Here is a 56170-nt window from a genome sequence, read left to right on the forward strand (position 1 = left end):
CCACCACGCGGGAGCCGTTCATCAGCGAGGCGAGCTTCAGCGCGCCCCACATCGAGAACACGACCAGCGCCAGCAGGCCGACGCCGGCGAAGATCATGATCGTCTCGGGTGACAGTCCACCCGGTCCGGTGCTCTTCTTGCCTTGAGCCATTACTCGTCAACTCCCAGGGGGGCGACCACACGGGTAGTCGGGTCCGGCGGCGGCAGCATCGCCGGATCGTCCAGGCTGTACTCACCGACGACCGCTTCGGTGCCGTCCGGTGCGACCTCCACCTTCAGCGGCTTGCCGTCCTCGCCGGTCCTCCACAGCTTGTTGGTGTCGTTGATCTCGCGCTCGACCGAGGTCAGGCCGACGTGCACCGGGATGCCCGGGCGGCCGCCGACCTTGACCAGGAAGTTGCCTCGGCCGGGTGGCGCGGCCTCCTGACCGGTGGCCGGGTCCCACGCGGGCGGGTCCTGCCAGCCGATGAGCATGTTCTGCTCCTCCTGCGACATCGGCACGACCTCGGTCAGGTTCTCCATCTCGGCCCGGGGCAGACCGCCGCAGATCACCATGCCGGACCGCTCGACGAATCCCTTCGCCTTCATCCGGTCCTCGGGGTGCTCGAGCGCGAGCAGGTCGGACATCGTGTGCGAGATCATCGCCATCCCGACACCACGCTGCCGGTTCAGACGGGTCAGAGCGTCGACCCGGTCGACCATGCCGCCGCCGGCCCGCAGGACTCGCCACAGCTCGTCGAGGATGACGAAGTAGTGCCGCCGCGGCTCGAGGCCGGCATCGGCGAGCGCCTGCGACACCGCGACCGCGCCGAACCCGTACGACCAGCAGGCCAGCAGTACGGCGGCCTGCAGGCTGGTCTCGGAGTCGTCGATGTTGGACACGTCGAACACGACCGGCCGGTCCAGCTGCATCGGGTTGTCGGTCTGCTCGGAGAAGATCTCACCGAGCCGGCCGCCGCCGACCAGACCGATCAGCGACGCCTCGAGTCCTTCGGTGATCTGCCGGTACCGGTCCAGGCTGCCGCGGTCCAGGGCCACGTTGCGGACCCGGTCCGGGGCGTCCTGAACGACCTGGAGCAGGTCGCGGAGCACCGGCGTACCTTGGAATCGCTCGTCGAGGACCTTGAGCGCCTCGTCGAGGATGGTTTCCTCGCGGTCGTTCGGCGGCTGCGAGCGCATGATCGAGATCAGCGCCGACACCATCGTCTGCCGGCGACCGTGCGCGTCGGCCTGGATCGCCTCGCGGGCCTTGCCGGTCAGCCGGAGCGCGGCCTGGCGGGACTCGCCCGGGTCGAGCACGTTCAGGTGGCCGCGGCCACGACCGAGCTGGATGACCTGGCCGCCGAGGGCCTCGATCAGGTCCTTGTAGTCGGGCTTCAGGTCGCCGAGGACCAGCGGCATGACGCCGTACCCGGCGAGGCCGAGCGCCATCCGCCGGGTGATCGTCGACTTGCCAAGACCCGGCTTGCCGAGCACGAACATCGACGGGTTCGAGATCAGCTTGGCCCGCATGAACCAGCTGATCGGGTCGCAGCACATGGTCGCGCCGGAGAGGATGTTCCGCCCGATCGGTACGCCGACCATCGGGCTGCCGGTGCCGGCCCCGAACGGCCACAGTCCGCAGACCTGCACCGTCGTACCGCGCCACTCCTGCGGCGCCTGCAGGTACGTCGAGTAGCCGCCGCCCGGGCCGGGCCAGCCCCGCGGCATCGGCCGTTTGCCCCGCTTGCTCGGGTCGACCGGCTTCTTTTTCTTGTCGCTCACTGTGACTCCCCAGCTGTCACTGTGCCTGCTTCGATCATAGGGATTCTCGCAGCCCGGCCGGAACTGCCAGGTGGCTCTGCAGTACGACGCCCAGCGGCAAGCCGGCCACGAACGCGGAGTCCTGCGAGCCGTACGCCGTCCGGAGCAGGACGCGCGCGGTCGCGCCCAGGTTGTCGACGGCGGCGATCATGTCCGGGATCTGCTCCGCGGTCATCACGGTGCCGGTCACGATCATGCCGAAGTTGACCAGACCCGCACCGCGGGCTTCCTCCTGCGCGGACCGGTCGGCGGCGCGTGCCTCGGCGAGGCTGCGCGCGGACGGCCGGGCCGACGTGGTGGCGCGGAACGACGCGTTGCGCTTGTCGGCCTCCACCATCCGGGCCGAGGTGCCCGCGTCCAGCGGGCGGTAGAGCAGCGTGACGCGCTTGCGGTCGATGTCGGCGTGCGGCGCCACCAGCTGCGAGAGCACCGACGAGAACACCTCACCACGTGGCGCCTGCGACATCTGCCAGGTCACCGACCAGGCGGAGTCGTGGCGGTACTTGTCCCAGAACGCCTGGGCGGCAGCCGGGCCGACATCGGTCCACTGCAGCTCGGGCGGCATGCCCTGGCCGCGGGCCTCGTCGATGAGCGAGGCGGACGCCGGGTCGTACGCGATCCGGACCGCCTCACACAGCTCCTGCGCGTTGACCGGCCGGGCCGCACCCGCGCCGGTGGCGTTCAGGCTCTGGGTCAGCGCGGGCAGCCGGGCCGCGAGCTCGCGGCCCATGTCGTCTTCCTTGCGCCGCTTGCCGCTCCGGTCGGTTCCCTTGAAGGTCAGCGCGACCCGGGCCGAGACCAGTGCGGATCCCTCCGGGTAGGTCTGCACGACCTCGGTGAGCATCGCGCGGGCGATCGCCGGCGTGCCGTCCATCATGTTGTTGCCGACCTCACGGCGCAGCCGGATACCGGTGTCCGGCGCACTCTCCACAGTCACCGAGGCCGCGACGATGCCCGGCTCGTGACCGAGTGAGGCCAGCCACTGGCCCCAGTGCGCCACCCACACGTCCACCTGGTCCTCGTCCACCAGCGAGGCGCCGTCCGGCTCCGCGTTGATGACGACCGTGAAGTGCCGGGTGGTCGGGTAGTAGAGCAGGGCGAACGGGCGCCCGTAGGAGTCCTGGTACTCGCTCAGCTGGGAGGGAGCGGCCAGGCCGGGGATCTGGAACTTGCCCCAGGCGGTCCGACCGAGCGGACCGGAACGGTAGATGTTGTGCTTCGCCATCTTTGCTCGTTGCCATCCAATGCGGGTCGAGATCCGTTGCAGCGTTGACTGCCCGTGCTTGTCCTTCGTCATCAGGAGCAGCAGCACGCCACCGACGATCACCAGCGTCACCATCGCCGCGGGCAGACCGCCGGACATGGTGGCGATGACGACGAGCAGCAGGCCGCCCATCATGATCGCCGTACCGAGCATGCCCAGGCCGGCGATGCCCGCGGAGGTGGGCTGCCGCCAGTTGCCGTAGGTGCGAGGTGCGCGTCGTACGTTGTCAGCCGCTGCCACTTGGTCCGTCCACTGGTGGTTGGTCGCCTCCGCCACTGCCGCTGGGGCCGGACGAAGGTGGAGGCGGAGGCGGGTTACCTCCGCCGCTCTGCTGTCCCTGGCCGCCACTCGGGGCGCCACTGCCACTCGGGCTGCCACCGCCACCGCCGCCTCCACCACCGCTGTTCGCGGAGGCGGCATCGCCGCCGTCGAGCGTCTCCTGCGCAGCTGTGGTGCCGGCGGCCTTGGTGGCGCCGACCCCGATGACGATCGGAGCAGCCACAGCCGCTGCCGGTCCCAAGGCTGCCGTCCCGCCGGCCGCACCGGCGGTGCCGGCTGCCGCAGTACCTTCGCCACCGGCGGCCGCAGCAGCACCTTCACCACCACCGGCAGCTTCACCGGCCTCGGCCCCTTCACCGCCGCTGGGGCCACTGCTCGGCGCCTGTTGCGGAGCTCTTCCGACGTTCTGCGCGCCGCTCGGGCCGTCGCCGCCACCGCCGCCTTCGTCTCCACCCTCCTGGGCGGACTTGTTCGCCATGTCGCCGAGCTTGTCCATCCCCGGCATTATCTTGGCCGCGATCGCACCGGCGCCGGCCGCGCCGGCGGTTGCCGAGACCATCGGCACGATGAACCGCATCAGGGCCGGCAGGGCGAACAGCGCGAGCACCAGCATCGTCAGGCCGGTGACCACGTTCATCACCAGGCTGCCGATGTCCTCCGGGTGCGAGATGTCGAACTTCAGCGGAGAGCCGTTGTTCGTGACGAGGCGGATGGCGGTCGCGTAGACGATCGCCGCCACCGGCTTGTACAGAATAAAGGCGAGCAGCCAGGAGATTATTCGTTTGAACCAGTTCCGGCCCATCTCGGTGTGCGTCGCGGCGGCCGCGATCGGCAGGACGCCGAGCAGCAGGATCAGCATGGCGCTGCGGACGACCATCAGCACAACCTGGATGATGCTGGCGACCACGGTGAGAATGCCGACCGCGATCATGATCCCGATCAGCAGCGGCGACCCGGCGAGGGCTGCGACCGCACCGAAGCCCAGCACCGTCGCCATCACGTCGCCGAAGTGTTTCGAGTCGCCCGAGGCAATGTGCTGACAGCCCTCGACCCACGGGGCATTGTGCGAATCCAGTGCGGTGCTGACGATGCAGCTGGAGAAGATGTCGCTCGCGCTGATCAGCACCTGCGCGACGGCGACCGCGAACGCCGCTGCGACGGCGAGGGTGAGCAGCGAACGGAGCAGCTCGCGAGCCGACTCACCGCGCTGGGTCCAGGCCATCTGGATGGCACCGACGATCAGCCCGATGACGGCGATGAAGATGGCGATGAACGATGTGTGCTGCCAGATCCAGCTGACCGTGCCGTTGGCCGGCTTCCCGTCGGCGCCCGCGACGTCGGGCGTCGGTACGTAGATCCAGAACGTCGCGATCGTGCTCATGAGGGTCCCGACAGCCGAAGCGATGGCATCGAGGATTGGCTGGAACACGAACTTCATCACCGCTTCCATAACAGGGGCGAGGACGACCTCGAGGGCCTTCTTCATCAGATCGATCGCCCAGTCGAGGACGCTGAGCGGGATCATGTCAGGACGTCCTCGGCGAGACGAAGCGAAGAATGGCCGGCAGCGCGACGACTGCCACGATCATCATCGTCACGCCCATGATGATCTTCAGGGTCTGCGACGTACCGGGCGTCGCGTCCTTCGACGTCGGGGTCGACATCAGGTAGAGCGCGGTCGCGTAGATGAGCGCCGCGACCGGTTTGTAGATGATGAATCCGGCCAGCCAGCCGAGAGATCGCTTGAACCACATCATCCCCATCTCGGTGTTGGTCGCGGCCGCGGTCAGCGGGAGCACACCGACCAGCAGCACGAGCATTCCGTAGCGGACGATCATCAGCGCCAGCTGGACGATGGAGGTGAACACCATCAGGATGCCGACGAAGATCACCAGCAGCCAGCCGAACTCCTCGGTCGGACTCTTCAGCGGGTCGGTCATCATGTCGGCCAGGTTCTTGGCGAAGCTGTGTCCGTTCGCCTTCAGCGCCTGGTCGATGATCCAGGCCGAGAAGTCGTCCGCGGCCGAGATCAGCGTCCACGCGAAGGCCGTCGCGCCGGCCGTCACGACGGCCAGGGTCAGCAGCGACTTGAGGATCTCCCGGACCGGCTCGCCGCGGTGCGAGAACGCCATCTGGATCGCGGCGAAGATGACCGAGAGGGTGGCGATGAACGCCATGATGAAGTTGGTGTGGTCCTGCACCCAGGAGATCGGGGTCTGCTCCGCGTTCGGGATCTTGATGTAGACCCAGAGCAGGCCGACGGCCTTCAGCACCGCCTCGACCGCGCTCACGACGATGTTGGCGATCGCCTGGAAGATGAAGTCGAAGAACTTGCCGAAGGCCCACTCGATCGCGGTCTGCAGGCCTTCCCGGAAGCAGTCGTCCCAGTCCCAGATCCAGCGCGAGCATCCGAGGGCGATCATGACGCACCACTGAACCTAACGTAGCCACTGAGACTGGACAGGATGTCCGGTTCGACCGAACCGTTGAAGGTGCCGTCGTCCTGCAGTACGGCGTACCAGTCGCCGTGCGACCACTGCATGGTGATCGGCATCGCGCCGTACGCCTTGTTGTCCAGGCTGGCAACGACCTGGATGATCGCGGTGGTCGCGTTCGGCGGGTAGGAGAGCACCTTGAAGCCGGCGAACTGGACCACGCCGGCTTCGGTCTCGGGCGTCTCGGCCCCGTTCTTGGCCGCAGCGATCGCCGCGTCCCGCCCCGAACCGGCCATTACCCGGCTGCGCAGTACGGCGAGGCCGACGGACCGGTTCTGGATCTGGCCGAGCAGGACCATCGCCGCGAGCACCGCACCCGTCGGGGAGTGCGCGAAGCAGGAGCGGATGCCGCCAGCGCTGGTGGCCGCAGGCCCACTCGCCGCCTGGATCGGGATCAGCATCTCGCCCTCGAACTGCCACGTGACCGCGGGTGGCGCGGCGACCCGCGGGATCGCCTGAGCCGGGTTGGGGTCGTGGCAGCCGCCGGTGTGGCTGTTCGGCGGTGGCGGTGGAGTCCGCGTGGAGGTCGGCTGCTCCGTCGCCGTGGCGGGCGGATCGGTCGGCTCTTCGTCAGTGGGCTGTCCGGTAGGAACGATCGTGCTCGGTGACTGGCTCGGGTTGGCCGCCGGCGAGCCGGAGCCGCGACTCGTCATGAACCAGACCACCAGACAGATCAGCACGGCTCCGACGACGATCGCCGACGCGATGAAACCGCGCTCCTCGAGGAAGCTGGTCTTCTCGCCGTCGGCGTCGGCGTCGTCGCCGGAGTCCGGGTTCCTGCTGAACAGTCCCACCTGCGATCAGCCTCCCAGCAGGTCGACGCGGGCCAGGATCACCTCAGGGCGTCGACGAGGGCCGTCGACGCACCGATCACGATGCAGGCCGCCAGAACCCAGCCGAGCCGGGCGGCGTGCTCGCCACCTTCACCACGGCGCTGACCGACGGCCATCATGCCGCCGGCGATCAGGATGCCGAGGCCACAGATCAGGTACGCGATCCACTTGACCCAGTCGACGACTGTCTGGAGCTTGTCCCGGACCTCCGGCGGCGGCTCCGCCGCGTTCGGCAGCACGTTGGGCAGCTCGGTAACCAGGTGGTGTAGCAACATCATTGTCGTAAGTACCTTTCAGTACGGGGCGGGGTAGTCCGCTGGGTTTGACGCGCGAAGAGCGTAGATGGATTCAAGTACTTCGAAAACTTCGTCCGGGGTGTTGTCAGGCGTGGGAGCCTCCCCTCGGCGCCACTCCTCGATCCACGGGATGTCCCAGACTCTCGGAACACCTCCACCGACGATGTCGGCGAAGTCGTCGAGCACGCGGGGCAGCCGGCCCGGAGCGTCCGCGATCAGCACCAGGCCGAGCACGGCGACTCCCTGGACGACGCCCGAGGCCCACTCGATCGCGGCTCGTTGCGCGGCACGCAGACCCGACCCGTGCGTCCGGGCGACCAGGATCACCGGGGTCGGAACGGGTGGCGGCGGAATCGGCCAACGGTGGCTGGCCGCCCGGGTGCCCGGAAGCAGCAGCGACATCGTGGACTCGCCGGCGCCGCCGTGCACACCGACCCACCACAGTGTGTCCGCGACCGGGATCGCGAATTTGGGCAGGCGCTGATCCTCCGCGGGCGCCGGCACCCCGTGCTGCGGGGCGGACGGCCCCCGCGGGGTGATGTCCGGCTGAGTAGGGGCTGCCGACGGTGCCTGCGGACCCGGATCCTGCTCTCGTGTCCACGGGTTCTGCGTCATGGCCCCTCCTCTCGCGGTGCGTCACAGGCTGTCGCCCACAGTATTCTCTCGCTTCCCGGGTGTACTTTCGTGACCCATCCACAGGCGAGGATGTTTCTACCCCCTTGTCGGGGTCAGTCGAGCCGCCGGGCCCGTGTGGTTTCTGCGTGCCCGGATTCCCTGGCATGCCTCGTGCGGGGGACATGCTAGAACGAGGACGTCGGAGTCGGATGAGCGAGGGAGATCTGTGGCGGGAATGAGAGGTCATCGTGGCTGAGAAGATTCCCTCCTGGCCGAAGGTAACGATTCGGCTGTACGACGACCACAACGCCGAAGTGAAGATCGCCGGCCGCAGTCACCCGATCAACCACCACGATCCGCGACAGGCGGCGATCCAGCTGGTGGCCGAGCGGGCCGCCCAGCTCGGCCGCTCGGTGAAGGCGACGGCGGTCGAGTCCGACGGCGCCTCCTGGCCGCTGGTCATCCACCCGGACGGCCAGGTCGAGGCGGTCGACGCCGACGCCGCCCGGGGCCGCGGCAGCGGCGGCAAGAAGCCGATCTGGCCGATCGTCGTGGCGATGGTCGTGGCCTGCGTCCTGCTCATCGGCACCATCGTGTTCGTCGCCGTGATCAAGCCCAACCTGCACAAGAAGCCGGTTGCGACGACGTCGCCGACGCTGCCGTCGCTGCCCGGGCCCTCGGTCGCCCCGGGCGAGTACTCGCCCGCGACGGTGCCGCCCGGCTACTCGACGCACGCGAGCTGGACGGTCGACCTCGCCGACGGCACCAACCCCGCGATCAAGCCGGACGGCACCGAGGTCGCCATCCTGACGACGGACCAGAAGGTCGCGGTGTTCGACAGCAACGGCAAGGTGCTGTGGCAGGACAACGTGCCGAAGGATGCGGAGAACCCGGTCTACACGACGATCGACTCCAAGCTCGTGCTCGCGCTCACGACCCAGGACTCCTTGATCTACTGGCCGGGCGGTGGCGCGGAGTCGAAGCAGATCGCGCTGCCCGACGGGGCCCAGGTGCAGTTCTTCGGCAAGTCGCCGTTGGTCACGCTGAGCAGCACCGGCGGGGCGATGGTGGTGTCCGGCGGCGAGCTCAAGGCCGTCCCCAATCAGCCGAGATGGTCGACCATTCTGCTCGCCGAGGGCGATCGCGCGTTGATGTCGCTGTACAAGGGCCCGCTCTTCTGGAGCCAGCCGGACAAGCCCCTGCAGACGGTGCAGCCACAGAAGCCGGGCGGCGCGACCGCGATCCAGCGGGTGCTGGCAGCCAGCCCGGACTACGCCCTGGTGATGTGGTCGACCAGCAACCCCGACGAGGTGATCCCGGCGGTGCAGTCGACCGCGAGCGGCAAGCTCGCCGCGGTCTGCCCGCGGTCGAAGGGCGGCGACGTCGAGGGTTGGGACTGGGTGCCCGACCCGAACCGCAGGATCGCCGCCTGGGGTGAGTGCCTGATCAACTTCTCGACCCACGGGGTCACCATGGTCCCCGACTTCCAGCCGGAGTCGATCACCGGTTCGCTGATCTACGGCCGCATCAACAGCACCGAGTACGTGATGACGCCGGGCCGGCCGCGGCACGCGCTCAACCCCGCGCCGACCCGGCCGTGGGGGCTGGCCGGCAACCACGCGATCGTCGTCTTCGGCTCCGTCCTCTACGCGTTGGACCCGGCGAAGAAATGAGCCGACCAGCACGGAGGTTGGCCCGGGTGGCGGGTGCGCTGATGGCGGTCGGCGTACTGCTGGCGCCGTCGGTGTCGGCGTTCGCGGAGGACAACGAGCCCTCGCCGCCCGCCTGGCCGACGGTGGCCCCGCCGGACAGCAGCGGCGAGGCGGCCGAGCCGGCGCCGGTGAAGTGGCCTGCGGCGGAGGAGCCGGACGACACCGGGGCCGGCAACTCCGAACCCCAGCCGGTCGCCTGGCCGACCGTCAAGGAGCCGCAGTAAGGATGCCCGCGGCAACGACCGACAAGGCCCGCGTCCCCGGAAGGGGAACGCGGGCCTTGTGCGTGTACGGCGGGTGTCAGACGGCAGCGACCTCGAGGCGGACCGTGGCGGCCACCTCGGGGTGCAGCTGTACTGCGACCTGGTGCTTGCCGGTGGTCTTGATCGGCGACGCGATCGCGATCGCGCGCTTCTCGACCAGCGGACCGCCGGCGGACTTGATCGCCGTGGCGATGTCGGCCGGGGTGACCGAGCCGAACAGCCGGCCGGTGTCACCGGCCTTGACGGCCAGGGTCACGGTGAGCTGCTCGAGCTGGTTCCTGACCTCGCTCGCGTGCTCCTTGCCCTGGATCGCCCGGGCGTCACGCGCCCGCTTGATCGTCTGGATCTGCTTCTCGGCACCGCGGGTCCAGCCGATGGCCAGGCCGCGCGGGACGAGGTAGTTCCGGCCGTAGCCGTCCTTCACCTCGACGATGTCGCCGGGAGCCCCGAGGCCCTCGACCTCCTGAGACAGGATGAGCTTCATGGTCCGCGCCTCCCTCAGCGAGCAGTGCTCGTGTAGGGCAGCAGGGCCACCTCACGAGCGTTCTTGATAGCGGTTGCGACGTCGCGCTGGTGCTGCACGCAGTTCCCGGTCACCCGGCGGGCGCGGATCTTGCCGCGGTCCGAGATGAACTTGCGCAGCAGCGCGGTGTCCTTGTAATCGACGTACGTTGCCTTGTCCTTGCAGAAGCCGCAAACCTTCTTCTTGGGCTTCCGAATGATCTTGGCCATTGTGGTGCTCTCCCTACTTCAGAGCCCGGCACGGATGCCGGAATGGTCACTAACGGAATTGCGGGCCGATCAGAACGGGGGCTCCTCCATCGAGCCGCCGCCCTGGCTGGCCCAGGGGTCGTTCTGTGGAGCGGCCTGGCCGCCACCGCCTTGGTTGCCGCCACCTTGCGGGGTCGCCCAGGGGTCGTTCTGCGGGGCGCCACCCTGGCCGCCGCCGAAGCCACCACCGGAGTTGCCCCCGCCCTGGTTGCCACCACCTTGATTGCCGCCACCACCGAAACCGCCGCCGTCGGAGCGCGAGGTCTTGGAGATCTTCAGCGTCGCGTAGCGCATGCTCGCGCCGATCTCCTCGACGTCGCACTCGAAAACGGTGCGCTTGTTCCCATCACGGTCGTCGTAGCTTCGTGCCTTCAGCCGACCGTGCACGACAACACGAGAACCTCGGGTCAGGGACTCGGCCACGTTCTCGGCCACTTGACGCCACACCGCACACGAGATGAAGAGGGTTTCCCCGTCCTTCCACTCGTTGCTCTGCCGATCCAAGGTCCGCGGGGTGGACGCGATGGTGAAATTCGCCACCGCGGCGCCCGAGGGCGTGAATCGCAGTTCCGGATCACCCGTCAGGTTTCCGATCAGGGTGATGGGTGGTTCGCCTGCCATTGCCGTTCCTCCTGCTATCGGGTGTGGCTGTGTCTACAGCTATTGGTACCGGCTGGTGCCGACAGTACCGATGGCTGCTGACGACCCCAGGCTCAGTGCTGGTCCGGACGGATGACCTTGGTGCGCAGGATCGACTCGTTCAGCGTGAGCTGACGGTCGAGCTCCTTCACCACCGCCGGCTCGGCGGTCAGGTCGACGACGGCGTAGATGCCCTCGGACTTCTTCTTCACGTCATAGGCAAGCTTGCGACGACCCCAGATGTCGAGCTTCTCGACCGTGCCACCTTCCTTGCGGACGATGTTCAGGTACTGGTCGATGGACGGCTCTACGGTGCGCTCATCGAGCTCAGGGTCGAGGATCACCATGACTTCATAACGACGCATGCGCGAACTCCACCTCCTTCGGACTTGGCGGCCACGGTCTCTCCGTGGCAGGAGGGCGATGCGGACGCTCGACACCGGCACTTGCCGCCGATGCCAAGCAATGAGCCCGGTCGATGGACCGGGCCACAACCAAGAGAATACCAGCGTCCGGACAGCCTCTAGACCATATCCACAGGCCTATTCCGATGACTCTGCGTCACTGTGGTACGACGGCGCGCTCACCGCGACGGACAACCAGCACGAGCAACGGTACGGCGAGAACGAGCGAGATCGCCGCCAGGATCGGGAACCCTCCGAGCGTGAAAAGCCACGGCGACGAGGCGGTGGCCAGCGCCGAAACGGTCCAGATCGACGACTCCACCCGGCTCTCCAGCTGCGCCGATCCCAACTGGGCGCTCCCACCGAGATAGCAGAGGTTCCACGCGTAGCCGAGCACGAACAGCGCCGGCGTGAAGACCAGGCCGGTCCGGGTAACCAGTACTGCGGCAGCCAGCAGACCAACGAGTCCGGCGAGCGTCACCGCCCGCGCCCCGAACCGGTCGATGCCCCAGCCAGTCAGTGGGGACAACGCGAACATCCCCAGGGTGTGGACAGACAGCATCACCCCCAGCAGCCCGAGACCGTCGTGGTGCAGATGCGTGTGGACAGGGACAGCTGTCATCACAGACACCATCACCAACTGCCCCACGATCATCACACCGGCAGCCAGCAGCACAGGTCGACCAGAGGACTCCTGACGCACCTGTGGTGTGGCAGTCGAGCGAGTACGCCGGATGTACGTCGACGCGACTAGTGCGGAGAAGACTGCGGCGAGAGCGAGCAGAAAGGGCCCTGCGATCGCAGGCAGACCAAATCGCGAGGCAAAGGTCTGCGACGGCGCCATCAGGAACGGTCCGGCCGCTGCACCGATCGTGCTCGCCCAGACCACCGTGCTCATCGCCCGTGCCCGGCGATCATGCGGTACGCCGTCTGCTGCGGCGTACCGCGACAGCAAGCTCGATGCGTTGCCCACACCGAGCAGGAACATGCCGACGAACAGCAGTGCGAGCGGCGCGCCCACGGCGGCCAGCACGGTCGACGCTCCCCCGGCGACACCCACGCCGTACCCGGTGCGGAGCGCCTGAGCCCGGCCGAGCCGCGTGGTCCACCGACCGACGGCCATGGCGCCGGCAGCTGTGCCCAGCACACCTGCGGTATTCGGTAGACCAGCTAGCGCCGGGCCGAGGTCGTCGGCGATCAGGATGGCGCTGACCGCACTGGCGGCGACCATCGCGGCGTTCATCAGGGCGGCGGCGAGAACGACGGGGATCAGCATGCCTACAACGCTAGGAAGGCCGACTGTCACGATGAATGCCCGAAAGAAGGCGTCCGGCCTTGTGGAGGGCCGATATCAAAGGTGTTCTGGGGACATGACCTTTCAGGAGCGCGAACTGGACGCCACCGACTGGCAGATCCTGGCTGCACTGCAGTCCGACGGGCGGCTGTCGTTCAACCAGCTCGGCAAGCGCGTCAGCCTGTCCCCTCCGGCCGTCGCCGATCGGGTACGACGCCTTGAAGAGGCCGGCGTGATCAAGGGCTACCGTGCCGAGGTGGACCCGGGCAGGGCCGGGCAGCCGCTGTCGGCGTTCGTCCAGATGCGCTGCACCACCGGCAGGTGCCTGCTGAAGACGACCCGCGCCGAAGACTTCCCCGAGGTGCTCGAGATCCACAAGCTCAGCGGCAACTCGTGCTCGATGCTGCGGGTGCGGGTGACGTCGATGCGGCACCTGGAAGGGTTGTTCGAACGGCTCGGTGAGCACGGCGAGATGAACACGCACATCGTGCTGTCCACCGAGTTCGAGGGCCGGCCGGTGCAGCCGCCGAGCGACGACGAGCGCAGGGTGACTCGATCCGCCGGATGGGGTTCCTGAACTGTCCACGGGGAGTCCTAGGGTGGTGGCATGACTGTGAAGCTCGGTGCGCATGTGGACCAGGAAGACCCGCTGGCGGAGGCGGCCGACCGGGGTGCCGACCTGGTCCAGTTCTTCCTCGGGAACCCGCAGGACTACAAGGCGCCGAAGCTCGCGTACGCCGACGGCGAGGAGGCGCTCAAGACCCGGGCCGCCGCCGCGGGCGTGGACCTCTACGTGCACGCGCCGTACCGGTTGAACGTGGCGAACACGAACAACCGGATCCGGATCCCAAGCCGGAAGTTGTTGCAGCAGACGCTGGACAAGGCGGCCGAGATCGACGTCAAGGGCGTCATCGTGCACGGCGGGCACGTCGGTGACGAGGACGACCCGGAGGCCGGGTTCGACAACTGGCGCAAGTGCATCGAGCGGGCCGAGCTCCCGGTCCCGCTGCTGATCGAGAACACCGCCGGCGGCGAGAACGCGATGGCCCGGCAGCTGGACCGGATCGCGCGGCTCTGGGAGGCAGTGCAGGCGTCCGGCAACGACCGGCTGGAGAACGTCGGGTTCTGCCTGGACACCTGCCACTTCCACGCGGCCGGCGAGGAGCTGCCCTCGATCGTCGAGCGGGTGCGGGCGATCACCGGGCGGATCGACCTGGTGCACGCGAACGGCTCACGTGACGAGTTCGGCTCGGGCGCGGACCGGCACAGCAACTTCGAGGAGGGTCATATCGACCCGGCCGACATCGTCGCGGTCGTGCAGGCCGCCGGCGCCCCGGTCGTCGTCGAGACCCCGAACGCGAACAACGGACAGAAGGCCGACCTCGACTACCTGCGGGCGCACCTCAAGTAGGACGGCTCAGCTCTCAGGCGTCTTCGCCCGTTCGAGGCCGTACATCCAGTACGTCAGCGCCCACGGGAGAAGCAGGGCGAGGGCGGAGTTGTTGCTGTTCGGTACGAGCAGGCCGCAGATCACGCCGATCACCACGACCACGGTGCTCAGCTGGAACACGTCGAAGGGGCCGAGGAGGCGGGTCCGCAGGGTGAGTTTGCCCCGCCCACAGGCGGCGTACCCGGCGATCAGCGCGAGCAGGCAGAGGACGGCCACCACCGCACCGAGCCAGGAGAGCACGCTGTAGCCGCCATCGGCACGGAACATGCCGGTCAGCAGGAACACACCGGCCAGCGCCGTCAGCCAGGCGCAGGTCCACAGGAAGCGGATCACCATCAGTTGCTGCTTGACCTCGGCCTCCGCCTTGAGCTCGGCCTCGGTCTTCGGCTCAGGCTTCGCCTCTTGAGCGTCAGCCTCGGTCTGGGACTCGGTCTCCGCGCCGGCTTCCGGCGTGGTCCCGGGGTCCGCGTCCGGGGCGGGCTTCTGCCCGGGGTCTGACTGCTCCATGGCGCGACCGTAGCGCAGAATGAGGTTATGCAGACCTGGGCGGAGCGGTTCCCCGAGCTGTTCGCACCCGGTTACTGGGAGTGGGGCGACCTCGATGTCCGGTTCACCGTCGACGAACCGCCGGACGAACTGATCAGCAATGTCCACGTGGTCTGCCGGACCACCGGCGGGATCGTTGTCTGTAGCAACGATATCGGCTGGCGGTTTCTGCCCGGCGGGACCCGCGAGCCCGGCGAGACGATCGAGCAGCTGGTACGTCGTGAACTGCTCGAAGAGGCCGGCGCCCGTCTGACCGGTCCGCTGACCTGGCTCGGTGCCCACCGTGCCGACCACCGCCGCCCGGCGCCGTACCGTCCGCACCTGCCGCACCCGGTCTCCTACTGGGCGAACGTCGTCGCCGATGTCGTCATCGAGCAACCTCCGACCAACCCCGAGGACGGCGAGCAGGTCACCGAGGTGCTGGTGCTGCCGCCGGAAGAGGCGGCCGACTACCTCGACGGTCAGCCCGACGGAGTCATGGGCCCGATCGTCAGGCTGGCTCAGGCACTACAGCTGGTTTAGCAGCGCGCCACGGCAGCAGTACGGCGCTCAGCGTGCAGCAGATCCCCGCCGCCCACAACGCGCCGCGCATCCCGATCACGGTCGCGAGCACCCCGCCGAGCGCAATGAACGCGGGGTGCACGCATCGCGAGCTGATCGACCACGACCCGACCACGCGCGACATGTAGCCGTCCTCGGTCTCCTCCATCCGGTAGGTCGAAAACGACGGGTTGAACGCACCCGCGCCAACCAGCAAGCCAGTCTCCGCCACGGTGAGCAGCACGAAGCCACCCATGCCGTGCGGCGCCAACGGGAACAGCAGCAGCCACGGCGCCCGCAGTACGCCGAACACCAGCAGCATCCAGTGCAGCCCGTACCGACGGGTGAGCCGCGGCGCCATTCGAGCACCGAGCACCCCGCCGATGCAGGAGATGCCGAGAAAGACCCCGTAGCTCCACGCGGCCAGTCCGAGGTCGCGCAGCATGAAGACCGCCAGCAGCGGCGCTGTCAGCATCACCGGCCCACCGAACAACAGCGAGTTCCAGAACAGGGCCCGCAACCCGCGATGCCGCAGGATGTACCGCCAGCCGGCGGTGATGTCCGCTTTGCCCTCTCGTTTCACCGGCGCCGGCTCAGGCTGCTGGATCCGCCGGATCCCGATCGCCGACCCGAGGAACGACACCGCGTCGACCGCCAGCGTGATGGTCGCGCCGACCAGACTGACCAGCCCGCCGCCGATCACCGGGCCGATGCTCAGCGAGACCCAGTTGGTCTGCTCGAACCGGCTGTTCGCCTCGGCACGCCCCGCGGCCGGGATCAGCGCCTTCAGATGCGCACCACTCGCCGCCTGAAACGCGATCTGGCCGGCCACTTGCAGGACACCTGCCACACACAGGTGTGCATAAGTCAGTGCACCGAAGGCTGCCGCGATCGGCACCGACACCAACGCGGCGAACCGGACCAGGTCCGCCGCGATCATCACCGGCCGCTTCCGCCGCTGCTCGATGAAGTCCCCCATCGGCAACCCGAGCGCCGCACCGGCCAGCGCCGACAACGCGGCCAGCATCGAGACCTGCAGCGTGCTCGAATCCAGCGCCAGTACGGCGACCAAAGGCAACGCGCCGAGCCCTACCGCCGATCCGAACGCACTGACCGTGAACGCGACCCACAACCGGCGGAAGTCTCGACCCAAAGACATCCCGCGATCGTAGAAGCAGGCACCGACAGAATCAGCGCAGGTTCAGGCCGCCGTCCAACATGATGACTTCGCCGGTGAGATAGCTGTTGTGGACAACTGCGGAGATGAGGTCGGCGACGTCGGACGGTTGAGCCGCGCGACCCATCGGACTCGTGGTTTTCCACAGGTCTTGAGCCTCTGTCCACGATGCGGTGAGAGGCGTGTCGACGAGACCGGGTGCGACTGCGTTGACCCGGACGTCCGGTCCGAGCGCTGCGGCGAGCAACTTGGTTACGTGGTTCAGTGCGGCCTTCGATGCGGCGTACGCGACCGAGCTGCCCTTCGGACGGACGCCCGCATGGCTGGTCACGTTGACGATGCACCCGCCTGATTCACGCAGCGCCGGGAGTGCCGCCGTACACAACAGCCACGGCGCGATCAGGTTGACGTCGAGCAGCCGCCGCCAATCGTCCGCGGTCAGGCCGTCGAGCTCAGCGTGCGGGACTGGCCAGCTGATGCCGGCGTTGTTCACGAGTACGTCGAGATGCCCGTGCTCGGCCACGACCGCCGGCACCAGCGCAGTCGCCGCCGCGTCATCGGAGAGGTCGGCCTGGTGGTACGACCCGCCCAGCTCCGCGGCCAAGGCCTCCCCGGCGGACCGGCTGGATCGCGAGTGCACCGCGACGGTCATCCCGTCCGCGGCCAACCGTCGTACCGTCGCCGCTCCGATGCCGGAAGTGGATCCGGTGACCAAGGCCACCTTCATGCGCCGTACCGGAGGCCGTCGAGGAGCAGGTCGAGGAGCCGGTCGGCCTGGTCCCGCCTGGCTCCGGTTGCGAGCGCGACTCCGCACAGTCCCGCCAGTACGTCGTCCGCCGAGGCATCGGGGCGGATCTCACCAGCCAGCACGGCGGCATCCAGTAGCGGTTTGATCGCGCCGGTCAGCAGTTCGAAGCTCTCCGCGTACGGGTTCGCACCGGCGGCGATGACACTGCGCAGCGCGTCGGCCATGCCGAGCTTGCGGGTCATGTAATCGATGTAGCGGTCCATCCAGGTGCGCAGCGCCTCAGTCGGCGGCAGCTTGTCGAGCAGCTCGGTCGCCGCGTCACAGACCGCAGCGAGCTCGTTCCGGTACGCGGCCTCGATCAACAGCTCGCGGGTCGGGAAGTGCCGGTAGAGAGTGCCGATGCCGACGCAGGCGTCCTTCGCGATCCCCTCCAGCGTCGCCTCCAGGCCGCACTTCGAGAACGACCGCGCCGCCGCGGCCAGAATCTGCTCGCGATTGCGCTGGGCGTCAGCTCGCAGCGGACGTGCACACATCTCCCCCTCCTCCGTTGCCTCGAACCTATCGCGATTGGCAGGTTTGATCAGGGCACAGGTCCGCTGGGGTTCCAGGGGCCGGGCCGGTAACCTGACCGACCGTGAGTGACTTGAGCATCCGGACCATCTCGGCCGACGAGCACGCCGCGTACATCGCGGCGCAGCCGGCGGCCAGCTTCCTGCAGACCCCGGGGTGGGCGGCGGTGAAGAGCGAGTGGAAGGCGGAGTCACTCGGCTGGTACGACCCGGCGAATCCGGCCGAGCTGGTCGGCGCCGGTCTGGTGCTGTACCGGCAGATGCCGAAGGTGAAGCGGTACCTCGCTTATCTGCCCGAAGGCCCGGTGATCGACTGGGACGCGATCGACCTCGGCGCGTACCTGCGCCCGCTGGCCGCGCACCTGCAGGAGCGCGGCGCGTTCGGCATCCGGATGGGTCCGCCGGTCGCGGCCCGCCGCTGGACGGCGAAGACGATCAAGGACGCCATCGCCGGCGGTCAGCAGCCGAAGCTCGGCGACGTACGCCCGGACGTGATCGAGCCGTCCGGCGCGACCGTGACGAACCAGCTGCGCACCCTGGGCTGGAAACCGCCGCGGGTCGCAGAGGGGTTCGCCGCCGGGCAACCGCAGTACGTGTTCCAGGTGCCGCTGGCCGGCCGCAGCCAGGACGACCTGCTGAAGGGCATGAACCAGCTCTGGCGACGCAACATCAAGAAGGCGGAGAAGCTCGGCGTCGAGGTCACCCAGGGCGGCACCGAGGATATCAAGGCCTTCCACCAGTTGTACGTCGAGACCGCGGAGCGGGACCACTTCACGCCGCGGCCGCTGCCGTACTTCGAGAAGATGTACGCCGCGATGGCGAACCAGCCGTCCGGCTGCTGTGACTTCCGGATCTACAACGCCCATCACGAGGGCGACCTGGTCGCGTCGACGATCTGGGTCCGGGTCGGCGGTCATTCGTGGTACTCCTACGGTGCCAGTTCGACCGCCAAACGAGACGTGCGCGGATCGAACGCGATCCAGTGGCGCATGATGACGGACGCACTCGCGGCGGGCGCGTCCGTGTACGACCTACGGGGCATCACCGACACCTTGGACCCGAACGACCCGCATGTCGGGTTGATCCAGTTCAAGACCGGGACCGGCGGCGAGGCCGTCGAGTACGTCGGTGAGTGGGATCTGCCGTTGAACAAGGCGCTCTACACCGCATTCGACCTCTACATGAGACGGCGTTGACACCATGCCCCTAGTCCTTCACGTCGATTCCGATCGATGGCGTGACCACCTGCGTTCCACCTGGAACCCCGACATCGTTCCGGTCGCCAAGGGCAACGGGTACGGGTTCGGCAACCACCGGCTGCTGGCCGAGGCGCGCGCCCTCGGCGCCCGGACGGTCGCCGTCGGCACGTACTTCGAGGTGCCGCCGGACCCGCGTGAGGACATCGTCGTACTGTCGCCGTGGCGGCCGTTCCTCGAGATCCCGCAGAGCAAGAACGTGGTCCACACGGTCAGCCGGCTGGCCGACCTGGTCTCGATCCCGGCCGGCAGCCGGGTGCTGATCGAGGTGATGACCTCGATGCGCCGGCACGGCATCGGCGCCCGCGAGCTGCGGCACACGATGCTGCTGAACGCGCTCGACCGGATCCGGTTCGAGGGCTGGTCGCTGCACTTCCCGATGGGCGCCGGCGGTACGTCGGCCAACCTGCGCGAGGCCCAGCAGCTGGCGAAGGCGGCGCTCGACGTCCGCAAGGGCACGCTGTGGGTGTCGCACGTACCAGCTCAGAAGCTGGCCGACATCGGTCCCGACGTGAAGCTCCGGATGGGCACCGGGCTGTGGCTCGGTGACCGCGGTGCGCTGTCGGTCCGGGCGACCGTCCTCGACGTGCACTCGGTCCGCCGCGGCGAGCGCGTCGGCTACCGGCAGCGCCGGGTCAGCGGCGACGGTCACATCCTGATCGTCTCCGGCGGTACGGCGCACGGCGTCGGCCTGGAGGCACCGACCGCCGCGGCGAGTGTCCGTCAACGTGCGATCGCGATGGCCAAGGGCAGCCTGGACGCGGCCGGGATGGCGTTGTCGCCGTTCACCATCGAGGGCAAGCAGCGCTGGTTCGCCGAGCCGCCGCACATGCAGGCCAGCATGCTGTTCCTGCCGTCGTCGATCGCCCCGCCGGCAGTCGGCGACGAGGTCAGCCTCGACGTCCGCTACACCACCACGACGTTCGACAAGGTCTCTATGGACTAGCCCTGTTGACTTCAGGTGGACCTGAAGTTGCAGCGTAGGGTCATGAGCTTTCTGGAGCCGGTCGAGGAACGGTCCGGTGCGGCGGAGCTGCGGGCTGCGTCGTACCGGTTGCTGAGGCTGAAACGCGGCGCGACCTGCGTCGATGTCGGTTGTGGAGCGGGGTACGCCGTCGCCGAGCTGGCCCGCAAGGGCCTGAAGGTGACCGGGATCGACGCCGATCCGGAGGCAGTCGAGGCCGCTCGGGAGCGGGCGCCCGGGGCAATGTTTCACGTGGCACATTCCGACGACCTGCCGCTCGAGGACGAGTCGATGGACGGGTACCGCGCGATGCGGCTGTTCCATCTACTCGAGGACTCGGTCCCGACGATTGCCGAGGCGCGCCGTGTACTGCGTCCTGGCGGGCGGATCGTGGTCGGCGGGCGGGACTACGGCTTCGTGATGATCACCAGCTCCGACCAGGACCTGACCGACGTGATCCGCCTCGGACTCGAGTCGCACACCGTGTCCCCACGAGCGGTCCGCGACCTCCGCGACGTCCTCCTCGACGCCAAGTTCCACGACGTGGAGGTCGTCGTACACACCGAGGTCGTCACCGACCACAAACAAATGACCACGCAACTGAAGGCAGCAGCGAATGCCGCCGTCGAGAAGGCGCTCATCACCAAGGAAGACGCCGACGGCTGGCTCGCCGAACAAGCCGCCCGAGCCCGCCGGGACCGCTTCCTCGCCGCGGTCCCGACGCTGCTGGTGGCGGCTACCGCTGCTTGAGCGGGCCCTGCCAGCGGACCGTCGGTAGCAGGGCTGCTGGGTCGACGCGGTCCTTGTTGGCGGAGACGAGGTCGAACATCGACTCGATCAGGGTCTCCGAGAGCAGGTGCGGCTGGAGGCCGAGGCCGACCAGGCCGGTGTGCTTGACGTTGTAGTAGTGCTCGGCCTGCTCGACCCGCGGGTTCTCCAGGTGCTCGACCTGGACCGGGCCGGGGAAGCACTCCGCGACCAGCTCGGCGAGCTGGGACACCGAGTAGCTCTCGGTCATCTGGTTGAAGACCCGGAACTCGCCGGCGTCGGCCGGGTTCTCCACTGCGAGCCGGATGCACTCGACGGTGTCCCGGATGTCCAGGAAGCCGCGCGTCTGACCGCCGGTGCCGTAGACGGTCAGCGGCTCACCGAGCACGGCCTGGATGACGAACCGGTTGAGCACGGTGCCGAACACCGCGTCGTAGTCGAACCGGGTCGCCAGCCGCGAGTCCTGCACGGTCTGATCGGTCTGCTGCCCGTACACCACGCCCTGGTTGAGGTCGGTGACGCGCATCCCCCAGATCCGGCAGCCGAACTCGAGGTTGTGCGAGTCGTGCACCTTGCTGAGGTGGTAGAACGAGCCGGGCTTCTTCGGGTAGAGCATCCGGTCCTTGCGGCCGTTGTGCTCGACCTCCAGCCAGCCTTCCTCGATGTCGATGTTCGGCGTGCCGTACTCGCCCATCGTGCCGAGCTTGACCAGGTGGATGTCCGGGTTGGTCTCGGCGACGGCGTACATCAGGTTCAGCGTGCCGACCACGTTGTTGTGCTGCGTGTACACAGCGTGTTCGCGGTCGATCATCGAGTACGGCGCCGCCCGCTGCTCGGCGAAGTGCACGATCGCGTCCGGCTCGAACTCCCGCAGTACCCGGTAGACGAAGTCGGCGTCGAGCAGATCGCCGACGTACGCCGGGATCTTCTGGCCGGAGACTTCCTCCCAGGCCGCCGTCCGGGCCTCGAGATCCTGGATCGGGACCAGACTCTGGACGCCCAGCTCGCGGTCGTACCCGCGGCGGGCCAGGTTGTCGAGAACGGCCGTGTCGTGGCCGCGATCGGAGAGGTGCAGTGCTGTGGGCCACCCTAGGTAGCCGTCACCGCCCAGAACGAGTACGCGCACGGCTCGGCCGCCTTCCATAGAGAAACGTCGTCACAGTCCTTACTATCCCGAGTACACGCTCCAGTAACGTGACCAGTCCCACCTATTCGCTGGCAATCGGCTGAGAATCTGCACTGGGCTGCCGTCGGATCGTGCGGGGGTGCAGAATAGGCCGCGATGAGTGCTTTTACCAAGGTGCGGCCTCCCCGGGGCAGATTGTTGCTGTGGGCGAGGTACTCGGCCTCCTCCGTGGTCGCGACCGTGGTCAGCCAACTGGCGTTCGCTCTGTGTTACTGGTTCGGTACTGCGGCGATTGTCGCGACCCTGGTCGCCTGGTTCGCCGGCGCCGTTCCGAACTACGTGCTGAACCGCCGCTACACCTGGGGCCGCAGCGGGCAGAAGTTGCCCTACACGATCATCGTGATCGGTTCGGCGGTCACCGCTGCAGTGGTCACCTCGGTCACCAGCCACCTGGTCCAGCCGATCGATTCGCACGCCCTGAAGACAGTCCTGGTCAGCGGCTCGTACCTGGCGACCTACGCGATCCTGTTCATCGTGAAGTTCGTGCTGTTCGACCGGCTGGTGTTCGCCAAGCCGGCGTCCGGCCCTGACGGAATCGACCCCGTCGAAGCACGTACTCCCGTAACCACGTAGTCGTCATCACCCGCCCGTAGTTCGCGCCGTACACGACGCCCGGGCCCTTCTTGCTGCTCCCGTCACCACGGCGGCGCATCGTCATCGGCAGCTCGACCACGCGGGCCCCGAGAGCGAGTGCCCCGAGCAACAGCTCCGACGACTGGTACTGCGGTTCGCGCAACGTCACCGCGGTCGCCAACTCGGCCCGCATCGCCCGGAACCCGAACGACGTGTCGGTCAGCTTCCGCCGGGTCAGGATCGACGCCAGTACTGCGAAAACGCGCACGCCGACCCAGCGCAGCCGACTGTCCGCGTCCTCGGCCCCGAGCCGCCGCGACCCGGTGACGAAGTCGGCCTGGTCGAGCAGGATCGGCTCCAGCAGTACTTCGAGCTCGCTGTTGTCGTACTGCCCGTCCGCGTCGGTCGTGACGACGTACTGCGCTCCGCCCTCGGCCGCGAGGTTGTAGCCGAGCCGGAGCGCCGCACCCTGACCGCGGTTGCTCGGGGCAACACACACGTAGGCCCCGTGCTCGCGGGCAATCTCGGCGGTGTCGTCGGTGGAGCCGTCCACCACCACGAGTACGTCGACAGGCAGGCCGGCGCAGGTCCGCGGCATGTTGGTGAGCACCGGACCGATCCCGCCGGCCTCGTTGTACGCGGCAATGACCACGGCGACGGGTGCGAAGTCCGGCGTACCGAAGTCCTTTACTGCAAGGGAATCCACGGCGTCCGGGTAGTCCGCCATTGGCGGGCGGGCCTGGTCCTTGCCGAGGATTGCACGCAGTCCAATCGCACCTGCGAGTGGGAAAAACACCAGTCCGGGCAGCTGATAGCGCCAGGAGAACTCAAACGCTGCTGACCCGAGCAAGAGGATCAGACCAGCCGCAACCGGCAGCAGCGCGGCCGAGCGGAGACCTGACTTCTTTGCTCGCCCCAGCCCGGCTACTGCGGCCAGTGCGATCAGGGCGTACAGACCGAGCAGCGTCCCGGACGTGTAGCCGCCGTGGAGTTGGTAGCCGCGCAGAATGACCGCAGGTACGTGTGAGACGTGTGGCGCCGACCCACCCCACTTCTCTGCTGCCTTGGCGGTGTTGGGGTCGTTGAGGTTCGGATAGGTGAGCTGGAACTGCCAGCGGTCCAGTGGTACGTCGTCGGGTGAGCTGGTCCGGGTCGGCGCGAAACCCTTCCCGAAGTCCTTCAGCGCGGCCCAGGTCACGTCGAGCGGCTGGTGCGTGATGACGAGGTGTGCGAACTCGGTGGCCAGTTGCCGCTTCGTCGTACCCGGTGGCAGCGGACCGGGCCAGTTCGGGTCGCCGTAGTGGTTGTGGGCGTACTTGTCCACGCCCAGGCGCTGGCCGAGCGGCTCCTTGGGACAGAACAGCTGGGTGCCCTCGTTGAGCGGCAGTTTGGCGCAATTGGCGACCGTGGCGGTCCGGCCGTACAGGATCTGGTTCTCGGCGCCGGTGAAACCCCACCGACCGGTCTCGCCGTGGTAGTACCCGACGTACGCCGCGAAGACGAGACCGAATCCGGCTACAGCGGCCGCAGTACGCCGTACGACGTCCATCCGGCGCTTGCGCCAGCCGTTGCCGACGACGATCAGGTAAAGGACCACGGCGATGAGCAGCACCATGCCGATCGCGCGGACCGAGAACGCGGCGCCGATGAGTACGCCGACGACCGCTGCACGCTTCCAGCCCGGCACCCGGCCGAGGAGCAGCCAGAGGATCGCTACCAGGATCACATCGAACGTGGTCTCGGCCATGATGTTCTGCTCGATCTGCACCTGGTAGGCGTCGAGCAGGATGGGTGCGGCGGCCACGGCGGCCAGCCAGCGGTAGACGGTGAGCTTGCGGGCCAGCGCGTAGATCGCGACGCCCAGGAGCAGCCCGACGAGGTGCTGCACGATCACGACGAAGGTCAGCCCGCCGATCGACACCAGCGGGCCGAGCACGAAGTCGTAGCCGATCGGGTTCAGCTGGTCAGGGCTCAGCTTCCCCATGTTGGTCAGGTACTGCACCGAGTCCGTGTAAACGATCGCCGGCCGATAAGCGATGACCGCTAGCACCCGCAGTACAACACCAACAACCAGAAAGACGGCGAGCAGCCAGTGCTTCCGAATAACCAATCCCCCGCTCCCGAGCGAAGCGAGGGAGCGGGTTCTTTTTTCTTTCACTGGCTTTTGAAGTATTCCCACGTCCGCGCCAGACCCTCTTCGAGCGTGACCGTCGGCTTGTAGCCGAGGTCGTTTGCGATATCCACGACTACTGCGGGCATCTCGCCTGCCGGCGCCTCGATGTGCTCCGCCGGCACCGGACGCCCGGTGACCTCGCGGACGATCTCGATCATCTCCAGCACCGACACCGACCGCCCCGATCCGATGATCGCGCGTCCGTCGTACTTGCTGTCGAGCGCGAGCAGGATGCCGCTCACCACGTCGTCGATGAAGACCAGATCGCGCCGCTGCTCACCGTCGCCGTACACCTTGATACCGGTGCCGCTCAGCGCCGCCCGCATCATCCGCGGCACGAAGCTGTCCTTGTGCGACATGCCCGGCCCGTAGACGTTGGTGAATCGCAGTGCGGTAGTCGTCATCCCATAACTGCCGGAGTACGCCGACAGCAACATCTCGCCCGCAGCCTTCGTCGCGCCGTACGGCGTCAGCGGCCGGAGCGGGAGGTCCGCGGTGATGGTCGACGTACCGACGTCACCGACCACGGCGTTGGTCGACGCGAGCACGAACCGGTCCACGCCGCTGCCGCGCGACAGCTCCAGCAGCACCTGGGTGATCGTCACGTTCTGCGCGAAGGTCTGCATCGGTGCATCCACTGACCGCAACACCGACGTCAAAGCAGCCAGGTGCACCACTGCGGTTGGCCGCGTCTCGAACGCTGCGACACAAGTCTCCTGCTCGGCCAGATCGCCGGTCACCACGTGCACACCGTCGTCCCACGACGCGTCCGGCGGCTCCCGGTCCACAGCCGTCACCGGCACGCCCCGCTCCCGCAGAGCAGCCACCACAGCCCGCCCGATAAACCCGGCCGCCCCGGTGACCAGCACACGTTCGTCCATGGCCATCAACCTACCTCCGGGGTGTCGATCCACCACCATGCGTCGACAGTGCGCTACGAACTATTGACCGGGGGTTACGAAGCTGGGCAGGATCACCCCGGGCGCGGGCTGACAACCTTGTCATCGGGGCCGCGTACTCATACCGGTGGGCGGGGGGTCCCGTGCTGCCGGCCGGATGTGCAAGGAGCGTGGATGGATCTCCGCCGCCCACTGGGGCTCGTCGCGTCGCTCGGGTTAGTTGTGACAATGTCAGCTGCCATGACGCCAGCACGTGCTGTCTCAACCACGTCCGAGGATCAGCCGGTCGTTTCGGGGTCCTCGTTCTTCACCTCCTTCGAGCCGGGCCAGCCACAGCCGGGCTACACCGATGCCGTCGAGACCGGCCCGGACGGGAAACCGCGCACCGACGGGGTGCGCGGCCCGACGCCGACCGGGATCGGCGGCAGTGAGATGGACAAGGTCACCAAGGTGACCGCGAGCGGCGAGAACACCGGTGGCGGCGAGATCGCCACCAACGCCGCCGACGGGGACAAGTTCACCAAGTGGCTGGTGTTCGAGCCGACCGGCTGGCTGGGTTACGAGACCTCGGCCCCGGTGGTGATCCGCAAGTACGCGCTGACCTCGGCCAACGACGCCGACGGTCGCGACCCGCAGAACTGGACCGTCTCCGGTTCGAACGACGGGACCACCTGGACCACGCTGGACACCCAGACCGGGCAGAGCTTCGAGAACCGGTTCCAGACCAAGGAGTACAGCTTCTCCAACGAGACGGCGTACAAGTTCTTCAAGCTGGACGTCACGCTGAACCACGGCGAGGACATCGTCCAGCTCGCCGACTGGTACCTCTCGAACGGCGCTCCGCTGCCGCCACCCGGTCCGGTCGCCGAGTCGCAGCTGGACTCCGGCCCAACCAGTGCCTACAACGCTCGCGCCCGGGTCGGCTTCACCGGCGTCAAGTCGTTCCGGTACGCCGGCCACCAGGACGCCACCGGCCGTGGCTACACCTGGAACAAGATCTCCGACGTCGACCTGACCGTCGGCAAGGACACCCGCCTGTCGTACAAGCTCTTCCCGGAGCACGTCGAGGGCGACCTGAGCTATCCGAGCACGTACGCCGCTCTGGACCTGGCGTTCTCCGACGGCACCTACCTCAGCGACCTGAAGGCCAAGGACAGCCACGGCTTCACGCTGAGCCCACGCGGTCAGGGCGACTCCAAGGCGCTGTCGACCAACCAGTGGAACAACGTCGAGGCCGACCTCGGCAAGGTTGCCGCCGGCAAGACGATCAAGCGGATCCTGATCGGGTACGACAAGCCGACCGGGCCGGCCGACTTCCGCGGCTGGGTCGACGACATCCGGATCGCCGCCGCGATCAACCCCGATCGGGCGGCCCAGAAGACCGCGGCCAAGCACCCGTCGGACCTCGCGCTGACCACCCGCGGTACCAACGCGACCGGCGGTTTCTCCCGGGGCAACAACTTCCCGGCAACCGCCGTACCGCACGGCTTCAACTTCTGGACGCCGGTGACGAACGCCGGCTCCACGTCCTGGCTGTACGACTATGCCAAGGGCAACAACGAGGACAACAAGCCGACCATGCAGGCGTTGTCGATCAGCCACGAGCCCAGCCCGTGGATGGGTGACCGGCAGACCTTCCAGGTGATGCCGTCCACCGCGGACACGCCCACGGCGGACCGGACGGCCCGCGCCTGGTCGTTCAGCCACGACAACGAGGTCGCCCGGCCGTACTACTACGGCGTCACATTCGACAACGGCAACGCGGCCGAGATCGCGCCGACCGACCACGCGGCGATGCTGCGGTTCAGCTTCCCGGCCGGCAAGGCGTCGCTGATCTTCGACAACGTCAGCAACCTCGGCGGGCTGACCCTCGACCCGGCGACCGGCGTGGTCACGGGGTACACCGACATCAAGAGCGGCCTGTCCACCGGCGCCGGCCGGCTGTTCGTGTACGGCGTCGTGGACCAGAAGGTGCTTGCCTCGGGCAAGCTGTCCGACGGCGGCGGTGCGAACGTCGGCGGCTACTTCAAGTTCGACGCCAAGACCACCCAGGTGCAACTGCGGATCGCGACCTCGCTGATCGGCACCGCGCAGGCCAAGAAGAACCTCGAACTCGAGCTGCCCGCGGGATCGAAGTTCAGCAAGGTCAAGGACGCCGCCCAGGCACTGTGGGACAAGAAGCTGACCACGATCGAGGTCGAGGGGGCGACCGCCGACCAGCTGACCACGATGTACTCGAACATGTACCGGCTGTTCCTCTACCCGAACAACGGCTCCGAGAACACCGGCACGGCGACCAAGCCGGTAATCACCTACGCCTCACCGACCTCACCGCCGGTGGGCGCGGACACCCCGACCACGACCGGTTCGAAGATCGTGTCCGGTCAGACCTACGTGAACAACGGCTTCTGGGACACGTATCGCACCGTCTGGCCGGCGTACTCGCTGTTCTCCCAGGACGACGCGGCCTCGCTGGTGAACGGGTTCGTGCAGCAGTACAAGGACGGCGGCTGGATCTCCCGCTGGTCGTCCCCCGGCTACGCGAACCTGATGGTCGGCACATCCTCCGACGTCGCCTTCGCGGACGCGTACCTCAAGGGGATCAAGGGGATCGACGTACAGGCCATGTACGACGCGGCCGTCAAGAACGCGTCCGTCGTACCGCCGTCGCAGAACGTCGGCCGCAAGGGGATGGACCTGTCCACCTTCCACGGCTACACAGCCAACACCACCGGTGAGGGCTTCAGCTGGTCGATGGACGGCTACATCAACGACTTCGGCATCGCGAACCTGTCGAAGGCGCTGTACGACAAGGCGAAGAAGAACGACCCGCGCAAACAGGAGTACCTGGACAACTACAAGTACTTCCTGAACCGGGCCCGCAACTACGTCACGCTGTTCGACCCAGCCGTCGGCTTCTTCCAGGGCAAGGGACCGGACGGCGTCTGGGGTCACTCGACCAGCACCTTCGACCCACAGGACTGGGGCGACGACTACACCGAGACGAACGCGTGGAACATGGCGTTCTCGACACCGCAGGACGGGGCCGGCCTGGCCGCGATCTACGGCGGACGGGACGGGCTGGCGAAGAAGCTCGACGAGTTCTTCAGCATCCCCGAGGACGCGCTGCACACCGGCGGGTACGGCGGCACGATCCACGAGATGCTCGAGGCCCGCGACGTACGGATGGGTCAGTACGGGCACAGCAACCAGCCGTCGCACCACATCACCTACATGTACGACGTGGCGGGTCAGCCGTGGAAGACGCAGGAGAAGGTGCGCGAGGTGCTGTCCCGGTTGTACCTGGGCTCGGAGATCGGGCAGGGGTATCCGGGTGACGAGGACAACGGCGAGATGTCGTCGTGGTACCTGTTCAGCATGCTCGGGTTCTACCCGTTGCAGGTCGGCTCGCCGACGTACGCGATCGGTTCGCCGCTGTTCACCAAGGCGACGGTCCGGTTGGCCGGCGGCAAGAAGCTGGTGATCAGCGCTCCTCACAACTCGTCGAAGAATATCTACGTCAAGAGCGTTCGCGTGAACGGGAAGGCGTGGACGTCGACTTCGTTGCCGCACGACCTGATCGCCAATGGCGGCAAGATCGAGTTCGAGATGACCGACCAGCCGACCAAGTGGGGCACCGGCCGGAACGACGCCCCGCCGTCGATCACGAAGCCGGGCGAAGACCCGACCACCTGGCGGGACTCGACCTCCGACACCGGTGCGGTGATCGGAGCGGGTGGCGCTGATGTCTCCGCGTTGATCGACAACGACTCGAAGACGCAGGTCACGCTGACCGGCGCCCAGCCCACCGTCACGGTCGCCCTGCCACAGGGCCGTCCGGTCGGCATGTACACGCTGACCAGCGGCACGACCGGTACGGCGCCGTCCGCGTGGACGCTCGAAGGTTCGAACGACGGTACGACGTGGTCCACGGTGGATCGCCGCAGCGGCGAGACGTTCGCGTGGGCGTCGTACACCAGGTCCTTCAGCATCGCGTCGCCGAAGGCCTACACACAGTACCGCCTGGTGCTGACCCCGGCGGCGGGCGCTGACGGCGTCACGCTCGCCGAGATCGAGCTCCTCGGCACCCTGAAGGGCGTCGAGCCCGGAACGCATCCGAGCGACCAGCGGGTCGCGGAGACAAAGCCGAGCCCGACCCCGTCGCAGCCCATCGACCGCAACTGGGGCTGATCATGACGCGAGGGCGGCGGCCGGTGCCGTCGCCCTCGGTGCCGGAATTACCCGGCGGAGCCTGCCCCTGAGAGGTTCCGCCGGAGATTCGGGTGTGAAGAGTTGATGAGGGGTGGCGGTCCCCGCCCGGACTGCCACCCCTTCATCCCTAACGACGCTCGAACCCATCCGAGGGTTGCCTCGACCCGAAACTGTCCACATGCCGGACAATGGCCGGGTTCAGCCCGACCAGCGGCCGGTGAAGAAGCCGGCCGCCCAGATGGCAGCCAGGGGTATCGCGACGGCCAGATAGAGCCGTCCGACCCACGGTTTTCGCCGGGCCAGGACGGCCAGGCCGATCCACAGCGGCCACATCAGCAGGGTCGCTCGGGTGAGTGAGTAGATCCAGAACGACGTACAGAAGGCGCCGACGGTGGCGACGATCCAGGCGGCCTCGCCCCAAGACCGCCGCCAGAACAGCCAGACGAGCAGGACCAGGCAGACGAACAGCGCGACCAGTTCGGCGCGGAACATCCAGGTCCAGTCGCTGCGGTCGGCCGGGAAGTGGCCCTTGCTCGCGGCCTCGAAAGTGTGCTGGAGAGAGATCCACGGCCAGGTGAACTCGCGGGCCCAGCCCTTCTCCTGTGCTTGCTGCCAGGCGAACCAGGAGCCGTGGATCTGCTTCAGGTACGCCATGAAGGCGAGCACCGGCACGGCCGGCAACGCCAGCCAAGGCAGCGACAGCCAGTCACGCTTCTTCGAGGTGACGAACTCTACGAGCAGCGCGAAGATCAGGAAGATCCCGGACACCCGCACGGTCGAGGCGAGCGCGACGAAGACGGCCGCCCGGGCCCAGCGCCCCTGCCGCGCCGCCAGCCAGGCCGGGAACGCGAACGCGCAGAACAGCGCCTCCGTGTAGCCGGCGGCCAGGAAGACTCCGACCGGAGCGCCGTACCAGATCATCGCGGCGTTCGGCCCGATGCCTTTCAGCTCCGGGAACTCGTACTGCGCTAGTCGTGCGAGGTAGATGCCCGCGACGGCACTGGCGACCGCCGACACCACGATGCCCGCGGCAACGTAACCGATGCCGGTGTAGCTGACCAGCCGGACAAGCAACGGGAAGCCTGGGAAGAACGCGGCCAGCGGCGCACCGGATGGCTCACCGTGGTTGTACCCGAACTCGGCGACCGCCTTCAGGTGCCAGACGTCCCACTGCAGCCAGGCGTGCCAGACGTTCGGATAATCACTGCCTCGGTTGAACAACAACGGCGCGGAGACCGACAGCACAAACAGCGCCACCCGGGAGACCAGCCACCACCCGAGCACCTCGCGTCCCTGCGCCGTCGGCGACCATCGCTGCCACCAGACGCCGTCAGCCCGGGCCCGCCGAGCCCGCCCCGGCTTGCGGTCGCCGGCAGCCGTGCGCTCAAACACGCGCACACCACCGCACACCACAATCCGCCCGAGTCACGCCCCTATCGTCTCCCATCCGAGTACCAGCCGCCGGACCCTGGGGTGGAACCGGCGGCCGACGCTACTGCCCGCCGCCGCCGGGGGTCTTCGGCGTGTTCGTGGGTTTGGTCGGGCCTCCGGTCGGCAACGTCGGGATGATCGGCGTCGTCGGCGGTTCGGTCGGCTTGGTCTTGGTCGGCCGGCTCGGGGGCGGAGTGCTGGGCGGCGGCGTGTTCGGCGGCGGAGTACTCGGAGGTGGCGTACTCGGCGGCGGAGTGCTCGCCGGAGTGCTCGGCGGCGGCGTGAACGTCGGGGTCGTGGTGTCCTTGACCTGGTCCGCGTCGGGCGCGACGAAGTCGGCCGACGGAACACCGTCCAGCGCCGACTTCATGAACGCCAGCCAGGTCTTCAGCGGCCAGTTGCCACCGAAGAAAGCCGGGTCGTCGCTGTAGGGGTCGAGGTCCGACTCGCCGTCTTTGCCGGCCCGGTACAGGACCGAGGTCGACAGCTGTGGGGTGTAGGCGCTCCACCACGAGGTCAGCGTCGCCGAGCCGTCCTTACAGCCGCCGCACTTCTTGTTCTCGGCCCGGTCCTCCACAGCGACACCACCGGCGGTGCCGGTCTTCCCGGCGACCGGGCGGTCGAGATCCTTGGCGCCCGTGCCGGTACCGTCCTTGACCACCTGCTGGAGGACGTAGTTCACCATGTTGGCGACCTCGGGCTCGAACGCCTTCTTCTGCTGCTTCTGCAGGCTGGCGTCCGACCACAGCACCTTGCCGTCCGGGCCGCGCACTTCCTTGATCACGTGCAGCGGCGAGTAGATGCCGCCGGCAGCGAACGTCGCGTACGCGTTCGCCATGTCGACCGGCGAGGCGTACGCATCCGGGCCGAGCACCGTGGACGGGTTGGCCTTGTCGTCCTCGAGGGTCTTCGAGGCCGGGATACCGGCCGCCTCGGCCGCGGCTGTGACCTTCTCCGGCCCGTTGTCCATCTTGTTGTCGACCAGGTCGTAGAAGGCGGTGTTGACCGACTCCTCGGTCGCCTTCAGCAGCGTGACGTCCCCGTAGTCGGTGCTGAGCTCGTTGCCGAACTTCTGGCCCTGGATCGTGATCGGGCTGTCGCCCTGGAAGATGTCGTAGATCGACTTCCCGTCCTGCAGTGCCGCGGCCAGCGCGAACGGCTTGAAGGACGATCCCGGCCGGGCCTTGGTCGTCGCCCAGTTCAGCTGACTCTTCAGGTAGTCCGGCCCGCCGTACAGCGCGAGCAGCTGACCGGTGCCGGGTTGTACTGCGGCCATCCCCACGTGCAGACCGGCGTTCTTCTTCGGTATTTCGTTCTTGGCGGCGATCAGGATCTTCTTCTGCTGCTGGTAGTTGAAGGTGGTGGTCACCTTCAGGCCGCCGCCGGTGATCGCGTCCTCGTCGAAGCCGCGCTGCGCCAGTTCCTTGCGAGCCATGTCGAGCAGGAAGCCGTTCGGACCGGCGTACCGGCTGCTCTTCTTCTTCATTTTCGCCAGGCTCGGCAGCGAGTTGCCGTACTGCTTTTCCTGGGCCGGCGTGATCGTGCCCATGAGCTGCATGCCGTTGAGGACGTAGTGGTAGCGGTCGATGATCCGCTTCTTGGTCCGCGGGTCTGGATCGGTGACGTCGAAGAGAGTCGGGTTGTTCAGCACGGTGGCGAGGAGGGCCGACTGCTGGATGGTCAGCGTCTTCGGGTCAGGTCGGCTGAAGTAGGCGTCGCCGGCGGCGGAGATGCCGTACGCGCCCTGACCGAAGTAGATCGTGTTCAGGTAGCCCTCGAGCGTCTTGCTCTTGTCCTGCTGCCGACCGAGCTTGGTGGCGATGAACAGTTCCTTGAGCTTGCGGCTGACCGTCCGCTCCTGGGTCAGGTACATGATCTTCACGTACTGCTGCGTGATGGTCGAACCACCCTGCAGTTGCTGACCACGGGCGATGTTCACACCGGCTCGGACCATGCCGGAGGGAGAGATGCCGGGGTTGGTCCAGAACGTCCGGTCCTCGGCCGCGATCACCGAGTCCTGCACGCTCTTGGGGATCTGCGTCAGCGGCACCGTGTGCCGGTTCTGCTCGTAGAAGGAGCCGAGGCTGTTGCGCTGGTCGGCGAACGTCACCGTGGTGGTGTTGGTCGCGAACTCCTTGTTCGGGTCCGGGATCTTGGTCGTCTGGTACACGATGAAGAAGCTTGCGACCGCGCCGATGATGCCGAGGAACAAGAGCGCAGCCAGCCACCCGAGAACCCTGAGCGCCCAATGTCTCTTGTGCCGGCGGCGGGTCGGGGCGGCCTTTCTACGAGCTTCACTCACTCTGCAATCCTCGACGATCTAGCTGGAGTCATTGCCCCACAGACTACGGTGGGTGTGGTAACAGGCCCGAATCCGCTCCGGATGCTAGCAACCACGGACCGTCCAAGTGAAAACGGTCCACCGGGACTCTTCCGCTGACGCCTTACAACGTTGGAAGGTTCGCCTCCGGGTCAGCGCTGTGATGCGACTCTCATGGGGTGACGTGCGGAGCCAGTAGCGTCACCGCGATGAGGGCGGCCGGGAAGCAGGCCAGGAACATCGTGAACGTGTAGCCCATGATGTCCCGCGCCTTCAAGCCGAGGATGGCGAGCGTCGGCAGCATCCAGAACGGTTGCAGCAGGTTGGCGCTCGCCTCGCCGAGGTCGTAGACGACGACCATCCAGCCCGCGTCGACCTTGAGCTCGTTGGCGGCCTGCAGCACGTACGGCGCCTCGATCACCCACTTGCTGCCACCGCTGGGCACGAAGACTCCGAGGACGAACGAGTAGATCGCGACCAGCGGCGGGAACAAGAACTGGTTGCTCGCGTGCACCAGCCAACCGGCCAGCCGCGCGGAGATCCCGGTGTACGCGATCATGCCGAAAATCCCGCCGTACAAGGGGAACTGGAGCAGTACGCCGGCAGCAGCGGGAGCGCCGTCACGGACAGCACGGGCCATCCGCCACGGCCTCCAGTGGAGGAGCAGTGCGAGCAGGAAGAGGATCAGGTTGACCGTGTTGAGGTCCAGCGCGTTGAAGAAGCTCTTCCCACTGAAGTAGCGGACCAGGTAGACCGCACCGAGCAGCACAATCAGCAGGCTGAACAGCGGTGAATGCTCCAGCCAGTCACCGGGTCGACGCACCTCTTCCCGCTGACCGTTGCCCTGCTGTCCGTTGTATGGCGATCCACGGCCGATCAACGGTTTGAGCTCGATCCCGAGGTGCTCCGCGGTCCGGGAGTTGCCCTCGCCCGGTGCGATGAACCACGCCATCCCGACGCCGACGACGTAGACGATCAGCGTCGCCACGATCGCCTGCCAGGTGAAGATGGTGTCCGTGAGCGGGATCAGTCCACTGGCGTGACCGCTCGCCTTGATCACTTCCTGCACCGGCGGCGGACTGCTGCTCGCACTCGCCACCTGCAGCGCAGCCGAGCCGGACAACCCCTGCGCCCAAACGGTCCCCAGTCCGAGGAACGCCATCGCACCCAGTGCGCGGTAGTCCGCCTTCGGCACATTGCGCGCCACCTCACGCGCCAGGATCGCCGCGAAGATCAGACTGAACGCCCAGTTCAGGTACGACGCCAGCATCGCGACCGCGGCCACGAAGACGACCGCGGTCCGCGGGCTCTTCGGGATCCGAGCCAGGCGGGTGATCAACCGGGCGATCGGTCCGCTGGTCGCGACGGCGTACCCACCGATGATGATCATCGCCATCTGCAGGGTGAACGTGATCAGCGACCAGAACCCGAGGCCCCAGGCATCGACCAACCCGAAGCCCTTGGTCGCGGCCGGATCGTCCGGGCGCTTCAGCAACGGCTCACCGGTGACGAGCCCGAACAGCAGCACCACGAACGTGCCGACCAGGACGAACCCGAACGCGTCCGGCAGCCACTTCTCGGTGAACGCGGTGAACCGCAGCGCCAGCCGCGCAAGCCCACCGTCGGCTACGACCTCGGACTTGGTGTGCTTGCCATGACTGTCGGCCATGACTCTCCGCTCTTGAGGCACGACTCTGGGTGTCATTCGATTAACGCAGATTGGCGCCTGACGTAACAGGATTCCTGGGCGTGCCGGACGACCTAGGTGACAAAGGTCGGGTTTGTCAAGAGTTGTCCACAGGGCTCGGGTCTGCTTACAGTGGCGGTGCGATGTATCGAACCGATACATCAGGTCATGACAAACTGGACCGAGGGAGGTGGCTCATGGGAAACCGCAGTGGGGTCCTGGAGCTCGCCGTACTCGGTCTGCTGCACGAAGCGCCGATGCACGGTTACGAGCTCCGCAAGCGCGTCAACGCCCAGTTCGGCTGGGGACGCGTGCTGTCGTTCGGTTCGCTCTACCCGTGTCTGAAGGCGATGCTCCGCAACGGCCTGATCACGGCCGACCCCGGGACGCCGGAGTCGGGTCGCCGGCCGAAGATCGTCTACACCATCACCGCCGACGGCAAGGACTACTTCGCGCACGCGATGCACGAAGCCGGTCCGTCGGCCTGGGAGGACGACACGTTCGGTGTCCGCTTCTCGTTCTTCGGCCGGACCGATCCGGCTACCCGGTTGCGCATCCTCGAGGGCCGCAGGGCCCGGATGGAGGAGCGGCTGGCCAACTTCCGGGCGGCGATGAGCCGGACGGCGGAGCGGGTCGACACCTACACCCTCGAGCTGCAACGGCACGGCCTGGAGTCGGCCGAGCGCGAGGTCCGCTGGCTGAACGAGCTGATCGACGGCGAGCGACGCCAGCAGCGGCCCCCTGACCTGCACCAACCGCCTACCCAAGGAGATTCCAGATGACCTCGATCCGCGTAGCGATCGTCGGCGTCGGCAACTGCGCAAGCTCGCTCGTCCAGGGCGTGCACTACTACCGTGACGCCAAGCCCGACGAGCGCGTTCCCGGTCTGATGCACGTCCAGTTCGGCGACTACCACGTCCGCGACGTGCAGTTCGTCGCCGCCTTCGACGTCGACGGCAAGAAGGTCGGCCTGGACCTCGCCGACGCCATCGGCGCCAGCGAGAACAACACGATCAAGATCGCCGACGTACCGCCGACGGGTATCACCGTGCAGCGCGGTCACACCCTCGACGGCCTCGGCAAGTACTACCGCGAGACCATCACCGAGTCCGACGCGTCGCCCGTCGACGTCGTCGCCGCCCTGCGTGAGGCGCAGGTCGACGTACTCGTGTGCTACCTGCCGGTCGGCTCGGAGCAGGCGGCGAAGTTCTACGCCCAGTGCGCGATCGACGCCGGAGTGGCGTTCGTGAACGCGCTGCCGGTGTTCATCGCCGGCACCAAGGAGTGGGCCGACAAGTTCACCGCGGCCGGTGTGCCGATCGTCGGCGACGACATCAAGTCGCAGCTCGGCGCGACCATCACCCACCGGGTGCTGACCAAGCTGTTCGAGGACCGCGGTGTCACCGTGGACCGGACGTACCAGCTGAACGTCGGCGGCAACATGGACTTCAAGAACATGCTCGAGCGGGACCGGCTGGAGTCCAAGAAGATCAGCAAGACCCAGTCCGTCACGTCGCAGATGCGGGACGAGATCGACCCGCGCAACGTGCACATCGGCCCGTCCGACTACGTGGCCTGGCTGGACGACCGCAAGTGGGCGTTCATCCGGCTCGAGGGCCGCAACTTCGGCGACGTCCCGCTGTCGCTGGAGTACAAGCTCGAGGTCTGGGACTCGCCGAACTCGGCCGGCATCATCATCGACGCGATCCGCGCGGTGAAGATCGCCAAGGACCGCGGCATCGGCGGCCCGATCCTGTCGGCCTCGTCGTACTTCATGAAGTCGCCGCCGGAGCAGTACGCCGACGACGTCTGCCGCGACCTGGTCGAGAAGTTCATCCGCGGCGAGGTCGAGCGCTGACCTCCCCGTCCTGAACGACGCCCCGTCACCCCTCCCCGGGTGGCGGGGCGTCGTGCCATCATGACGCCGGATGACCGAGATCCGCGCGTACCGCGACACCGATGCCGACAGCTGGCTACGCTGCCGGTTGCTGAGCTTCTTCGGCACGGAGTACTACGACGATGTCGTCGTGAAGCGCCCCGTCTTCGAGAACCCGGCGTACCGACTCGTGGCGGTCGACGACGACACAGTGGTCGGCTTGATGGACGTGGAGATCTTCACGGACCGCGCGACGATCGACGTGCTCGCCGTACATCCCGATCACCAGCGACGCGGGGTGGCGACGCAGTTGCTGGAGGCGGTCCGGCCGCGGCTGCAGGTCGACGTACTCGATGCGTGGACGCGGGGAGATGCGTCGGCGAACGACTGGTACCAGCGATCGGGCTTCACGGAGAACTTCCGCTATCTCCATGTCTACAAGTCGCCGCAGGACGATGCTTCCGGCTTCTCGACGCCGGACGGGTTGGGTCAGCCGGTGACTGCTTTCATGCATGCGCCGATTGCTCTTGAGGCTGCGATGCGTGAGCGGTTCTCGCGCGTGCACGTCTGCCGTCAGTACGTTTTGCCGCTATGAACCTGCAGCTTCACGTCGGTTGTGCCCAGTGGACGCATCCCGCTTGGCCGCAACCTTCGCGGGACAAACTGCGTTCGTACGCCTCGTGGTGCAACGCCGTCGAGAGCAACACCACCTTCTACGCAACGCCGTCGCGGTCGACGGTTGCTTCGTGGGCCGCGCAGACCCCGCCCGACTTCCGGTTCGTGGTGAAGCTGCCGCAGGTGATCACCCACGAACGCCGGCTCACGAACGTCGACGCCGAACTGCGGGCCTTCCTCACCGCGATCGAGCCTCTCGGCCCGCGCGACCACGCCGTCTGGATCCAGCTCCCGGCCGCGTTCTCGCCCACCGACCTCGGTGCCCTCGCCGCGTTCCTGCACCAGGCGCCGCGCGACTACAGGTACGCCGTTGAGGTCCGCCACCGCGCCTTCTTCGAGGAAGGTGAGGCCGCCGGGAACCTCGAGCGGGTGCTGGCGCGCGCCGATGCGGAGTGGATCCCCTTCGACACCGGAACGCTCTTTTCCCGCCGCCCGACCAGCTTCGCCGAGCGCGACGCCTGGATGAAGAAGCCCCACGTCGCCCGCCGAACCCGTGCCCTGACCGCCCACCCGATCGTTCGCTACATCGGCCGCGACTCCGTCGACGAAACGGTCGCCGGCTGGACGTACCTCGTCGATCTCGTCGTGACCTGGTTGTCCGAAGGCCGCTCGCCCACGATCTTCCTCCACACCCCCGACAACGCCGAGGCTTTGAACTTGGCCCGCCGCTTCCACGCCACTGTCGCAGCCGCCGTCCCGACCCTCCCCCCACTCCCAGAACCTCCCGAAACCGAACCCCCAACCCTCTTCTAGCCCCACGCCGGTGCGCGCGGGTGGTTATCCACAGGTTTTGGATTGGTCGTGGGAAAGGGGGTTGATCTTCGTATGTTCTCCGCCGACTTCATCACTCGGGAGGACATCTCATGGAGCACCCCATTGGTACGACGGCTGGCACCGTTCGCAGCGCCGAGCGGCAGGCGCGGGCTGACTGGCTGATCACCGAGCTCGGGCGCCTTGCGGCCGACGCTGAAGACCCCCGCGAGCAGGCCCGCTTCCGCCGCACGGCCGACTCGCTTGTCCGGCTGGCGATTGCGTTCCGCTCGTGAGTAGCGTGATCGCGCCGCCTACCACCTATCCCACCTCAGCCGACGAGCTTCTGGCTATGAGTGGGGAGGCTGCTCGCGTTCTCGCCGAGGCCGATCAGTCAGCGTGGAACGGGCGGATCGCCGAGTCCGCCGCCCCGATTCTCGGCCTCGCGCACTGGGACGGGACGCTCTACCTCGATCGCGAATCCATCCTCGACCCCCTGCAGCACATGTACGAGCACGCCGGCGAGGAACGTCCGACCTCCACCCTCGTGATCTACCGCGAGTCTCTCGCGACGCTCCTGCACGAACACGCCCACTTCCTCGGCCCGTTCGGCTCCTCGCAGGAGGCAGCCCGCGAAGCCTTCACGAAACCCGGCAGTCGGCAACTGGAAGAAGGTGTCACCGAAGCCTGGGCGCAGGACCATCTGGACGAGTACATCCACCGCCTAGGCATCGACAAAGTTGCCCCCGGCATCGACTCCGTCCAGGCGAGCGGGTACTACGCCGCCTTCGTCCCCGCCGTCCGCGAACTCACATCCGATCTGGAGTCCCGCAACGACCTACGCCAGGGCGAGGTCCTCGACCTGCTCAACCGCCAGACCGCGGCCAGTCAAATGCCCTTGCTGGTCACACTCGTCTACAACTCGACCCGGCTCCCGGACCTAGAGCCGGCCGGCGACAACACCCGATCCCGCCTCGAGTCCATCCTCCGCTCCGGCCTCGAACACCTCGACAACTACGAACTCGCCCCACCCGACTTCGCCACCACCAACTCCCTGTCCACCGCCGACCAGATCCTCAACCACCTCACCCAAGAGATCCAATCCGCCGAAGCTGCCTACCCCTCCACCCCACCCCGTGCGATCGCCCCACCCCATGCCGACGCCCGCACCCTCCCGCCACCGGTCCCCACTCGCGACGTCCCCTCACCCCACCAAACAGCCCTCTCAGGCCTCATGCCACCGACAACGACCGCCCCACCCGCTGCCACCCACCCATCGCCCGCGCGTAGCAACCATTCATCCGGCTCAAGACAGGCCCTGACCCGCACCGCCTGAGCCCAAGATCCACCATCTGGATCTCGGTCAGTCGATGCCTTCGACGATGCGGAAGTCGCGCTCGACGCCGTCAGCAAGGGCGGCCAGCGCCTCCTGGTAGGCCGCACTCTCGTGCGCCGCGACCGCCTGCTCGAAGCTGTCGAACTCGACCAAGACCGTGCGCTCGGCGATTCCGGCGTCATACGCCACGACCCGACCGCCACGGACGATGGTCCGACCGCCGCCGGCCTGGACGGCTGGGGCGGCCAACTGGTTGTAAGCAGCCAACTTCTCGGGGTCTGAAATGGTGCGGTAGACGCTGACCCAGTAGCCCTTGGGCATGGAACCTCCAGTGTTGGGATGAGTACATCTGACTTACGGGTTGGGAGCTCAGGTTGCGGCTGATTGGAGGAGCTGACGCACAGCTGGGCGACCCTCCTCGTCGAGACGGATGACAAGATGTCGGTTCCACCGCTCGTCGGTACGGGGGTGGTCGGAGCGCCAGTGACACCCGCGGCTGTCCTCCCGGGTGATCGCTGCTGCGACGACCGTTCGCGCCACCGTCGCCAGTGGGCCGTCTCCCGCCGACTCGAGCTCGTCGAGGGCGGTCTGCAATCCGGCGCCGTCGCGGCGGATACCGGCGTGCTCAGTCAGGATCGCCCGGATCCTGTCCGGTTCGCGGTCCTCCCCCAAGGTCAGCCAACTGGGCTGCCCGTACGACGCCGCGGGCAGGTCGAGGGTCAGAGCCGTGGCGACGCGCCGCCCGAAGACCAGGCCTTCGAGCAGGCTGTTGGATGCCAGTCTGTTGGCTCCGTGGACGCCACCGCCCGCGGCCTCGCCGACGGCGTAGAGACCCGGCACATCGGTTGCGCCGTCGCGGTTCGTCCGGATTCCGCCGCACAGGAAGTGTTCGGCCGGGGCTACCGGGATCGGCTCGCTCAGCATGTCGACGCCGATTCGCCGGCAGGACGCCAGGACGGTCGGGAACCGCCGGCGGATGGTGTCCTCCGGGATCGACCGGGCGTCCAGCCACACGTGCTCGCACCCGTCGCGGCGCATCGTCGACTCGATGGCCCGGGCAACGATGTCCCGCGGAGCGAGGTCGGCACGCGGGTGCACGTCGGTCATGATCCTGCGGCCGGCCACGTCACGGAGTACGGCGCCTTCACCGCGGACGGCCTCGGTGACCAAGGGGAGCTGCCCGGTGCTGTCGCCGGTGAAGAGTGCGGTCGGATGGAACTGTACGAACTCCATGTCGACCAGCGACGCCCCGGCCTGCAGCGCCAAGGCGATGCCGTCGCCGCGGACGGTCGACGGATTCGTGCTGGCCAGGTAGGCGTTGCCGATCCCGCCGGTGGCCAGCACGACGGCGCGAGCGTCGATCTGGCTGACGTCCGCGTCCTCCTCGACGAGTACGCCGGCGATCTGTCCGAAGCCCGACTTGATCAGGCCGACGGCCCGTCCTGTCACGGTCCGGACGCCGGCGAGCTGCACTGCCTGGTGGAGCGCGCGATGAACTTCGGCGCCGCTGGCATCGCCGCCGGCATGGACAACCCGGTGGCGATCGTGGCCACCTTCGAGGGTTCTCGACAGCGAACCGTCGCTGTCGCGGTCGAAACGAGCGCCCAGGGCGATCAGTTCGGCCAGGCGCTGTGGACCTTCCTCGACGAGTGCGCGGACAGTGCGCGGGTCGCAGAATCCTGCGCCGGCGATCTCGGTGTCGTGGGCGTGGTCGAGCGGGTCGTCGTCGCCGTACGCAGCGGCGATCCCGCCCTGTGCCCACGGCGTACTCCCGGAACCGGCACTGACAACGAGTACGTTCCGGGTCGCCGCCAGGCCCAGCGCGGCCGACAGACCGGCCGCACCGCTGCCGATGACGACGACATCGGCGGATCGTCTCACCGAACACCACCGGGTTTGCCGATGGCAACCATCCGCTCAACCGACTGCCGGGCACGCTCGGCCACGTCGGGTGGCACTTGGACCTCGTCGCGGCCCTCGCGGAGGCACCGCAGCAGCAGTTCGGGCGTGATCATCTTCATGAAGCGGCACGAGGCCTTCGGGTTCACCGGCCGGAAAGTCGTCCGCTGGTTGACCTTGCGCAACTGATGGAGCATGCCGATCTCCGTCGCGACCAGCGCCGTCTTCGCCGTCATGTCGCGAGCGGCGCCGAGCATCCCGGAGGTGGAGAGAATCCGGGTCCGGTCCGCGGGCAGATCACCGACGCCGGCGAGCCAGATCGCCGAGGACGCGCAGCCGCACTCCGGATGCACCAGAACCTCCGCCGTCGGATCGGCCGCCACCTGAGCCCGCAGATCGGCGGCACTGATCCCGGCGTGGACGTGGCATTCACCCATCCACACGTGGATGTTGTCGCGCCCCGTCTGCCGTCGGACGTGGTTGCCGAGGAACTGGTCGGGCAGGAACAGGATCGGCTGGTCCGCCGGGATCGACTCCACCACGTCCACAGCATTCGACGACGTGCAGCACACGTCGGCTTCCGCCTTGACCGCGGCGCTGGTGTTGACATAGGCAACCACCGCAGCCCCGGGATGCTCGGCCTTCCAGCTCCGCAGCTGATCGGCGTCGATCGTGTCGGCCAGCGAACACCCCGCCTGGGCCGTGGGGATCAGCACGGTCTTGTCCGGACTGAGGAGCTTCGCGGTCTCGGCCATGAAGTGCACGCCGCAGAAGACGATGGTCGATGCGTCGGTACTGGCGGCAAGCCGCGACAGTTCGAGCGAGTCGCCGACGTGATCGGCCACGTCCTGGATCGCGGGGTCCTGATAGTTGTGGGCGAGGACGACCGCGTCCCGCTCGCGGGCCAGGCGTCGCACCTCTCCCGACCAGGTCGTCGCAGTGCTCTGGGTAACGGACATTGTCTGTTCTCTTCCCTCGGTGGTTTTCGCCTGTTAGGCGATAACTAGGGTGACGTTACCATCGGCGACATGCCCGTCGCCAAGAAAAGTGACCCGGTGAACATCCCCAGCTATCCGCACGAGGTGCTGGCCGTGGTGCTTTCCGTCCGTGACGGCAATCTGTGCGTCCTGCTGTGGCGGCGCGGGCAGAGCCCGTTCAGGTATCGCTGGGCGCTGCCCGGGGGTGGCGTGCAGCCCACGGAACGGCTCAGGGAGGCGATCACCGGTCATCTCGCGGCGAAGGTCGATGTGCGTGATGTCGCCCATCTGGAGCAGTTGGCCACCCACAGTGCGATCGATCGAGATCCGCGGGCGCGGGTCCTCGCGACCGCGTACCTCGGGCTCGTTCCGTCCGACGTACAACCGAATCTGCCGGCCGACACGGCCTGGCACCGGGTGGACGAGTTGCCGCCTACGGCGTTCGACCACCACTACTTCATCGACGCGGCCGTGGGGCGGCTCCGGGCGAAGCTCTCGTACACGAACATCGGGTTCGCTCTGGCTCCGGCTGAGTTCACCATTGCCGAGCTACGCGACCTGTTCAGTGCCGCCTTGGGCTATGAGCTCGGCGCGACCAATCTGACCCGAGTTCTGACCCGGCGACAGGTCATCGGCCCGACCGAGCGGACCGCCCGGCCCGGACAGTCCGGCGGGCGCCCCGCCGCGGTCTACAAGTTCGTGGCCCGCGAGTTGACGGTGACCGACCCGTTCGCCGTACTGCGCCCACCTCGATGATCCGGCTCACGGGCTGTGAGTCAGAGGCCGAAGAGGGGGAACAGGGTGGCGCCGTGGAAGGCGACGATTCTGGTGATGCCGTTGGGGGTGATGGTCAGTACGTGTAGGGCGTGTGGCTGGTAGGTGCCGTCCTGGTCGCGCGCGTACACCGCGAAGGCCGGCTGGCCGTTGGCGGAGATGGCGACCAGTTTGGCCGGGCCGATTGTTCGGGTCTGTCTGGCCAGGAAGGCGACGATCGTGTCGCGGCCTTCGAACCAGGTGGCGATCGGCGGCATTTCCCATCGTGCGTCCTCGGTCAGTACCGCGACGAGCTGATCGACATCCGCGGTTTCGAAGGCCTTGGCGTACCGGTCGAGGAGTGCCCGCTGCTGTGGCTCGACAGGTTCGGTGAGGTTGTCTTCGCTGAGCGGGACCTGGGCTCGGGCTCGCTGCAGTGCGCTGTTGACGGCAGCAGTCGTCATCTCCAGCAGTTCCGCGACCTCTGCGGTCCGCCATTGCAGTACGTCGCGCAGGATCAGAACGGCTCGCTGTCGCGGGGGGAGCTGCTGGAGCGCTCCCACCAGGGCGAGCCGCATGGTCTGCCGTTCCACCACGACGGTGGCCGGATCGATCGGTGCGGCGGCGAACAGGAAGTCGGGTATCGGCTGGAGCCACGGTATCTCCGGGGTTCGCTCGACCAGCCTGGCCTGCGGGTCCGACTCGGGGGCGCCGAGATCGGCGGGCAGCGGCCGGCGCCGGCCCCTTTCCAGGGCCTTGAAACACGCCCGTGCCGTGATCCGGTACAGCCAGGTACGCAGCGAAGATCTTCCCTCGAACCGGTCGTAGGCACGCCATGCGTCCAGAAAGACGTCCTGCACCACTTCTTCGGCTTCGTGGACGGAACCGAGCATGCGGTAGCAGTAGGCGAGCAACTCTCGCCTGAACGGTTCGCTCAGCGTTCCGAAATCGCTGCCGGCTTCGGCCATGGTGTGCATGATTCTCCTGTGCGGAGGGAAATTACGCTCGAGTGGTAGTGATGTCGACCATGTCGATGTCGACCAGCACGAGCTGGTCGTCGCCCATGGCGGTGTAGGCCCGTCGAGTGGCCGGGATGATGATGCCGTCGACGTCGCGGTAGTCGGTGGCGTGCAGGTGTGACTCGGTGGCCGGGTCGACGATGTCGATGGCGAAGTCGTGGCGGCGCAGCAGCCCGTCCGGCCCGAAGCAGAACACCTGCTCGCGGGTGTGGGTCTTGACGTGGTCGGGGAAGGTGACCTGCAGCCGTCGCCAGGTCTCACCGTCGGACTCGATGGGCGTGAGCTCTTCGCAAACGAACCCCGGCCAGGTGAACAGGAACGGCGTGTTCAAGTACGTCCACAGTGCTTCCCCGGTGAAGTACGCCAGGTGCAGGTCGTCCCACGGCGTTTGGAACTGGTGGCCGTCGAACGAGCGTTCCGGGTCGTCACGTACGTCGATCACCGTGCCGGCGGGCTGCTCGAGGACGACCCGATCGGGCTGGAAGAGCGACCGTCTGTCTTGACCGACGAAGTCCATGGTCAGCCGTTCCCGGGTGGTGTCTACCTCGAAGTGGACGTCCTTCAGCGCGTCGGCCTTTCCCTTGAGCTGCCAGAAGGCTCCGGTGATGGTGGCGTCCACGCTGATCGCCCGGATCCGATTCCATCGGTCCATACCGCCGTGTGCGGTGACCGCACTCGCGAGTAGATCTTTCATTGCGATGCTCCTCTCATAGGGGCGCCCCGGCCTGGCGGCCGGGGCGCCGTGGTCAGTCGACGATGAGTCCGCCGGTCAGGTTGGCGACGGTTCCGGTCATCGCGGAGGCCTGGTCGGAGGCGAGGAAGACCGCGACCGCCGTGAGTTCGGCCAGTGTCGTGGGGCGTTTGCGGTGGGTCATCGCGGTGACAGCGGCGGTGAATTGGTCTTTCGGGATGCCCATCGCGTCGGCGTGCAGCCCGTACACGACGTCGATGACCGGTGTCTCGACCATGCCTGTGGTGCGCAGGCAGATCGAGCGGACGCCGTACTGCGCCCACTCCGCGGACGCCGCGCGGTTGAGGGCCTCCATTGCCGCCCAGCCGACGCTCATGCCGCCGACCAGCGGCAGGGCCACGCGCGCGGGTTCTGGTGTGTGCATCATGATGACGCCCGATCCGCGCGGGATCATGTGCCGCGCGGCGGACCTCCCGGTCACGAAGTGAGCCTGGGCGTACGTCGTGATCGGTCGGAGGAAGTTGTCGACCGGCAGGTCGGTGAACGGGATCCCCTGCAATCCCTGCGGTGAGATTCCGATCGCGTTGAACGACACGTCGATGCTGCCTGCGCCGGCGACGACGGCGTCGAGGTGTTCGGTGACGGATTTCTCGTCCGTGGCGTCGACCACAGCGGTCTCGACGGCTCCGCCCGCGGCGGAGATTTCCTTGGCGACGGTGGTGACACTGTCGAGATTTCGCCCGGTCAGGAAGACCCGGGCGCCTTCGCGGGCGAACCCGCGGGCGACCGCACCGCCGACTGCTCCACCGCCGCCGTAGACGACGACGTTCTTGTTTTCCAGCAACATTTCCTTCTCTTTCTCGTTGCTCACGCGGGCGCGTGAAGTCCGCGCCCGGGTCAGCTCGAATGCCTCCTACTCATACGGAGGCGATCGCAGAGCGAAAGTCATCGGCGCAGACGGGTTGAGGTGGGTACGGTGGCGGGCGTTGGCGTGGACGGGACCGGAGGTTGGTTGTGGAGTTCTTGGGTGAGGGTGCTGGGATCGCTTCGGGGTTGGTGGAGCTCAGGCGGGTGTTGCATCGAGAGCCTGAAGTTGGGCTGGAGTTGCCACAGACGCAGCAAGTGGTGATGGATGCGCTGGCAGGGCTACCGCTGGAGATCAGCACCGGTCGTGAGGTGACGTCCGTGGTGGCGGTACTGCGGGGTGGCGCGCCGGGGCCGACCGTGTTGCTCCGGGGTGACATGGATGCGTTGCCGGTCGTCGAGGAGACGGGCCTGGAGTACGCGGCGGAGAACGGGAACATGCATGCCTGCGGCCACGACCTGCACACCGCCGGCCTGGTCGGGGCGGCCCAGTTGCTGAGCGCTCATCGCGAGGAGCTGCGGGGGAACGTGATCTTCATGTTCCAGCCCGGTGAGGAAGGCCGCGGCGGAGCGGGATACATGCTGCGGGAAGGACTGCTGCAGGCGACGGGCGACAAGCCGATCGCCGCGTACGCCCTGCACGTCTGGGCGCAGGCGGTGAAGGGGCTGTTCCAGATGCGGCCGGGCACGATGATGGCGAGCTCGAACCAGTTGCACATCACGGTGCGCGGGCGGGGTGGGCACGGGTCGATGCCGGATACGACGGTCGACCCGGTGCCGGTGGTGGCGGAGCTGGTGCTTGCGTTGCAGACCTACGCGACGCGACGGGTGAACGTATTCGATCCAGTAGTGATCACCGTGACGCAGCTCGAGGCGGGGGTCGCGATCAACGTCATCCCGAACACGGCTCGCCTCGGTGCGACAGTGCGGACGTTGTCGGATGCAACGCTCGACCAACTGACCCGCGAGCTGCCGGCCCTGGCGGAGCGGATCGCGGCCGCACACGGGTGCACGGTCGACGCGCGGCTCAACCCGCAGTACCCGGTGACGACGAACGACGCCGGGCGTACGGCGGAGACGACGGCGGTCCTCAGTGCGCTGTTCGGCGCGGACCGGGTCGAGGCGCTGCCGAACCCGTTGATGGGGGCCGAGGACTTCTCGATGGTGCTCAAGGAGGTACCCGGGACGTTCGCGATGTTCGGTGCGCGACCGGACGACGTCTCCGCGGAGGAGGCGCCGTCGAACCATTCGAGCATCGTGCGGTTCGACGACGCCGTCCTCGGCGACCAGGCGGCCGCGCTGGCGGAGCTCGCCGTACAGCATCTGGTTCCGGCGTAGGCAAAGCCTGTGGCTGGTCAGTCCGCCAGAGGCCGACCAGCCACAGGGTTCAGGAGGGCGAGATGCCGAGGGTGTAAGCGCCGCGGCTGCCGTACGTCGAGTATCCGGTGTTCAGAGGGTCGCCGTAACCCACGTTGTCGATCCGCAGGTAGTACGTACCCGGCTGGAGGCTGCCGCTAACACTCGCACCGAGACCCGTCGGCGTACCGGCGTCGCTCTGGCCGGAGGCCGGGTCGTTCGACGCGACGACCGCGCCCGAGCCGTCCAGCAGGTCAAGCTTCATGTCCAGGTCTCCGCCGGTCGGAGCAGGGCTGACCGTCGCGGTGTAGTTGCCGGCGGCACTGACGTCGACGCGGTACACGTCGGTGTCGTCCTCGGCAGCGATGATCCCAGATGCCGGCGCACCAACCGTGAGCGCTGCAGCGTCGGCGGTCGTGTCGCCGGCTTCGTCAGCGCGCAGGGCCAGGCCGTGAGTACCGACGACCGCGTAGTCGTCTTCCTTGTTGTTCGCGTCGGCGTACTCGCCTTTGCTCCACTGGCTGATGCCGCGGTAGTACCCGACGCCCATGATCGGCGCCCACGCGCCATGACCCTCGTAGTACCCGACGGTCGAGGTCCCGTCGTGCGAGAGGCCGACGTTGTGGCCGGCCTCGTGCGCCGCTGCCTCGGCTAGATTCTTAGCCCCGGTACCGACGCCCTTCGTGAACACGAGCGCCGGCTGGTAGTAGTCGTGCTGGCTCGTGCTGTCGTAGACACCGACGTACGCGACCCCGCCACAACCGCAGCCGGACTGGTACCAGGTGTCCGGATCGATCAGCACCCGCGTGCCGTACTGCTCGTCCGATGCACCCGACCGGTCGATCGCGGACTGCGGCGGCTCCTGCGTCGTCACGTCGACGTCGAAGGTCGCGTAGTCCTCGGCCACCCGAGCCCATACCTCGTGTACGACGTCCTGCTCGGCGGTGCTGTAGTTCGCCGGGTCACCGTCGGTGTCGTACGCCGAGACGTTCACCGGGTCGATGCCCTTCGACGCGTTCCACGCCGTACCGGTGATGGTGTGGCCGTCGAAGTCCAGGTAGATGACGCGGTTCGAACCCGGCTTGCTGTGCAGCTCGAACGCCGGACCGGTCGCACCCGCGGCGGCTGTGCGCGCCCAGCGAGGCGATGCCTCGGGAGCCTTCTGCGTAGCGGTCAGGCCGGGCTCGCGGAAGAACAGTTTGCTGTCGGCATCGAGCCACGCGGTCTTGTCGGTGGCAAGGATCTGCCGCAGCTGGTCCACGGGCATCCGGTTGTGGTCGGCAACTTCAGCGAGCCGCGACTGGACCTTGCCGAGAGCAGCGCCACCCGCCAGCGGCTGCGAGAGCAGTTGGTCGATCGGTGTTTGCTGGGCGTCGGCCTGGTTGCCGAGCGCGACGGCCAGCCCTCCAAAGACAACAGCACCGGCGCATGCGAGCGCGCCGGCACGGCGGAAGTTTGTCACTCGGAATCCTCCTCACAGGATTCCCCCCGGGCGTTTGGGCGGTTCCCCCCACAAGAACCCGAGGCCGTCGATCTCGGTGGGAACGACGGCCCCGGGCAGCTCAGGTGTCAGCCGGCCGTGACGCGGACCGAGTAGGCGCCGCGGCTGCCGTACGTCGAGTAGCCGGTGTTCAACGGGTTGCCGTAGCCGACGTTCTCGACTCGCAGGTAGTAGCGGCCCGCGGCGACCTGACGGCTGATGCTCGCGCCCAGACCGGTCGGCGTGGCCGCGCTCGACTGCCCGGACGCCGGGTCGGCGGTCGCGACGACCGCGCCGGACGAGTTCAGCAGCTGGAGCTTGATGTCCAGGTCCGCACCGGAGGCGGCCGCCGAAGCAGCGAAGGTGAACGTGCCGGCCGAGACGTCGATCCGGAAGGTGTCGACGTCGGAGTCGTTCGCGTAGATGCCCTTGACGCTGGTGCCGAGTGTGAGGGCCGTTGCGTCACCTGTGCCGTTGCCGTGGTCGTCGGCCCGCAGCGCCAGCCCGTTCTGGCCGATCACCGCGAAGTCGTCTTCCTTGTTGTTGGCGCCGGAGTACTCGCCCTTGCTCCACTGGCTGATCGCCTTGGAGTAGCCGACGCCCATGATCGGCGCCCACGCACCATGACCCGCGTAGTACCCGACAGACGCCGTACCGTCATGCGACAGACCGACGTTGTGACCGGCCTCGTGAGCTGCGGCTTCGGCGATGTTCTTCGCACCGGTACCGACGCCCTTCGTGAACACGAGCGCCGGTTGGTAGTACGCGTGCTGGCTCGTGCTGTCGTACACCCCGACGTACGCGACCCCGCCGCACCCGCAGCCGGACTGGTACCACGTAGTCGGATCGATCAGCACCCGCGTCCCGTACTGCTGGTCAGACGCACCGGACCGGTCGATCGCCGCAGCAGTCGGCTGCTGCGTGGTCACGTCCACGTCAAACGGCGCGTAGTCCTCGGCAACCCTGGCCCACACATCCCGTACGACGTCCTGCTCAGCGGTGCTGTAGCTCGCCGGATTCCCATCGGTGTCGTACGGCGTGACGTTCACGCTGGCAGGCTTCCCGCCGATGTTCCACGCCGTACCCGTGATCGTCTGGCCGTCGAAGTCGAGGTAGATCACCCGGTTCGAACCGGGCTTACTGTGCAGCTCGAAGGCCGGACCGGTCGCAGCGGCGACCGCGTGAGTGGCCCAACGCGGGGACGGCGCGGCGGCGGACTTGCGCTCGGCGGCGGTGGCGACCGGCTCGCGGTAGAAGAGCTTGCCGCCGCGATCCAGCCAGGCGGTCTTGTCGGTGGCGAGAATCTGCTCGAGCTGCGCGGCGGGAAGACCGCTGCGTGCGGCGACTTCGCCGAGCCGGGACTGGACCCGGCCGAGTGCGGCCTTGCCCTGCAGCTCCTGGCTGAGCAGTTGGTCGATGGGGAGCGGGGCGGGTTGGTTGGCATCGGCCTGGTTGCTGACGACGACGGCCAAGGCTCCGAAGACAACAGCACCGGCGACGGCGAGAGCACCGATCCGGCGGGGGCGGGTGTGCATCTTTGGGGTCCTCCTCAAGGACTCCTGGGGCGGCCTCACATCTCGTGCGTGGGCACGCACTGTGCGTAGCCTGCCCGAAGGTCCCCACCTCTGTATAGATTCGTCTCGGTATTTAACGCCGACTTGGGAGGGGCCTCCGATGCGCTACATGATGATTTTCAAGGCCAGCGAGGAGTCCGAAGCGGGAGAGCTGCCGGGCGAGGAGAGCCTGACCGCCATGGGCCTGGTGATGGCCGAGATGGCGGACAAGGGTGTCCTGCTCGCGGGTGACGGCCTGCTGCCGAGCTCGAAGGGTTTCCGGCTCGCGTTCGACGACGACAAGCAGCGCCGGGTGCTCGACGGCCCGTTCGCCGAGACCAAGGAGCTGATCGCCGGGTTCTGCCTGATCGAGGTCGCGTCCCGGGAGGAAGCGATCGAGTGGGGCTGGCGCTGCGTGGCGGCGGACGGCCGCACCGACGGCCAGCTGGAGATCCGGAAGGTCGCGAGCCCCGAGGACTTCGGCGACAACTTCACCCCGGAGGCGCAGGCCCGCGAGGGTGCGACGTTCCTGAAGGCCGCCGAGAACCTTCAGAAGAGCAACACCTGACGGATCGACGTCCCCGCGGCGAGGTCGTCGAAGGCCTGGTTGAGGTCGTCGAGCCCGACCGTCGCGGTCAGTAGCCGGTCGACCGGGAGCCGGCCGGCTTGGTACAAGGCGACGTACCGCGGGATGTCGCGCGTCGGCACCGACGAGCCGAGGTACGAGCCCTTCACCGTGCGTTCCTCGGCGACCAGGCTGACCGCGGGAACGCTGAAGGACTGCGATGGGTGCGGCAAGCCGACCGTGACCGTGGTCCCGCCGCGGCGCGTGGCGGCGTACGCCTGCTCGAGCACCTTCGCGCTCCCGACCGTCTCGAACGCGTAGTCGGCCCCGCCCGCCGTCGCCTCCCGCACCTGCTCGACGGCGTCCGCGTCCCGGGCATCCACAACAGCCGTTGCCCCGAGCTCCCGCGCCAACGACAGCTTCGACGGTACGACGTCCACCGCGACGATCGGATGTGCTCCGACCAGGACGGCGCCGAGCAACGCCGACAGTCCGACGCCGCCCAACCCGAAGACGACCGCACTACGGCCGGCCCGGACCTGCGCTGTATTTACTACCGCACCCACGCCGGTCATGACCGCACACCCGAAGAGCGCGGCGATCTCAGGCGGCAGCGACGGATCGATCTTCACCGCCGAATGCGCGGAGATCACTGCATGATCCGCAAACCCAGACACACCCAGATGGTGGTGCACGTCGGTCAGGCGGCGAGTGCCGCTCAGCAGCGTGCCGGCGACGTTCGCGGCAGCGCCCGGCTCACACAGCGCGGCGCGGCCCTCGGCACAGGGAGCGCAGTTGCCGCAGGACGGTACGAAGGCGCAGACCACCGTGTCGCCCGGCGCGAAGCCGGGAGCCTCCGACGCCACAACCTCGCCCGTGGCCTCATGACCGAGCAGCATCGGCATCACCCGCGGCCGCGACCCGTCGATCACCGACAGATCCGAATGACACAGCCCGGCAGCCCGGATCCGGACCAGCAACTCCCCAGGATCGGGCGGCGCCAGCTCAACCTCTTCGATCCGCAGCGGTCGCGACTCGGCGTACGGCGCCGGCAGACCCATCTCCCGCAGTACGGCGCCACGCACGATCATCCCGTGATCCCTTCGAGTGCCTCGCGGATCCGGTCCGGAACCGGCACCGGGCGGCGATCCTCCCGCGCGACGAAGACGTGCACGAACCGCCCGGTCGCGGCCGGCTCGTCCGATCCCTCGCGGAACAGGCCGATCTCGTACCGCACGCTGGAGTTACCCAGCTGACCGCAGCGCAACCCCGCGTCGACCACGCCAGGAAACTCGAGCGGCTGCTTGAACGTGCACTGCGAGTCCACGCACAACCCGATCACGTCGCCGCCGTGGATGTCGAGACCGCCCGAGCGGATCAGGAAGTCGTTGATCACGGTGTCGAAGAAGCTGTAGTACTCGACGTTGTTGACGTGCCCGTAGACGTCGTTGTCCTTCCACCGCAGCGTGATCGCCAGGTGGTGCGGATACGAGCTGCGGCTCACGGCTTCCGGCCGACACCCACCCAGAGGCTGCACATGATGTCGGTGAACTCGCCCTTGTCGACCAGGCGGTTGGTCTCCGCGTCGGGGAACCAGCGGAACGGCGAGACGACGCCGGGCTCGATCAGCTCGGTGCCCTCGAAGAAGCGGGTGACCTCTTCCTTCGAGCGGACCTGCGCGTCACCGCCGTCGGCCTTGTAGACCACCATCGCCCGCTCCCACAGCTCCGGCGCGAAGTCCGGGGTGCAGTGCGAGAAGATCAGCAGCGATCCCGGCGCCAGCGGCTCGACCAGCTGGCGGACCAGGTCGTACGGCTTCAGGGCGTCGGGCAGGTAGTGGAAGACGCCGACGATACTGAGCGCGACCGGCTTGCTGAAGTCGATGAGCTCCTTGACCTCGTCGGAGTTCAGGATCGCCTGCGGGTCGGTGACGTCGGCCTCGAGGTACGCCGTCTTGCCCTCGGGCTTGCTCACCAGCAGCGCGCGGGAGTGCGCGAGCACGATCGGGTCGTTGTCGGCGTACACGACGTGCGCGGCCGGGGTGATCTCCTGGACCACCTCGTGCAGGTTCGGGCTGGTGGGGATGCCGGTGCCGACGTCGAGGAACTGGGTGATGCCCTGCTCGGCGGCGTACTTCGCGGCCCGGTGCATCCACATCCGGTTCGACAGGGCGGCGGTGCGGAAGCCCGGGAACGCCTGCAGCAGGTGCTCGGCAGCCTGCCGGTCGATCGCGAAGTTGTCCTTCCCACCCAGGAAGTAGTCGTACACCCGGGCGCCGTGCGGCCGGTCGAGCTTCAGCTGCTCGTACATCCGCGCGTCGACGTCAGCATCCTGCGAGTCAGCCATGAAAATCCCATCCGCGTCGCGGCTCAGAACCGAAGATCCATCGTAACGGGTGCACAACGGACTGTGACACCGGCAGAACGACACTATCGTCCGAGGGCTTCACCGCGATCAGGTCCCGGTGGCCTTTACACAGGATTGAATTCCCGTCCGGTATTTCACCGTGGTGGACTGTCTCCTACACATGAGGGGGCGACATGGGTGATGTGATTCAAGGACGGCAGACAGCGGCGTACGACGGTCAGGTGGTCGTGTTCCTGATCGGGATGCGGGTCAACTCCGTGCTCAAGCTGCGCGAGTGGCTGCCGGTGGCGCGGGCGATGGGTCCGATGCTGCGAGAGCTGTCGAAGGACAAGGCGAGCGGGCTGCTCGGGTTCCGCACGCTGCCGACGTGGCGCGGGATCACGTTGATCCAGTACTGGGAATCGGTGGAGAAGCTCCAGGCGTTCGCGAGCGACACCGGGCGGACGCACCGGCCGGCGTGGGTCGACTTCTTCCGCAACTCGTTCAAGGGCGGCGCGGTCGGCATCTGGCACGAGACGTACGTCGTCCCGGCCGGCCATACCGAAACCATCTACGGCAACATGCCGCTGCTCGGCCTGGGCCGGGTCGAGGGCGTCGAGCCGGTCGGCAAGCGCGGAGACTCGGCGGCTGAGCGCTTGGGCCACTAGACATATCCGCCGGTTACAGTGCAGGCGTGCGGTTCATCCGGGATTTGTGGACGCTGCTGCAGCGCCGCGATTTCCGGCGGCTGTTCGCGGTGCGGTTGACGTCGCAGTTCGGCGATGGCGTGTTCCAGGTCGCGCTGGCGTCGTACGTGCTGTTCTCGCCGGAGCGGGCGCCGGACGCGGCCGCGATCGCCGGGCTGTTCGCGGTCGCCCTGCTGCCGTACTCCGTCCTCGGCCCGTTCACCGGAGTACTCCTGGACCGGTGGTCGCGCCGGCAGATCCTGTTCGCCGCGAACCTGACCCGGGCTGTGCTCGTCATCGGAGTCGGCGCGATCGTCGCGGCCGACAGCGCGGGCCCACTGTTCTATCTCGCCGTACTGCTCACCTTGGGTGTGAACCGCTTCCTGCTGTCCGGACTCTCCGCAGGCCTCCCGCACGTCGTCGAGCGCGACGAGCTGGTGATGGCCAACGCGGTCACCCCGACCTGCGGTACGGCGCTGTTCCTGATCGGGGGCGGCGTCGGGGCGGGCGTGAAGCTCATCGCCGACTCGGATCTGGCCGTACTCGGGCTCACGGTCGTGATCTACACCAGCGCCGCGTTCCTCGCGCTCCGGCTGCGGCGAGACCAGCTCGGTCCGGACCTGAACGGCGACGAGCCGGGCATCCTCGAAGCGGTCGGCAGCATCACAGCCGGACTGATCGACGGCGGCCGGCACCTAAAGGAGCGCAGGCAGGCGGCCCTCGGGCTGGCCGCGATCGGTTCACTGCGGTTCTTCTTCGGGCTGATGACGGTCGCGATGATCCTGCTCTACCGCAACTACTTCTACGGTCCCGGTCAGCTCAACCAGGCGTTCGGCGCGCTGGCCATCGCGACCGGCGCGGTCGGCGCCGGCCTGTTCCTCGCCGCCCTGGTCACCCCGTGGGCCACTCGCCGGATGACGCTGCGGCAATGGATCACGGTGCTGTTCCTGGCCGCCGCGGTGGTGAGCGCCGTACCGATCGGGTTCTACACCAAGCCGGCGATGGTGGTCGGCGGCTTCCTGACCGGGTTCTGCGCGCAGGGCGTGAAGATCAGCGTCGACACCCTCGTGCAGACACGTGTCGACGACGTGTACCGCGGCCGGGTGTTCTCGCTCTACGACATGATCTTCAATGTCGGGCAGGTCTCCGCGGCCGCACTCGGCGCGGCGATCCTGCCCGACAACGGGAAGTCCTACCCGGTGCTCGCCCTGATCGTGGTCGGTTTCGCCGTCACTGCTCTGCTCTACTCACGTGCCTCGAAGCGCAGTGATGGGTTGGATGGCGGAGGCCTTCCAGGCGGGGTACGTACCGGCGACCAGCCCGATGAACGCACCCAGCAGGGGCGACCCGAACGCCAGCCGGTTGTCGAGGATCGGGGTCCAGTCCCGGATCCATGAGACGGCAACGGTGAGGATGACACCGACCGCCGTACCGAGCAATCCGCCGAGGAAACCGACGATCACGCTCTCCACCAGGAACTGAACGGCGATATGTCTTCGTGCCGCGCCCAGCGCTCTTCGCAGCCCGATCTCGGAGATCCGTTCCAGCACTGACAGCAGCGTGACGTTCGCGATGCCGAGCCCGCCGACCAGGAGGGCGACGGCGCCGAGCAGCAGGAACAACGCGTTCAGATCGCCCTCGACCCCCTTGCGTACGGCGCCCTGCTTCGGCGGAGCGTCGACGACGAGGGTGCTCGGGTTGTTCGGCTCGATCGCGATCGGCGCCTGCTCTGCGATCAACTGTGCCGCGCCGACCGCAGTACGGATCTCGACCGCGTCCGGGGACTGCAGGTTGTAGGCCTCTCGGGCCGCACCGTTCGGCATGATCACGGCGTCGTTGAGCTCGGCGCGACCGCTGACCGAATCGAGGATGCCGATCACCGTGTACGGCTCGTCGCCGATGAACACAGCCGGCTGCGAGTCGACCCGGTTGATACCGAGCCGCTCGGCAGCATGCTTGCCCAGGACAACTACCTTGTCGGCGCGCTGGTCGTGGCCGGCGTCGAAGAACCGTCCCGTCTGCAACACCGCGCGTACGGCGTCCCACAGCCCGGCCGAGCCGGCCATCACCTGCAGAGCCTTCCCAGCACCGGTGTCGAGGCCGGTCACGTTCTGGACCAGGTCGTCGCCGATCTGCAGATTGCTGACGGTGCCGGCCGCGTCCACACCGTTCAGCCG

Annotated in this window: 55 protein-coding genes and 1 pseudogene (2 of these 56 cut by a window edge); 21 read left to right on the forward strand and 35 right to left on the reverse strand. The window is 67.6% G+C overall.

Annotation, left to right across the window (positions count from 1 at the left end):
• The 8 genes in view from EV650_RS22885 to EV650_RS22920 are tightly spaced (at most 38 nt apart) and all read right to left on the reverse strand, a layout consistent with a single transcriptional unit that may run on beyond the window.
• A protein-coding gene (locus EV650_RS22885) for a type IV secretory system conjugative DNA transfer family protein (RefSeq protein ID WP_134121072.1) crosses the window boundary here: on the reverse strand, positions 1 to 151 show its 5' portion. The gene continues 1697 nt to the left of window position 1, outside the view; the window shows 151 of its 1848 coding nt (coding positions 1-151); it begins with the start codon at positions 149 to 151; its stop codon lies off the left edge, out of view.
• Positions 151 to 1764, reverse strand: coding sequence for a putative type IV secretion/conjugal transfer ATPase (locus tag EV650_RS22890; protein ID WP_238174394.1), 1614 nt, complete (start codon positions 1762 to 1764; stop codon positions 151 to 153). Before EV650_RS22890 ends, EV650_RS22885 begins: the two co-directional genes overlap by 1 nt.
• A 34-nt stretch (positions 1765 to 1798) precedes the next feature.
• A complete protein-coding gene (locus EV650_RS22895) occupies positions 1799 to 3307 on the reverse strand; it encodes an SCO6880 family protein (protein ID WP_202874834.1) in 1509 nt (502 codons plus the stop codon).
• On the reverse strand, positions 3294 to 4871 hold the full coding sequence (locus tag EV650_RS22900) for a TrbL/VirB6 family protein (protein ID WP_134121073.1): 1578 nt from the start codon (positions 4869 to 4871) through the stop codon (positions 3294 to 3296). The genes EV650_RS22895 and EV650_RS22900 overlap by 14 nt, the downstream gene beginning before the upstream one ends.
• A 1-nt stretch (position 4872) precedes the next feature.
• Positions 4873 to 5769 (reverse strand): TrbL/VirB6 family protein, encoded by an 897-nt coding sequence (locus tag EV650_RS22905; RefSeq protein ID WP_134121074.1) that lies wholly within the window; start codon positions 5767 to 5769, stop codon positions 4873 to 4875.
• A complete protein-coding gene (locus EV650_RS22910) occupies positions 5766 to 6635 on the reverse strand; it encodes a DUF8175 domain-containg protein (RefSeq protein ID WP_134121075.1) in 870 nt (289 codons plus the stop codon). Before EV650_RS22910 ends, EV650_RS22905 begins: the two co-directional genes overlap by 4 nt.
• A gap of 38 nt (positions 6636 to 6673) precedes the next feature.
• Positions 6674 to 6952, reverse strand: coding sequence for a conjugal transfer protein TrbC (locus EV650_RS22915; protein WP_134121076.1), 279 nt, complete (start codon positions 6950 to 6952; stop codon positions 6674 to 6676).
• A gap of 15 nt (positions 6953 to 6967) precedes the next feature.
• Positions 6968 to 7585 carry a DUF6668 family protein gene (locus EV650_RS22920; RefSeq protein WP_134121077.1) on the reverse strand — a complete coding sequence of 206 codons (618 nt, stop codon included), beginning with the start codon at positions 7583 to 7585 and terminating at the stop codon, positions 6968 to 6970.
• Between the two features lie 248 nt (positions 7586 to 7833).
• On the opposite strand from EV650_RS22920, the gene EV650_RS22925 reads away from it, so the two are divergent.
• Positions 7834 to 9258: a hypothetical protein gene (locus EV650_RS22925; RefSeq protein WP_134121078.1), complete on the forward strand. Its 1425-nt coding sequence runs from the start codon at positions 7834 to 7836 to the stop codon at positions 9256 to 9258.
• Between the two features lie 26 nt (positions 9259 to 9284).
• Positions 9285 to 9521, forward strand: a complete 237-nt coding sequence (locus EV650_RS22930) for a hypothetical protein (protein ID WP_134121079.1) — start codon at positions 9285 to 9287, stop codon at positions 9519 to 9521.
• 76 nt (positions 9522 to 9597) lie between these two features.
• Here EV650_RS22930 and rplI read toward each other — a convergent pair whose 3' ends face one another.
• From rplI to EV650_RS22955, 5 genes are all read right to left on the reverse strand, one after another.
• Positions 9598 to 10044 carry a 50S ribosomal protein L9 gene (rplI, locus tag EV650_RS22935; protein ID WP_134121080.1) on the reverse strand — a complete coding sequence of 149 codons (447 nt, stop codon included), beginning with the start codon at positions 10042 to 10044 and terminating at the stop codon, positions 9598 to 9600.
• Positions 10045 to 10058: 14 nt separating this feature from the next.
• On the reverse strand, positions 10059 to 10292 hold the full coding sequence (gene rpsR, locus EV650_RS22940) for a 30S ribosomal protein S18 (RefSeq protein ID WP_012924539.1): 234 nt from the start codon (positions 10290 to 10292) through the stop codon (positions 10059 to 10061).
• A gap of 69 nt (positions 10293 to 10361) precedes the next feature.
• Positions 10362 to 10952, reverse strand: coding sequence for a single-stranded DNA-binding protein (locus EV650_RS22945; protein ID WP_134121081.1), 591 nt, complete (start codon positions 10950 to 10952; stop codon positions 10362 to 10364).
• 92 nt (positions 10953 to 11044) lie between these two features.
• Positions 11045 to 11335, reverse strand: coding sequence for a 30S ribosomal protein S6 (gene rpsF / locus EV650_RS22950; protein ID WP_130386399.1), 291 nt, complete (start codon positions 11333 to 11335; stop codon positions 11045 to 11047).
• A gap of 196 nt (positions 11336 to 11531) precedes the next feature.
• Entirely contained in the window at positions 11532 to 12650 is a 1119-nt protein-coding gene (locus EV650_RS22955) for an MFS transporter (protein ID WP_134121082.1), read from the reverse strand.
• Between the two features lie 94 nt (positions 12651 to 12744).
• Between EV650_RS22955 and EV650_RS22960 the strand changes: the two genes are divergently transcribed.
• Complete coding sequence (locus EV650_RS22960; protein ID WP_134121083.1) at positions 12745 to 13245, forward strand: Lrp/AsnC family transcriptional regulator; 501 nt, start codon at positions 12745 to 12747, stop codon at positions 13243 to 13245.
• A 30-nt stretch (positions 13246 to 13275) separates the two neighbouring features.
• Positions 13276 to 14079 (forward strand): deoxyribonuclease IV, encoded by an 804-nt coding sequence (locus EV650_RS22965; RefSeq protein WP_134121084.1) that lies wholly within the window; start codon positions 13276 to 13278, stop codon positions 14077 to 14079.
• A 6-nt stretch (positions 14080 to 14085) separates the two neighbouring features.
• Here the strand turns inward: EV650_RS22965 and EV650_RS22970 are convergent, their stop codons facing one another.
• Positions 14086 to 14625, reverse strand: a complete 540-nt coding sequence (locus tag EV650_RS22970) for a cytochrome b family protein (RefSeq protein ID WP_166678240.1) — start codon at positions 14623 to 14625, stop codon at positions 14086 to 14088.
• Positions 14626 to 14652: 27 nt separating this feature from the next.
• Between EV650_RS22970 and EV650_RS22975 the strand changes: the two genes are divergently transcribed.
• Positions 14653 to 15186 carry an NUDIX hydrolase gene (locus EV650_RS22975; RefSeq protein ID WP_134121086.1) on the forward strand — a complete coding sequence of 178 codons (534 nt, stop codon included), beginning with the start codon at positions 14653 to 14655 and terminating at the stop codon, positions 15184 to 15186.
• Here EV650_RS22975 and EV650_RS22980 read toward each other — a convergent pair.
• Genes EV650_RS22980 through EV650_RS22990 form a run of 3 tightly spaced genes read right to left on the reverse strand, consistent with a single transcriptional unit; the run spans position 15155 to position 17662 of the window.
• Positions 15155 to 16363 carry an MFS transporter gene (locus EV650_RS22980; protein WP_134121087.1) on the reverse strand — a complete coding sequence of 403 codons (1209 nt, stop codon included), beginning with the start codon at positions 16361 to 16363 and terminating at the stop codon, positions 15155 to 15157. The two genes, EV650_RS22975 and EV650_RS22980, sit on opposite strands and share 32 nt — an antisense overlap.
• Before the next feature lie 31 nt (positions 16364 to 16394).
• Positions 16395 to 17108, reverse strand: a complete 714-nt coding sequence (locus tag EV650_RS22985) for an SDR family NAD(P)-dependent oxidoreductase (protein ID WP_134121088.1) — start codon at positions 17106 to 17108, stop codon at positions 16395 to 16397.
• Entirely contained in the window at positions 17105 to 17662 is a 558-nt protein-coding gene (locus EV650_RS22990; RefSeq protein WP_134121089.1) for a TetR/AcrR family transcriptional regulator, read from the reverse strand. The genes EV650_RS22985 and EV650_RS22990 overlap by 4 nt, the downstream gene beginning before the upstream one ends.
• Positions 17663 to 17763: 101 nt before the next feature.
• On the opposite strand from EV650_RS22990, the gene EV650_RS22995 reads away from it, so the two are divergent.
• The 3 genes from EV650_RS22995 to EV650_RS23005 are packed head-to-tail and all read left to right on the forward strand — an operon-like array spanning position 17764 to position 20668.
• Positions 17764 to 18894 (forward strand): lipid II:glycine glycyltransferase FemX, encoded by a 1131-nt coding sequence (locus EV650_RS22995; protein WP_134121090.1) that lies wholly within the window; start codon positions 17764 to 17766, stop codon positions 18892 to 18894.
• 4 nt (positions 18895 to 18898) lie between these two features.
• Positions 18899 to 19900 (forward strand): alanine racemase, encoded by a 1002-nt coding sequence (locus EV650_RS23000; RefSeq protein WP_134121091.1) that lies wholly within the window; start codon positions 18899 to 18901, stop codon positions 19898 to 19900.
• A gap of 42 nt (positions 19901 to 19942) precedes the next feature.
• A complete protein-coding gene (locus EV650_RS23005; protein WP_134121092.1) occupies positions 19943 to 20668 on the forward strand; it encodes a methyltransferase domain-containing protein in 726 nt (241 codons plus the stop codon).
• On the opposite strand, the gene EV650_RS23010 is transcribed toward EV650_RS23005, so the two are convergent.
• Positions 20655 to 21812 carry an NAD-dependent epimerase/dehydratase family protein gene (locus EV650_RS23010; protein WP_134121093.1) on the reverse strand — a complete coding sequence of 386 codons (1158 nt, stop codon included), beginning with the start codon at positions 21810 to 21812 and terminating at the stop codon, positions 20655 to 20657. The genes EV650_RS23005 and EV650_RS23010 overlap by 14 nt on opposite strands.
• Positions 21813 to 21968: 156 nt before the next feature.
• On the opposite strand from EV650_RS23010, the gene EV650_RS23015 reads away from it, so the two are divergent.
• Positions 21969 to 22445, forward strand: coding sequence for a GtrA family protein (locus tag EV650_RS23015; protein WP_134121094.1), 477 nt, complete (start codon positions 21969 to 21971; stop codon positions 22443 to 22445).
• Here the strand turns inward: EV650_RS23015 and EV650_RS23020 are convergent.
• Both EV650_RS23020 and EV650_RS23025 read right to left on the reverse strand, forming a co-directional pair.
• Positions 22342 to 24555 carry a glycosyltransferase gene (locus EV650_RS23020; RefSeq protein ID WP_134121095.1) on the reverse strand — a complete coding sequence of 738 codons (2214 nt, stop codon included), beginning with the start codon at positions 24553 to 24555 and terminating at the stop codon, positions 22342 to 22344. The genes EV650_RS23015 and EV650_RS23020 overlap by 104 nt on opposite strands.
• Before the next feature lie 44 nt (positions 24556 to 24599).
• On the reverse strand, positions 24600 to 25499 hold the full coding sequence (locus tag EV650_RS23025) for an NAD-dependent epimerase/dehydratase family protein (RefSeq protein WP_238174395.1): 900 nt from the start codon (positions 25497 to 25499) through the stop codon (positions 24600 to 24602).
• A 258-nt stretch (positions 25500 to 25757) separates the two neighbouring features.
• Here EV650_RS23025 and EV650_RS23030 point away from each other — a divergent pair, with 258 nt between their 5' ends.
• Entirely contained in the window at positions 25758 to 29708 is a 3951-nt protein-coding gene (locus EV650_RS23030; RefSeq protein ID WP_238174396.1) for a GH92 family glycosyl hydrolase, read from the forward strand.
• Positions 29709 to 29927: 219 nt separating this feature from the next.
• Here the strand turns inward: EV650_RS23030 and EV650_RS23035 are convergent, their stop codons facing one another.
• The 3 genes from EV650_RS23035 to EV650_RS23045 all read right to left on the reverse strand — a co-directional run bounded on the left by EV650_RS23035 (position 29928) and on the right by EV650_RS23045 (position 35149).
• Complete coding sequence (locus EV650_RS23035; protein ID WP_134121097.1) at positions 29928 to 31121, reverse strand: mannosyltransferase family protein; 1194 nt, start codon at positions 31119 to 31121, stop codon at positions 29928 to 29930.
• Positions 31122 to 31221: 100 nt separating this feature from the next.
• Positions 31222 to 33462: a transglycosylase domain-containing protein gene (locus tag EV650_RS23040; RefSeq protein WP_134121098.1), complete on the reverse strand. Its 2241-nt coding sequence runs from the start codon at positions 33460 to 33462 to the stop codon at positions 31222 to 31224.
• A 190-nt stretch (positions 33463 to 33652) separates the two neighbouring features.
• Positions 33653 to 35149, reverse strand: a complete 1497-nt coding sequence (locus EV650_RS23045; RefSeq protein WP_134121099.1) for a short-chain fatty acid transporter — start codon at positions 35147 to 35149, stop codon at positions 33653 to 33655.
• Positions 35150 to 35364: 215 nt separating this feature from the next.
• Here EV650_RS23045 and EV650_RS23050 point away from each other — a divergent pair, with 215 nt between their 5' ends.
• From EV650_RS23050 to EV650_RS23075, 6 genes are all read left to right on the forward strand, one after another.
• The gene (locus EV650_RS23050) at positions 35365 to 35949 is read left to right on the forward strand and encodes a PadR family transcriptional regulator (protein ID WP_134121100.1); all 585 of its coding nucleotides are present in this window, start codon (positions 35365 to 35367) and stop codon (positions 35947 to 35949) included.
• Positions 35946 to 37025: an inositol-3-phosphate synthase gene (locus tag EV650_RS23055; RefSeq protein ID WP_134121101.1), complete on the forward strand. Its 1080-nt coding sequence runs from the start codon at positions 35946 to 35948 to the stop codon at positions 37023 to 37025. Before EV650_RS23050 ends, EV650_RS23055 begins: the two co-directional genes overlap by 4 nt.
• Before the next feature lie 70 nt (positions 37026 to 37095).
• A complete protein-coding gene (locus tag EV650_RS23060; protein WP_134121102.1) occupies positions 37096 to 37638 on the forward strand; it encodes a GNAT family N-acetyltransferase in 543 nt (180 codons plus the stop codon).
• On the forward strand, positions 37635 to 38471 hold the full coding sequence (locus EV650_RS23065; RefSeq protein WP_202874836.1) for a DUF72 domain-containing protein: 837 nt from the start codon (positions 37635 to 37637) through the stop codon (positions 38469 to 38471). Before EV650_RS23060 ends, EV650_RS23065 begins: the two co-directional genes overlap by 4 nt.
• A gap of 110 nt (positions 38472 to 38581) precedes the next feature.
• Positions 38582 to 38764, forward strand: a complete 183-nt coding sequence (locus tag EV650_RS23070) for a hypothetical protein (protein WP_134121103.1) — start codon at positions 38582 to 38584, stop codon at positions 38762 to 38764.
• Between the two features lie 56 nt (positions 38765 to 38820).
• Complete coding sequence (locus tag EV650_RS23075) at positions 38821 to 39804, forward strand: hypothetical protein (protein ID WP_134121104.1); 984 nt, start codon at positions 38821 to 38823, stop codon at positions 39802 to 39804.
• 27 nt (positions 39805 to 39831) lie between these two features.
• On the opposite strand, the gene EV650_RS23080 is transcribed toward EV650_RS23075, so the two are convergent.
• Genes EV650_RS23080 through nadA form a run of 3 tightly spaced genes read right to left on the reverse strand, consistent with a single transcriptional unit; the run spans position 39832 to position 42662 of the window.
• Positions 39832 to 40125, reverse strand: coding sequence for a DUF1330 domain-containing protein (locus EV650_RS23080; RefSeq protein WP_134121105.1), 294 nt, complete (start codon positions 40123 to 40125; stop codon positions 39832 to 39834).
• A 48-nt stretch (positions 40126 to 40173) separates the two neighbouring features.
• Complete coding sequence (gene nadB / locus EV650_RS23085) at positions 40174 to 41685, reverse strand: L-aspartate oxidase (RefSeq protein WP_134121106.1); 1512 nt, start codon at positions 41683 to 41685, stop codon at positions 40174 to 40176.
• On the reverse strand, positions 41682 to 42662 hold the full coding sequence (nadA, locus tag EV650_RS23090) for a quinolinate synthase NadA (protein ID WP_134121107.1): 981 nt from the start codon (positions 42660 to 42662) through the stop codon (positions 41682 to 41684). The genes nadB and nadA overlap by 4 nt, the downstream gene beginning before the upstream one ends.
• A 69-nt stretch (positions 42663 to 42731) precedes the next feature.
• Between nadA and EV650_RS23095 the strand changes: the two genes are divergently transcribed.
• Entirely contained in the window at positions 42732 to 43436 is a 705-nt protein-coding gene (locus tag EV650_RS23095) for an NUDIX hydrolase (RefSeq protein WP_134121108.1), read from the forward strand.
• Between the two features lie 20 nt (positions 43437 to 43456).
• Here EV650_RS23095 and EV650_RS23100 read toward each other — a convergent pair whose 3' ends face one another.
• Genes EV650_RS23100 through EV650_RS23110 form a run of 3 tightly spaced genes read right to left on the reverse strand, consistent with a single transcriptional unit; the run spans position 43457 to position 45990 of the window.
• A complete protein-coding gene (locus tag EV650_RS23100; protein ID WP_134121109.1) occupies positions 43457 to 44410 on the reverse strand; it encodes a sigma-70 family RNA polymerase sigma factor in 954 nt (317 codons plus the stop codon).
• A gap of 22 nt (positions 44411 to 44432) precedes the next feature.
• Entirely contained in the window at positions 44433 to 45146 is a 714-nt protein-coding gene (locus tag EV650_RS23105) for a hypothetical protein (protein ID WP_134121110.1), read from the reverse strand.
• Between the two features lie 52 nt (positions 45147 to 45198).
• Entirely contained in the window at positions 45199 to 45990 is a 792-nt protein-coding gene (locus tag EV650_RS23110; protein WP_202874838.1) for an SDR family NAD(P)-dependent oxidoreductase, read from the reverse strand.
• Between the two features lie 209 nt (positions 45991 to 46199).
• Here EV650_RS23110 and EV650_RS23115 point away from each other — a divergent pair, with 209 nt between their 5' ends.
• Positions 46200 to 47345 carry a M20 metallopeptidase family protein gene (locus EV650_RS23115; protein WP_255512117.1) on the forward strand — a complete coding sequence of 382 codons (1146 nt, stop codon included), beginning with the start codon at positions 46200 to 46202 and terminating at the stop codon, positions 47343 to 47345.
• Positions 47346 to 47394: 49 nt separating this feature from the next.
• Here the strand turns inward: EV650_RS23115 and EV650_RS23120 are convergent, their stop codons facing one another.
• Together EV650_RS23120 and EV650_RS23125 are read right to left on the reverse strand one after the other, a co-directional pair.
• Positions 47395 to 48825, reverse strand: coding sequence for a pre-peptidase C-terminal domain-containing protein (locus EV650_RS23120; RefSeq protein ID WP_134121113.1), 1431 nt, complete (start codon positions 48823 to 48825; stop codon positions 47395 to 47397).
• 107 nt (positions 48826 to 48932) lie between these two features.
• Positions 48933 to 50378, reverse strand: coding sequence for a M12 family metallo-peptidase (locus EV650_RS23125; protein ID WP_134121114.1), 1446 nt, complete (start codon positions 50376 to 50378; stop codon positions 48933 to 48935).
• A 148-nt stretch (positions 50379 to 50526) separates the two neighbouring features.
• Here EV650_RS23125 and EV650_RS23130 point away from each other — a divergent pair, with 148 nt between their 5' ends.
• A complete protein-coding gene (locus tag EV650_RS23130) occupies positions 50527 to 50964 on the forward strand; it encodes a YciI family protein (RefSeq protein ID WP_238174398.1) in 438 nt (145 codons plus the stop codon).
• On the opposite strand, the gene EV650_RS23135 is transcribed toward EV650_RS23130, so the two are convergent.
• The 3 genes from EV650_RS23135 to EV650_RS23145 are packed head-to-tail and all read right to left on the reverse strand — an operon-like array spanning position 50946 to position 53307.
• A complete protein-coding gene (locus tag EV650_RS23135) occupies positions 50946 to 52052 on the reverse strand; it encodes a zinc-dependent alcohol dehydrogenase family protein (protein WP_134121116.1) in 1107 nt (368 codons plus the stop codon). The two genes, EV650_RS23130 and EV650_RS23135, sit on opposite strands and share 19 nt — an antisense overlap.
• Positions 52049 to 52465, reverse strand: a complete 417-nt coding sequence (locus tag EV650_RS23140; protein ID WP_134121117.1) for an acyl-CoA thioesterase — start codon at positions 52463 to 52465, stop codon at positions 52049 to 52051. The genes EV650_RS23135 and EV650_RS23140 overlap by 4 nt, the downstream gene beginning before the upstream one ends.
• Complete coding sequence (locus EV650_RS23145) at positions 52462 to 53307, reverse strand: SAM-dependent methyltransferase (RefSeq protein WP_134121118.1); 846 nt, start codon at positions 53305 to 53307, stop codon at positions 52462 to 52464. Before EV650_RS23145 ends, EV650_RS23140 begins: the two co-directional genes overlap by 4 nt.
• 194 nt (positions 53308 to 53501) lie before the next feature.
• Between EV650_RS23145 and EV650_RS23150 the strand changes: the two genes are divergently transcribed.
• Both EV650_RS23150 and EV650_RS41125 read left to right on the forward strand, forming a co-directional pair.
• Positions 53502 to 53975 carry a DUF4188 domain-containing protein gene (locus tag EV650_RS23150; protein WP_134121119.1) on the forward strand — a complete coding sequence of 158 codons (474 nt, stop codon included), beginning with the start codon at positions 53502 to 53504 and terminating at the stop codon, positions 53973 to 53975.
• 89 nt (positions 53976 to 54064) lie between these two features.
• Positions 54065 to 55189: pseudogene (locus EV650_RS41125) on the forward strand (MFS transporter); the annotation flags it as partial.
• A gap of 51 nt (positions 55190 to 55240) precedes the next feature.
• Here the strand turns inward: EV650_RS41125 and EV650_RS23160 are convergent.
• A protein-coding gene (locus EV650_RS23160) for an ABC transporter permease (protein ID WP_134119426.1) crosses the window boundary here: on the reverse strand, positions 55241 to 56170 show its 3' portion. Its footprint extends 342 nt past the window's final position; the window shows 930 of its 1272 coding nt (coding positions 343-1272); its start codon lies beyond the right edge, outside the window; its stop codon occupies positions 55241 to 55243.

Origin of the sequence: Kribbella kalugense (assembly GCF_004365875.1) — a bacterium.
Taxonomy (GTDB): domain Bacteria; phylum Actinomycetota; class Actinomycetes; order Propionibacteriales; family Kribbellaceae; genus Kribbella; species Kribbella kalugense.

What these genes read in the sequence shown, in the direction of transcription:
- EV650_RS22900 (WP_134121073.1), bottom strand. Translation starts at nt 4,871, where the DNA reads ATGATCCCGCTCAGCGTCCTCGACTGGGCGATCGATCTGATGAAGAAG.
- EV650_RS22905 (WP_134121074.1), bottom strand. Translation starts at nt 5,769, where the DNA reads ATGATCGCCCTCGGATGCTCGCGCTGGATCTGGGACTGGGACGACTGC.
- EV650_RS22915 (WP_134121076.1), bottom strand. Translation starts at nt 6,952, where the DNA reads ATGATGTTGCTACACCACCTGGTTACCGAGCTGCCCAACGTGCTGCCG.
- EV650_RS22920 (WP_134121077.1), bottom strand. Translation starts at nt 7,585, where the DNA reads ATGACGCAGAACCCGTGGACACGAGAGCAGGATCCGGGTCCGCAGGCA.
- rplI (WP_134121080.1), bottom strand. Translation starts at nt 10,044, where the DNA reads ATGAAGCTCATCCTGTCTCAGGAGGTCGAGGGCCTCGGGGCTCCCGGC.
- rpsR (WP_012924539.1), bottom strand. Translation starts at nt 10,292, where the DNA reads ATGGCCAAGATCATTCGGAAGCCCAAGAAGAAGGTTTGCGGCTTCTGC.
- EV650_RS22945 (WP_134121081.1), bottom strand. Translation starts at nt 10,952, where the DNA reads ATGGCAGGCGAACCACCCATCACCCTGATCGGAAACCTGACGGGTGAT.
- rpsF (WP_130386399.1), bottom strand. Translation starts at nt 11,335, where the DNA reads ATGCGTCGTTATGAAGTCATGGTGATCCTCGACCCTGAGCTCGATGAG.
- EV650_RS22955 (WP_134121082.1), bottom strand. Translation starts at nt 12,650, where the DNA reads ATGCTGATCCCCGTCGTTCTCGCCGCCGCCCTGATGAACGCCGCGATG.
- EV650_RS22960 (WP_134121083.1), top strand. Translation starts at nt 12,745, where the DNA reads ATGACCTTTCAGGAGCGCGAACTGGACGCCACCGACTGGCAGATCCTG.
- EV650_RS22965 (WP_134121084.1), top strand. Translation starts at nt 13,276, where the DNA reads ATGACTGTGAAGCTCGGTGCGCATGTGGACCAGGAAGACCCGCTGGCG.
- EV650_RS22970 (WP_166678240.1), bottom strand. Translation starts at nt 14,625, where the DNA reads ATGGAGCAGTCAGACCCCGGGCAGAAGCCCGCCCCGGACGCGGACCCC.
- EV650_RS22975 (WP_134121086.1), top strand. Translation starts at nt 14,653, where the DNA reads ATGCAGACCTGGGCGGAGCGGTTCCCCGAGCTGTTCGCACCCGGTTAC.
- EV650_RS22980 (WP_134121087.1), bottom strand. Translation starts at nt 16,363, where the DNA reads ATGTCTTTGGGTCGAGACTTCCGCCGGTTGTGGGTCGCGTTCACGGTC.
- EV650_RS22985 (WP_134121088.1), bottom strand. Translation starts at nt 17,108, where the DNA reads ATGAAGGTGGCCTTGGTCACCGGATCCACTTCCGGCATCGGAGCGGCG.
- EV650_RS22990 (WP_134121089.1), bottom strand. Translation starts at nt 17,662, where the DNA reads ATGTGTGCACGTCCGCTGCGAGCTGACGCCCAGCGCAATCGCGAGCAG.
- EV650_RS23000 (WP_134121091.1), top strand. Translation starts at nt 18,899, where the DNA reads ATGCCCCTAGTCCTTCACGTCGATTCCGATCGATGGCGTGACCACCTG.
- EV650_RS23005 (WP_134121092.1), top strand. Translation starts at nt 19,943, where the DNA reads ATGAGCTTTCTGGAGCCGGTCGAGGAACGGTCCGGTGCGGCGGAGCTG.
- EV650_RS23015 (WP_134121094.1), top strand. Translation starts at nt 21,969, where the DNA reads ATGAGTGCTTTTACCAAGGTGCGGCCTCCCCGGGGCAGATTGTTGCTG.
- EV650_RS23025 (WP_238174395.1), bottom strand. Translation starts at nt 25,499, where the DNA reads ATGGACGAACGTGTGCTGGTCACCGGGGCGGCCGGGTTTATCGGGCGG.
- EV650_RS23030 (WP_238174396.1), top strand. Translation starts at nt 25,758, where the DNA reads ATGACGCCAGCACGTGCTGTCTCAACCACGTCCGAGGATCAGCCGGTC.
- EV650_RS23045 (WP_134121099.1), bottom strand. Translation starts at nt 35,149, where the DNA reads ATGGCCGACAGTCATGGCAAGCACACCAAGTCCGAGGTCGTAGCCGAC.
- EV650_RS23050 (WP_134121100.1), top strand. Translation starts at nt 35,365, where the DNA reads ATGGGAAACCGCAGTGGGGTCCTGGAGCTCGCCGTACTCGGTCTGCTG.
- EV650_RS23055 (WP_134121101.1), top strand. Translation starts at nt 35,946, where the DNA reads ATGACCTCGATCCGCGTAGCGATCGTCGGCGTCGGCAACTGCGCAAGC.
- EV650_RS23060 (WP_134121102.1), top strand. Translation starts at nt 37,096, where the DNA reads ATGACCGAGATCCGCGCGTACCGCGACACCGATGCCGACAGCTGGCTA.
- EV650_RS23065 (WP_202874836.1), top strand. Translation starts at nt 37,635, where the DNA reads ATGAACCTGCAGCTTCACGTCGGTTGTGCCCAGTGGACGCATCCCGCT.
- EV650_RS23070 (WP_134121103.1), top strand. Translation starts at nt 38,582, where the DNA reads ATGGAGCACCCCATTGGTACGACGGCTGGCACCGTTCGCAGCGCCGAG.
- EV650_RS23075 (WP_134121104.1), top strand. Translation starts at nt 38,821, where the DNA reads ATGAGTGGGGAGGCTGCTCGCGTTCTCGCCGAGGCCGATCAGTCAGCG.
- EV650_RS23080 (WP_134121105.1), bottom strand. Translation starts at nt 40,125, where the DNA reads ATGCCCAAGGGCTACTGGGTCAGCGTCTACCGCACCATTTCAGACCCC.
- nadA (WP_134121107.1), bottom strand. Translation starts at nt 42,662, where the DNA reads ATGTCCGTTACCCAGAGCACTGCGACGACCTGGTCGGGAGAGGTGCGA.
- EV650_RS23095 (WP_134121108.1), top strand. Translation starts at nt 42,732, where the DNA reads ATGCCCGTCGCCAAGAAAAGTGACCCGGTGAACATCCCCAGCTATCCG.
- EV650_RS23100 (WP_134121109.1), bottom strand. Translation starts at nt 44,410, where the DNA reads ATGCACACCATGGCCGAAGCCGGCAGCGATTTCGGAACGCTGAGCGAA.
- EV650_RS23105 (WP_134121110.1), bottom strand. Translation starts at nt 45,146, where the DNA reads ATGAAAGATCTACTCGCGAGTGCGGTCACCGCACACGGCGGTATGGAC.
- EV650_RS23110 (WP_202874838.1), bottom strand. Translation starts at nt 45,990, where the DNA reads ATGTTGCTGGAAAACAAGAACGTCGTCGTCTACGGCGGCGGTGGAGCA.
- EV650_RS23125 (WP_134121114.1), bottom strand. Translation starts at nt 50,378, where the DNA reads ATGCACACCCGCCCCCGCCGGATCGGTGCTCTCGCCGTCGCCGGTGCT.
- EV650_RS23130 (WP_238174398.1), top strand. Translation starts at nt 50,527, where the DNA reads ATGATGATTTTCAAGGCCAGCGAGGAGTCCGAAGCGGGAGAGCTGCCG.
- EV650_RS23135 (WP_134121116.1), bottom strand. Translation starts at nt 52,052, where the DNA reads ATGATCGTGCGTGGCGCCGTACTGCGGGAGATGGGTCTGCCGGCGCCG.
- EV650_RS23145 (WP_134121118.1), bottom strand. Translation starts at nt 53,307, where the DNA reads ATGGCTGACTCGCAGGATGCTGACGTCGACGCGCGGATGTACGAGCAG.
- EV650_RS23150 (WP_134121119.1), top strand. Translation starts at nt 53,502, where the DNA reads ATGGGTGATGTGATTCAAGGACGGCAGACAGCGGCGTACGACGGTCAG.